This is a genomic window from Pseudomonas sp. MNR3A (assembly GCF_009650575.1).
GTDB lineage: Bacteria > Pseudomonadota > Gammaproteobacteria > Pseudomonadales > Pseudomonadaceae > Aquipseudomonas > Aquipseudomonas machongensis.
Map to the genome: position 1 here is coordinate 1 of NZ_VZZS01000025.1, position 56855 is coordinate 56855.

Annotated in this window: 53 protein-coding genes, 2 tRNA genes and 2 pseudogenes (1 of these 57 running past the window's edge); 15 read left to right on the top strand and 42 right to left on the bottom strand. The window is 63.2% G+C overall.

Going from position 1 to position 56855, the window contains the following annotated elements; translation table 11 throughout:
- From F6X62_RS16765 to F6X62_RS16775, 3 genes and pseudogenes are all read left to right on the top strand, one after another.
- Window positions 1–144, top strand: a pseudogene (locus tag F6X62_RS16765) (phage infection protein); the annotation flags it as partial.
- Window positions 145–269: 125 nt separating this feature from the next.
- Window positions 270–902, top strand: a complete 633-nt coding sequence (locus F6X62_RS16770; RefSeq protein WP_054894553.1) for a TetR family transcriptional regulator — start codon at window positions 270–272, stop codon at window positions 900–902.
- A gap of 82 nt (window positions 903–984) precedes the next feature.
- A complete protein-coding gene (locus F6X62_RS16775; protein ID WP_153774196.1) occupies window positions 985–2094 on the top strand; it encodes an AGE family epimerase/isomerase in 1110 nt (369 codons plus the stop codon).
- A gap of 53 nt (window positions 2095–2147) precedes the next feature.
- Here F6X62_RS16775 and F6X62_RS16780 read toward each other — a convergent pair whose 3' ends face one another.
- From F6X62_RS16780 to F6X62_RS16805, 6 genes are all read right to left on the bottom strand, one after another.
- On the bottom strand, window positions 2148–2915 hold the full coding sequence (locus F6X62_RS16780; protein ID WP_153774197.1) for an SDR family oxidoreductase: 768 nt from the start codon (window positions 2913–2915) through the stop codon (window positions 2148–2150).
- Window positions 2916–3509: 594 nt separating this feature from the next.
- Window positions 3510–4226, bottom strand: a complete 717-nt coding sequence (locus F6X62_RS16785; RefSeq protein WP_054894550.1) for an ABC transporter ATP-binding protein — start codon at window positions 4224–4226, stop codon at window positions 3510–3512.
- Window positions 4223–5098, bottom strand: coding sequence for an ABC transporter ATP-binding protein (locus F6X62_RS16790; RefSeq protein ID WP_153774198.1), 876 nt, complete (start codon window positions 5096–5098; stop codon window positions 4223–4225). Before F6X62_RS16790 ends, F6X62_RS16785 begins: the two co-directional genes overlap by 4 nt.
- Window positions 5095–6396, bottom strand: a complete 1302-nt coding sequence (livM, locus tag F6X62_RS16795; protein WP_065862458.1) for a high-affinity branched-chain amino acid ABC transporter permease LivM — start codon at window positions 6394–6396, stop codon at window positions 5095–5097. Before livM ends, F6X62_RS16790 begins: the two co-directional genes overlap by 4 nt.
- Before the next feature lie 2 nt (window positions 6397–6398).
- A complete protein-coding gene (locus F6X62_RS16800; protein ID WP_054894547.1) occupies window positions 6399–7313 on the bottom strand; it encodes a branched-chain amino acid ABC transporter permease in 915 nt (304 codons plus the stop codon).
- Between the two features lie 158 nt (window positions 7314–7471).
- Window positions 7472–8608, bottom strand: coding sequence for a branched-chain amino acid ABC transporter substrate-binding protein (locus F6X62_RS16805; protein WP_054894546.1), 1137 nt, complete (start codon window positions 8606–8608; stop codon window positions 7472–7474).
- A gap of 470 nt (window positions 8609–9078) precedes the next feature.
- Between F6X62_RS16805 and pncB the strand changes: the two genes are divergently transcribed.
- Together pncB and nadE are read left to right on the top strand one after the other, a co-directional pair.
- Window positions 9079–10284 (top strand): nicotinate phosphoribosyltransferase, encoded by a 1206-nt coding sequence (pncB, locus tag F6X62_RS16810; protein WP_054894545.1) that lies wholly within the window; start codon window positions 9079–9081, stop codon window positions 10282–10284.
- Window positions 10285–10287: 3 nt separating this feature from the next.
- Complete coding sequence (gene nadE / locus F6X62_RS16815; RefSeq protein WP_153774199.1) at window positions 10288–11115, top strand: ammonia-dependent NAD(+) synthetase; 828 nt, start codon at window positions 10288–10290, stop codon at window positions 11113–11115.
- Window positions 11116–11226: 111 nt separating this feature from the next.
- Here the strand turns inward: nadE and azu are convergent, their stop codons facing one another.
- Window positions 11227–11673: an azurin gene (azu, locus tag F6X62_RS16820; protein ID WP_054894543.1), complete on the bottom strand. Its 447-nt coding sequence runs from the start codon at window positions 11671–11673 to the stop codon at window positions 11227–11229.
- Window positions 11674–12045: 372 nt separating this feature from the next.
- Here azu and F6X62_RS16825 point away from each other — a divergent pair, with 372 nt between their 5' ends.
- Window positions 12046–12633 carry a TIGR00730 family Rossman fold protein gene (locus F6X62_RS16825; RefSeq protein WP_054894542.1) on the top strand — a complete coding sequence of 196 codons (588 nt, stop codon included), beginning with the start codon at window positions 12046–12048 and terminating at the stop codon, window positions 12631–12633.
- 63 nt (window positions 12634–12696) lie between these two features.
- Here the strand turns inward: F6X62_RS16825 and F6X62_RS16830 are convergent, their stop codons facing one another.
- The 8 genes from F6X62_RS16830 to rnr all read right to left on the bottom strand — a co-directional run bounded on the left by F6X62_RS16830 (window position 12697) and on the right by rnr (window position 22442).
- Window positions 12697–14997, bottom strand: coding sequence for a YgiQ family radical SAM protein (locus tag F6X62_RS16830; RefSeq protein ID WP_063546380.1), 2301 nt, complete (start codon window positions 14995–14997; stop codon window positions 12697–12699).
- A gap of 214 nt (window positions 14998–15211) precedes the next feature.
- A complete protein-coding gene (gene dnaB / locus F6X62_RS16835) occupies window positions 15212–16609 on the bottom strand; it encodes a replicative DNA helicase (RefSeq protein WP_054894540.1) in 1398 nt (465 codons plus the stop codon).
- A 112-nt stretch (window positions 16610–16721) separates the two neighbouring features.
- Window positions 16722–17168: a 50S ribosomal protein L9 gene (gene rplI / locus F6X62_RS16840; protein WP_003249568.1), complete on the bottom strand. Its 447-nt coding sequence runs from the start codon at window positions 17166–17168 to the stop codon at window positions 16722–16724.
- A gap of 20 nt (window positions 17169–17188) precedes the next feature.
- Window positions 17189–18079, bottom strand: coding sequence for a hypothetical protein (locus tag F6X62_RS16845; protein WP_054894539.1), 891 nt, complete (start codon window positions 18077–18079; stop codon window positions 17189–17191).
- A 33-nt stretch (window positions 18080–18112) separates the two neighbouring features.
- Window positions 18113–18343, bottom strand: a complete 231-nt coding sequence (gene rpsR / locus F6X62_RS16850; RefSeq protein ID WP_003249563.1) for a 30S ribosomal protein S18 — start codon at window positions 18341–18343, stop codon at window positions 18113–18115.
- Between the two features lie 28 nt (window positions 18344–18371).
- The gene (gene rpsF / locus F6X62_RS16855) at window positions 18372–18797 is read right to left on the bottom strand and encodes a 30S ribosomal protein S6 (protein WP_029612766.1); all 426 of its coding nucleotides are present in this window, start codon (window positions 18795–18797) and stop codon (window positions 18372–18374) included.
- 301 nt (window positions 18798–19098) lie between these two features.
- Window positions 19099–19845 carry a 23S rRNA (guanosine(2251)-2'-O)-methyltransferase RlmB gene (gene rlmB, locus F6X62_RS16860; protein WP_063546384.1) on the bottom strand — a complete coding sequence of 249 codons (747 nt, stop codon included), beginning with the start codon at window positions 19843–19845 and terminating at the stop codon, window positions 19099–19101.
- Window positions 19842–22442 (bottom strand): ribonuclease R, encoded by a 2601-nt coding sequence (gene rnr / locus F6X62_RS16865; RefSeq protein ID WP_054893198.1) that lies wholly within the window; start codon window positions 22440–22442, stop codon window positions 19842–19844. The genes rlmB and rnr overlap by 4 nt, the downstream gene beginning before the upstream one ends.
- A 273-nt stretch (window positions 22443–22715) precedes the next feature.
- Between rnr and F6X62_RS16870 the strand changes: the two genes are divergently transcribed.
- From F6X62_RS16870 to F6X62_RS16885, 4 genes are all read left to right on the top strand, one after another.
- Window positions 22716–22802: transfer RNA gene (locus F6X62_RS16870), tRNA-Leu, on the top strand.
- A gap of 81 nt (window positions 22803–22883) precedes the next feature.
- A tRNA-Leu gene (locus tag F6X62_RS16875) sits at window positions 22884–22970 on the top strand.
- A gap of 168 nt (window positions 22971–23138) precedes the next feature.
- Window positions 23139–24152 carry an extracellular solute-binding protein gene (locus F6X62_RS16880; RefSeq protein ID WP_153774200.1) on the top strand — a complete coding sequence of 338 codons (1014 nt, stop codon included), beginning with the start codon at window positions 23139–23141 and terminating at the stop codon, window positions 24150–24152.
- Window positions 24152–25717: an iron ABC transporter permease gene (locus F6X62_RS16885; protein WP_153774201.1), complete on the top strand. Its 1566-nt coding sequence runs from the start codon at window positions 24152–24154 to the stop codon at window positions 25715–25717. The genes F6X62_RS16880 and F6X62_RS16885 overlap by 1 nt, the downstream gene beginning before the upstream one ends.
- Window positions 25718–25755: 38 nt before the next feature.
- Here the strand turns inward: F6X62_RS16885 and F6X62_RS16890 are convergent, their stop codons facing one another.
- The 22 genes and pseudogenes from F6X62_RS16890 to F6X62_RS16990 all read right to left on the bottom strand — a co-directional run bounded on the left by F6X62_RS16890 (window position 25756) and on the right by F6X62_RS16990 (window position 47392).
- Complete coding sequence (locus tag F6X62_RS16890) at window positions 25756–26187, bottom strand: hypothetical protein (protein ID WP_153774202.1); 432 nt, start codon at window positions 26185–26187, stop codon at window positions 25756–25758.
- Entirely contained in the window at window positions 26184–26927 is a 744-nt protein-coding gene (locus F6X62_RS16895; protein WP_178117561.1) for an SDR family oxidoreductase, read from the bottom strand. Before F6X62_RS16895 ends, F6X62_RS16890 begins: the two co-directional genes overlap by 4 nt.
- 7 nt (window positions 26928–26934) lie before the next feature.
- Window positions 26935–27708: an SDR family NAD(P)-dependent oxidoreductase gene (locus F6X62_RS16900; RefSeq protein WP_153774204.1), complete on the bottom strand. Its 774-nt coding sequence runs from the start codon at window positions 27706–27708 to the stop codon at window positions 26935–26937.
- Between the two features lie 11 nt (window positions 27709–27719).
- Window positions 27720–28859 carry an NADH:flavin oxidoreductase gene (locus F6X62_RS16905; protein ID WP_153774205.1) on the bottom strand — a complete coding sequence of 380 codons (1140 nt, stop codon included), beginning with the start codon at window positions 28857–28859 and terminating at the stop codon, window positions 27720–27722.
- 5 nt (window positions 28860–28864) lie between these two features.
- Window positions 28865–30079: an AfsA-related hotdog domain-containing protein gene (locus tag F6X62_RS16910; RefSeq protein WP_153774206.1), complete on the bottom strand. Its 1215-nt coding sequence runs from the start codon at window positions 30077–30079 to the stop codon at window positions 28865–28867.
- A gap of 9 nt (window positions 30080–30088) precedes the next feature.
- Complete coding sequence (locus tag F6X62_RS16915) at window positions 30089–30610, bottom strand: DUF2867 domain-containing protein (protein WP_065864015.1); 522 nt, start codon at window positions 30608–30610, stop codon at window positions 30089–30091.
- Between the two features lie 16 nt (window positions 30611–30626).
- Window positions 30627–31223, bottom strand: a complete 597-nt coding sequence (locus F6X62_RS16920) for an NAD(P)H-dependent oxidoreductase (protein ID WP_054893190.1) — start codon at window positions 31221–31223, stop codon at window positions 30627–30629.
- 47 nt (window positions 31224–31270) lie between these two features.
- Window positions 31271–31891, bottom strand: a complete 621-nt coding sequence (locus tag F6X62_RS16925) for an acyl-homoserine-lactone synthase (protein ID WP_153774207.1) — start codon at window positions 31889–31891, stop codon at window positions 31271–31273.
- A 112-nt stretch (window positions 31892–32003) separates the two neighbouring features.
- Window positions 32004–32714 (bottom strand): autoinducer binding domain-containing protein, encoded by a 711-nt coding sequence (locus tag F6X62_RS16930; RefSeq protein WP_063546400.1) that lies wholly within the window; start codon window positions 32712–32714, stop codon window positions 32004–32006.
- Window positions 32715–32971: 257 nt separating this feature from the next.
- A complete protein-coding gene (locus tag F6X62_RS25685) occupies window positions 32972–33856 on the bottom strand; it encodes a methyl-accepting chemotaxis protein (protein ID WP_371926319.1) in 885 nt (294 codons plus the stop codon).
- Between the two features lie 21 nt (window positions 33857–33877).
- Window positions 33878–34570 (bottom strand): annotated as a pseudogene (locus F6X62_RS25690) (methyl-accepting chemotaxis protein); the annotation flags it as partial.
- 552 nt (window positions 34571–35122) lie between these two features.
- A complete protein-coding gene (locus F6X62_RS16940) occupies window positions 35123–36415 on the bottom strand; it encodes an adenylosuccinate synthase (protein ID WP_054893188.1) in 1293 nt (430 codons plus the stop codon).
- 55 nt (window positions 36416–36470) lie between these two features.
- Window positions 36471–37658 (bottom strand): ATP phosphoribosyltransferase regulatory subunit, encoded by a 1188-nt coding sequence (locus F6X62_RS16945; protein WP_063546403.1) that lies wholly within the window; start codon window positions 37656–37658, stop codon window positions 36471–36473.
- 280 nt (window positions 37659–37938) lie between these two features.
- Complete coding sequence (gene hflC / locus F6X62_RS16950; RefSeq protein ID WP_054893186.1) at window positions 37939–38808, bottom strand: protease modulator HflC; 870 nt, start codon at window positions 38806–38808, stop codon at window positions 37939–37941.
- A complete protein-coding gene (hflK, locus tag F6X62_RS16955; protein ID WP_063546405.1) occupies window positions 38808–39989 on the bottom strand; it encodes an FtsH protease activity modulator HflK in 1182 nt (393 codons plus the stop codon). Before hflK ends, hflC begins: the two co-directional genes overlap by 1 nt.
- A 96-nt stretch (window positions 39990–40085) precedes the next feature.
- Window positions 40086–41387, bottom strand: coding sequence for a ribosome rescue GTPase HflX (gene hflX / locus F6X62_RS16960; protein ID WP_054893184.1), 1302 nt, complete (start codon window positions 41385–41387; stop codon window positions 40086–40088).
- A gap of 12 nt (window positions 41388–41399) precedes the next feature.
- Complete coding sequence (gene hfq, locus F6X62_RS16965; RefSeq protein ID WP_029612777.1) at window positions 41400–41660, bottom strand: RNA chaperone Hfq; 261 nt, start codon at window positions 41658–41660, stop codon at window positions 41400–41402.
- Window positions 41661–41753: 93 nt separating this feature from the next.
- A complete protein-coding gene (miaA, locus tag F6X62_RS16970) occupies window positions 41754–42725 on the bottom strand; it encodes a tRNA (adenosine(37)-N6)-dimethylallyltransferase MiaA (RefSeq protein WP_153774208.1) in 972 nt (323 codons plus the stop codon).
- A gap of 1 nt (window position 42726) precedes the next feature.
- The gene (mutL, locus tag F6X62_RS16975; protein ID WP_063546407.1) at window positions 42727–44628 is read right to left on the bottom strand and encodes a DNA mismatch repair endonuclease MutL; all 1902 of its coding nucleotides are present in this window, start codon (window positions 44626–44628) and stop codon (window positions 42727–42729) included.
- A complete protein-coding gene (locus F6X62_RS16980; protein ID WP_196759876.1) occupies window positions 44625–46070 on the bottom strand; it encodes an N-acetylmuramoyl-L-alanine amidase in 1446 nt (481 codons plus the stop codon). The genes mutL and F6X62_RS16980 overlap by 4 nt, the downstream gene beginning before the upstream one ends.
- Window positions 46071–46535, bottom strand: a complete 465-nt coding sequence (gene tsaE / locus F6X62_RS16985; RefSeq protein WP_371926320.1) for a tRNA (adenosine(37)-N6)-threonylcarbamoyltransferase complex ATPase subunit type 1 TsaE — start codon at window positions 46533–46535, stop codon at window positions 46071–46073.
- Window positions 46532–47392, bottom strand: a complete 861-nt coding sequence (locus tag F6X62_RS16990; protein WP_153774210.1) for an NAD(P)H-hydrate dehydratase — start codon at window positions 47390–47392, stop codon at window positions 46532–46534. The genes tsaE and F6X62_RS16990 overlap by 4 nt, the downstream gene beginning before the upstream one ends.
- A 65-nt stretch (window positions 47393–47457) precedes the next feature.
- On the opposite strand from F6X62_RS16990, the gene queG reads away from it, so the two are divergent.
- Window positions 47458–48525 carry a tRNA epoxyqueuosine(34) reductase QueG gene (queG, locus tag F6X62_RS16995; protein WP_153774211.1) on the top strand — a complete coding sequence of 356 codons (1068 nt, stop codon included), beginning with the start codon at window positions 47458–47460 and terminating at the stop codon, window positions 48523–48525.
- A gap of 62 nt (window positions 48526–48587) precedes the next feature.
- Here the strand turns inward: queG and F6X62_RS17000 are convergent, their stop codons facing one another.
- Entirely contained in the window at window positions 48588–49199 is a 612-nt protein-coding gene (locus F6X62_RS17000; protein ID WP_054893179.1) for a trimeric intracellular cation channel family protein, read from the bottom strand.
- An 86-nt stretch (window positions 49200–49285) separates the two neighbouring features.
- Window positions 49286–49828 (bottom strand): oligoribonuclease, encoded by a 543-nt coding sequence (gene orn / locus F6X62_RS17005; protein ID WP_153774212.1) that lies wholly within the window; start codon window positions 49826–49828, stop codon window positions 49286–49288.
- A 92-nt stretch (window positions 49829–49920) separates the two neighbouring features.
- On the opposite strand from orn, the gene rsgA reads away from it, so the two are divergent.
- Window positions 49921–50952 (top strand): small ribosomal subunit biogenesis GTPase RsgA, encoded by a 1032-nt coding sequence (rsgA, locus tag F6X62_RS17010; RefSeq protein ID WP_153774213.1) that lies wholly within the window; start codon window positions 49921–49923, stop codon window positions 50950–50952.
- Window positions 50953–50994: 42 nt separating this feature from the next.
- Here rsgA and motB read toward each other — a convergent pair whose 3' ends face one another.
- Together motB and motA are read right to left on the bottom strand one after the other, a co-directional pair.
- Complete coding sequence (motB, locus tag F6X62_RS17015) at window positions 50995–52020, bottom strand: flagellar motor protein MotB (protein ID WP_153774214.1); 1026 nt, start codon at window positions 52018–52020, stop codon at window positions 50995–50997.
- A gap of 3 nt (window positions 52021–52023) precedes the next feature.
- On the bottom strand, window positions 52024–52875 hold the full coding sequence (motA, locus tag F6X62_RS17020) for a flagellar motor stator protein MotA (RefSeq protein WP_054893175.1): 852 nt from the start codon (window positions 52873–52875) through the stop codon (window positions 52024–52026).
- 130 nt (window positions 52876–53005) lie between these two features.
- Between motA and F6X62_RS17025 the strand changes: the two genes are divergently transcribed.
- From F6X62_RS17025 to asd, 3 genes are read left to right on the top strand one after another with little or no spacing between them, the layout of a single operon-like run.
- The gene (locus tag F6X62_RS17025) at window positions 53006–54541 is read left to right on the top strand and encodes an HDOD domain-containing protein (RefSeq protein ID WP_054893174.1); all 1536 of its coding nucleotides are present in this window, start codon (window positions 53006–53008) and stop codon (window positions 54539–54541) included.
- A gap of 45 nt (window positions 54542–54586) precedes the next feature.
- Complete coding sequence (locus F6X62_RS17030) at window positions 54587–55396, top strand: rhodanese-like domain-containing protein (protein ID WP_153774215.1); 810 nt, start codon at window positions 54587–54589, stop codon at window positions 55394–55396.
- A gap of 9 nt (window positions 55397–55405) precedes the next feature.
- Window positions 55406–56269, top strand: a complete 864-nt coding sequence (gene asd / locus F6X62_RS17035; protein WP_054893172.1) for an archaetidylserine decarboxylase — start codon at window positions 55406–55408, stop codon at window positions 56267–56269.
- A gap of 45 nt (window positions 56270–56314) precedes the next feature.
- Here the strand turns inward: asd and serB are convergent, their stop codons facing one another.
- On the bottom strand, window positions 56315–56855 hold the final stretch of the coding sequence (gene serB, locus F6X62_RS17040) for a phosphoserine phosphatase SerB (protein WP_054893171.1). It continues 674 nt past the right edge of the window; only the last 541 of its 1215 coding nucleotides appear in the window; its start codon lies beyond the right edge, outside the window; it ends in the stop codon at window positions 56315–56317.

Genomic DNA, 56855 nt, shown 5'->3' on the forward strand with positions numbered 1-56855 from the left:
CGCGTTGCCGAAGGTGGCTCGGACCGTCTGATCGAACGCAACAACCGCGTTGCCGAAGGTGGCTCGGACCGCCTGATCGAACGCAACAACCGCGTAGCCGAAGGCGGCTCGGATCGTCTGGTCGAAATCCGCCGCGTGAGCTGATGCCCATGGCTGATAACGACAACTCGACATACAGCGCTTGCTCCCCTCCAAAGCCCGGTCCATTGACCGGGCTTCGTTTTTTTATCTAGAGTGCCAAGCCGTACAGTCACAGAATCCAGAGCCCCATGCTGCCGCGTGCCGAACAGAAGCAACAGACCCGCCAGGCCTTGCTCGACGCCGCCTGCCAGCTCATGGAGAGTGGCCGGGGCTTCGGCAGCATCAGTCTGCGCGAAGTGGCCAAGGCGGCCGGTATCGTCCCCACCGGTTTCTACCGGCATTTCCCCGATATGGATGCCTTGGGCCTGGCGCTAGTCGCCGAGGTCGATGCCACCTTCCGCCAGACCATTCGCCTGGTGCGCCACAACGAATTCGAACTCGGTGGCATCACCGACGCCTCGGTACGTATCTTCCTCGATGTGGTAGCGGCTCACCGCGCCCAGTTCCTGTTCCTCGCCCGTGAACAGTACGGCGGCTCGCAGCCCGTGCGCCAGGCCATCGCCCGACTGCGCCGGGATATCAGCTCTGACCTGGCCACCGACCTTGCACGCATGACCCGCTGGCAGCATCTGGACAGCGCCGCCCTCGGGGTGATGGCCGACCTGGTGGTCAAGACCGTGTTCGCCACCCTGCCAGAGCTGATCGACAGCCCTGATCCGGCTTGCCCACAGGCGCTGACCGCGCAGGACAAGATCACCCAGCAACTGCGCTTCATCTTCGTCGGGGCGCGGCATTGGCAGGGGTTGGGGAATCCGGGCTGAAGCCCGCGAAGCGGCCGGCACAATCAACCCCTTCACCAGTTCTGCTACCATGGCGCCCTGCCCGATTGCGACGAGCGCCTTCATGTCCAACCCCCGCCCTACCCCGTCCGAGCTGAGTACCTGCCTGGCTTCTGTGCGCGAACATTTCGCCGAGCGCATCGTGCCCTTGTGGCAAGGTCCCGGTTGGAACGCCGACATGGCCCTGCCCTTCGAAGCCCTCGACGCCAAACACCAGCCGCTGCCGGTGCAGCGTTACCGCGCCATGGCCTGCGCACGCCAGTTGTACCTGTTCAGCAACCGCATCGAGCAACCCGGTGCCGCCGAGCGTGCTGCAGCGCTGTTCCGCTCACTGCAGCGGCATTTTCACGACGCCGAGCACGGCGGCTGGTTCTACAGCATCGATGCCGACGGCAAGCCACTGGACCGACGCAAGGACCTCTACACCCACGCCTTCATCGTCTTCGCCTGCGCCCACTACTGGGGCAAGGTCCGCGAAGGACTGGTCGAGTCGGCACTGAACGCGGCCCTGGAAATCATCGAGGAGCAGTTCGCCCGGGATGATGGCCTGTACGAAGCCGTGCTGGGCGAAGACTGGTCCGACCTTGGCAGCGGCCCGCTGCAGAACCCGCAGATGCACCTGGCCGAAGCCTTCCTGCAGACCCTGGCCGTGCGCCAGGACGATGCCGCGCAAGCGGCTCTGCTGCAGTTATGCACAGCCCTGCAGGCGCAGTTCATCGATCCGGCCCACGGCGTGATGCTGGAGAAACCCCGCGGTGCTGTGGATAACTGGTTCGAGCCTGGGCATCAGTTCGAATGGTTCTACCTGCTCGACACCTCGCCACTGCTGCGCGGTACACCCTTGCATGCATCGATCAGTCGGGCATTCGAGTACGCCGAGCGCTGCGGCGTGAAGGACGCGGCGGTGCTCGCTTCGCTGGATGTGGACGGCAAGGTGATCGATGCGACCCAGCGGATCTGGGCCCAGGCTGAATATCTGCGGGCGCTGGCATTGAAGCCAGGCAACGAGGCGAAGCTGATGACCCAGCTCAAAGCCCTCGAAGACAACTTCCTGCATGCCGGCGGCTGGCACGAATGCCGCGACGGCCAGGGCGCGGTCAGCCGACACGACATGCCATCCACCACGCCCTACCACCTGGCCACCTGCCTCGAAGGCCTGCAACGCCTGCTCTGATTGATGTAGGGGCGCCGAACCGCCGCTCCTGCAAGGGCTGGCGTGGACCGTTTTCAGCCCTTGGCCGAACGGTCGATCGAGAACCCAGCCCAGTCCTGACTTACCGGCATCAGCTCAAGGTTGTTGATGTTGATGTGCGCCGGCTGGTTGAGTACCCAGAAGATGGTATCGGCGATGTCCTGCGGCTGGATCGGCTCGGCGCCCGCGTAGGTAGCGTCGTAGCGCGACTGGTCGCCACCGAAGCGCACCAGCGAGAACTCGCTTTCGCACAGCCCCGGCTCGATGTTGGTCACCCGAACTCCGGTGCCGCGCAGGTCGCAGCGCAGGCTCAGCGAGAACTGCCCGACAAAGGCCTTGGTGCCGCCATACACATGGCTGCCCGGATAGGGATAGTTGCCCGCCACCGAACCCACATTGAGGATGCTTGCGCCACGGCCATGGGCGATCAGGCGCGGCAACAGCAGGCGGGTGGTGTACATCAGGCCCTTGATGTTGGTATCGACCATGGTTTCCCAGTCGTCCAGGTCGCACTGCGGTGCAGGGTCGGCGCCCAGGGCCAGCCCTGCGTTGTTGACCAGGCCCTGCAACTTCTCGAAGGCCGGCGGCAGGCTGGCAATGGCCGCCTCCATCGCCTTGCGGTCGCGCACATCGACCACCAGGCCAAGCACCTCGGTCTTGGCAGACAGCTCGGCGCACAGGGCATCCAGGCGCTCCTTGCGGCGACCGGTGAGCACCAGCTTCCAGCCTGCGTCGGCGAAACGACGGGCAGTGGCTTCACCGAAACCGGAAGTGGCACCTGTGATGAATACGGTGGACGTCATGCTGTTCTCCTTCGCTGTAGGGGTCGTCGCAGGCCTTGCAGCATGCCCGCGGCGCACGCTGGCAGCAAGCCGTTGTCGGTACTGGTCAAAAAACAGGCAACGCCTCAAAAGCCTTGCAGCACAAGGGCTGGTGCAGGCTATACGCATCTTATCCACAAGGCTTTCCCCATGGATTGGGGGCAACTCGTCGGGCAAAGGGAACCCTTTGACCTGGATAAACTCTTTCAGACCGCTCAGGTGATGGCGCAACGCTTTCAACCATGCCGTGTCCAGCGGTCTGTCCAAGGGTTGCGCACAGACTTATCCACAGAGAGGCAACAGCGATTCCGAGCCGCGATTCATGGGCAAAAGCGCGACGTAATTGTGCACAACGCTTGACTGATCAAACATTGACCAACGCCATGCAGGCCTTTGGATACGTGGGGTCCAGCGACATGCCACCATGTTTTCCACAGGCGGTTCCACATTAATCGTGGAAAACATCGTGCCTGTGGAAACAAGGGGTTATGCAGGGAATCTACGGTGGTTCAGGCGGGATGTGCGACAAGTTGTCCACATTGGCGACCGGGGCCGCAAAGCAGCCCCTGCCACACCTCAATGCCCGCCCAGATAGGCGCTACGCACCTCTTCGTTGACCAGCAACTCCTGCCCGGTCCCGGTCATGCGGATCTGCCCGTTGACCATCACATAGGCCCGGTCCGACAGTTTCAGCGCATGGTTGGCGTTCTGCTCGACCAGGAAAATGGTCATGCCGGTCTTGGCCAGCTCGCGCAGGGTCGAGAAGATCTGCTTGACCACGATCGGCGCCAACCCCAGCGACGGCTCGTCCAGCAACAGCAGCTTGGGCCGGCTCATCAAGGCGCGGGCGATGGCCAGCATCTGCTGCTCGCCGCCGGACATGGTCATGGCCCGCTGGTTGCGTCGCTCCTTGAGACGCGGGAACAGCTCGTACATGCGCTGCATGTCTTCGTCGGCATGCTTGTCGCCGATGGGGATGGTGCCCATCATCAGGTTCTCCTCGACGGTCATGTCGGGGAACACCCGCCGCCCTTCCGGTGACTGGGCGATGCCGTTGGAGGCGATGTAGTGCGACGACTTGCGGGTAATGTCAGTGCCACGGTAGAGGATCTGCCCGGAAGCTGCCCGCGGTTGGCCGAAGATCGACATCAGCAGCGTGGACTTGCCCGCGCCGTTGGCACCGATCAGGCTGACCGTCTCGCCCTCCTCGATGTGCATCGAGACCTTCTTCAGCGCCTGGATCGGCCCGTAGAACACATCCAGGTCCTTGAGCTCGAGAATGGGTGCACTCATATCAGTTCCTCTTCGTCGGCACCCAGGTAGGCGGCGATCACCGTCGGGTTGTTGCGGATGTCCTGCGGGGCGCCTTCGGCGATCACATTGCCGTGGTCGAGCACGACGATGTGATCGGAAATGCTCATGACCATGCCCATGTCGTGCTCGATCAGCACCACGGTGATGTCGTGTTCGTCGCGCAGCACACGGATCATGCGGCTCAGGGCCTCGGTCTCCTGCGGGTTGAGACCGGCGGCCGGCTCGTCCAGGCAGATGATCTTCGGCCGCGTGCACATCGCCCGGGCGATCTCCAGCCGACGCTGCTGACCGTACGACAACTCGCCAGCCAGGCGGTTGGCGCAATCGACCAGATCGACCACCTCCAACCAGTAGAACGCGTGGTCCAGCGCGTCGCTTTCGGCCTGGCGATACCCCTTGGTGTTGAGCACCCCGGCCAGCAGGCTGCGGTTGACCCACATGTGCTGGGCCACCAGCAGGTTTTCCACCACCGACATTTCCTTGAACAGGCGAATGTTCTGGAAGGTGCGCGCAAGGCCCGCGCGGTTCACCAGATGGGTACCACCGAACATCTTGTAGTACAGACGATTGGCGAAGCGTGTCGGCGAAACGAAATCCGTCGCCTCGAAGCGTTCGCCCAGCAGTTGGATGACGTTGGTCTGGCTGCCACGCACGTTCAGCTCGATACGCCCACCGCTGGCCTTGTAGAAGCCGGTCAGGCAGTTGAACACCGTGGTCTTGCCGGCGCCGTTGGGGCCGATCAGGGCGAAGATCTGGTTGCGCTTGACCTTCAGGCTGACGTCGCTGAGCGCCTTGATGCCGCCGAACTGCATCATCAGGTTGTCGACCGAGAGAATGATTTCGTCGCTCATGGCGCCACTCCTTTACGTGGGACTACGCCAGTGCGGCTGATGCGGATCAGCCCTCGCGGTCGCCAGATCATCATCAGCACCATCAGCACACCGAACAGCAGCACGCGGTACTCGGAGAAGCTGCGCAGCAGCTCCGGCGCCACGGTCAGCACGAAGGCGGCGATCACCACGCCCACGGTCGAGCCCATCCCGCCCAGCACGACGATGGCCAGGATCAACGCCGATTCGAAGAAGGTGAACGAGGACGGGTTGACGAAGCCCTGGTAAGTGGCGAAGAACACCCCGGCAAGACCGGCAGTAGACGCGCCAAGGGTGAAGGCCGAAAGCTTGACCAGCACGTGGTTCAGGCCCATCGAACGGCAGGCGATCTCGTCTTCGCGCAGCGCCTCCCAGGCGCGGCCGACCGGCATGCGCGTGAGCCGGTGCTTGATGTAGAGCACCGCCAATACCACCAGGAACAGCACGATGTAGATGAACAGGAACTTGTAGTTGGCGTTGTATTCGATACCGAAGAACTCGTGGAACGGCACCCCGCCATCCTTCGCCCGACGGCCGAACTCCAGCCCGAAGAAGGTCGGCGACGGCGCCGGCATGCCGTTCGGGCCACCGGTGAACGACAGCCAGTTGTTCAGCACCAGGCGGATGATCTCACCGAAGCCCAGGGTCACGATCGCCAGGTAGTCGCCATGCATGCGCAACACCGGGAAGCCCAGTATGCATCCGGCCAGTGCCGCAGCGATGGCCGCCAGCGGTAGCACGCTCCAGAAGCCCAGCCCCAGGTACTGGTAGCCCAGCGCCAGGCCATAGGCGCCAATGGCGTAGAACGCCACGTAACCCAGGTCGAGCAACCCGGCCAGGCCGACCACGATGTTCAGGCCCAGGCCCAGCAGCACATAGATCAGCCCGAGGATGACTACGGTCAGCAAGTACTTGTTGGCAAAGATCGGGAAGACGATGGCGATGACGATCAGCGCCGGGATGATGTAGCGCAGGCGCGACTTGTAGTCGGGTGCCAGCACGTGCACGCCTGAGCCGCCGCTGTCGAAACCTTGCAGCAGGCGTTGGCCGGTGGTTGTCTGCAGGAACAGGCTGAGCACGAAGCGACCGATCATCACCCCGCCGACCAGCCAGGCCACGCGCCGGGGTTCTGCATTGAAGCTGTAGCCGTCGAGCACCACGCCGACGACAGGTCCGAAAACGATGAGCGCCAGCAGGCCGGCGACGAGGGTCTCGATCAGGCTGCGCTTGATGTCGAAACCCTTGCTTGAGGAAGTGGAGGCAGTATTGGCAACGGACATGATCACACCTTAGCCACGAGCGGGCGACCGAGCAGGCCTTGTGGACGGAAGATGAGGATTATCACCAACAGCGAGAAGCTGAAGACGTCCTTGTAGTCGGAGTTGACCAGCCCAGAGAACAGCGACTCGGAAATGCCCAGGATGATCCCGCCGAGCATGGCGCCCGGTAGCGAGCCGATGCCCCCGAGTACCGCGGCAGTGAACGCCTTGATGCCGATGATGAAGCCCGCATAGAAGTCGAAGGTGCCGTAGTTCATGGTGATCAGCACACCCGCCAGCGCTGCCATCACCGCACCGATGACGAACACATAGGAGATCACCCGGTCGGTGTTGATCCCGAGGATCGACGCCATCTTGCGGTCCTGCTGGGTGGCGCGGCACATGCGCCCGAGCTTGGTGTACTTGATGACATAGGTGAGCAGGCCCATGCCGACGAAGGCGGCAACCAGGATGAAGATCTTGGTGTAGGTGAGCTGGACGAAGCCGGTGCCGATATCGACGCGCCAGGCGCCTTCGAGCAGGGTCGGTACGCCTTGCTGGCGCGCCCCCTGGCTGAGCTGCGCGTAGTTCTGCAGGATCAGCGAGATACCGATGGCGCTGATCAGCGGAGCCAGGCGGGTGGAGTTGCGCAGTGGCTTGTAGGCGATGCGCTCGATGGTGAAGCCATAGACACCGGTGACGACAATGGTGAACAACAGCGTGCCAAGCATCAGCAGCGGGAAGGATTCGATACCGAAGTAGGCCAGCAATGCCAGGCTGATCGCCGCGAGATACGCGGAGATCATATACACCTCGCCGTGCGCGAAGTTGATCATGCCGATGATGCCATAGACCATTGTGTAGCCGATGGCGATCAGACCATAGACAGACCCGAGGGTCAGCCCATTGATCAGTTGCTGCAGGAAAATACCATCCATAACGCAATCTCACCTATTGAGATTGCACGAGCGCCGACCACGGCGAGGGCAAGGGCAGAGCGTCCCTCGCCGCGCAGGACTGTGCAGATCTACGGATAAAGTACAAATACCGCGGGGCTGGGCCCGGTGCGCCAACGCGCCCGGGCCGCGAGCCGTTGTTATTTTTGTTTTTCCAGCTGGTGGTACTTGCCGTTGGCATCCCACTGGTAGACCACGTAGTCGGAGACGGTCAGGTCGCCCTTGCTGTCCCACTTCTTCTCGCCCATGACGGTCTTGACCGGATTGGCCTTGAGCCACTTGGCGGCGTCTTCGCCCTTGTTCGACTTGGCGCCGTTGAACGCGGCGGCCAGCGCCTGGATCGAGGCGTAGGCGTACAGGGTGTAGCCTTCAGGCTCGGTGCCGGCCTTGCGGAACTCCTCGACCACCGCCTTGCTGTCCGGCAGCAGGCGCGGGTCGGCACCAAAGGTCATGTACACGCCGTCGGTGTATTGCGCACCGCCTGCGGTGGCCACCAGTTCGTCGGTGACGATACCGTCGTCGGACATGAACTTGACGTCCTTCAGGCCCTGCTCGCGCAGTTGGCGCACCAGCGGACCGGCTTCCGGGTGCAGGCCGCCGAAGTAGACGACGTCGGCACCGGTGGAGCGGATCTTGGTGACCACGGCGCTGAAGTCCTTCTCGCCACGGGTCAGGCCTTCGTACAGCACAGGCTTGACGCCGCGCTTCTCGAGCTGCGCCTTGGTCGCATCGGCCAGGCCCTGGCCATAGGTGTCCTTGTCGTGCAGGACCGCGACCTTCTTGCCCTTGAGCACATCGACGATGTAGTCGCCGGCAACGATGCCCTGCTGGTCGTCACGCCCACACATGCGGAACATGGCCGACAGGCCACGCTCGGTGACCTGCGGGTTGGTCGACCCGGGGGTGATCGCGATGACGCCCGCTTCGTCGTACACCTCGGAGGCGGGAATGGTGTTGGAGGAGCAGAAGTGTCCGACCACGCCGATCACCTTGTCCTGATCGACCAGGCGGTTGGCAACGGCCACGGCCTGCTTCGGCTCGCAGGCGTCATCGCCCTTGACCAGGACGATCTTCTCGCCGTTGATGCCGCCGGCCTTGTTGACCACATCGGCTGCCGCCTGGGCGCCCTTCATGTATTGCTCGCCAAACGCTGCGTTGGCGCCGGTCATCGGGCCCGCTACGCCGATCTTTACGTCGGCCTGTACATACGAAGAAACACCCAGTGCCGTAGCCACGGCCAGTGCCAGGAAACCTTTCTTGTAAAACGTCTGCGACATGAGGTGGTGCTCCTAGAGTTTTTTTAGTTGGCACTACAACTTCATCAACCCTGTGCTCTGAGCAAGGGCCGTGCCATCGGTTTTGTCTTCCGGGAAAACACACTCCGCTGGGCCACTGCAGACCCCCGGCGGTCGTTTCTTTATTGAGCGTGCAACCGTCTGCCACAGGGCAGGCGCCACTGAACGCAAAACAAAGGAGCAACCGCAGGGTGCCATCATTGCAACCCTCGCAAGTGTTTACGTGCAACCATCCTGTAACAGCATGACGTCACCGAAGTGCACACCGCTGGTGCGCGACTGCTACAGGCAGGCACTGTTTCAAGGCTAGACGCTGTGACGGGGAATGGTGGTTTATCGATGATGGCCTTTCGCAGTCAGGCGGCGTTTCCCCGCAAAGGGGCCACCACAAATCCCTGGCCCCCTCTCGAAGCTGGCACAATAGGCACCAATCGCCGCCCTGGAGCCATTAAATGAGCGAGAGCGCATTCGCCGAGCGCATCGTGCATAACCTGCTCGACACCGACTTCTACAAGCTCACCATGATGCAGGGCGTCCTGCACAACTACCCGGACGCCGACGTGGAATGGGAATTCCGCTGCCGCAATGGCGAAGACCTGCGCCCCTATCTGGGCGAAATCCGCCGGCAGATCGAACGGCTGGCCGACCTCACCCTCGACGACGGCCAACTGACCTTCCTCGAGCGCATCAGCTTCCTCAAGCCCGACTTCCTGCGCTTTCTCGGCCTGTTCCGCTTCAACCTGCGCTACCTGCGCATCGGCATCGAGCACGACCAGCTGTTCCTGCGCCTGCGCGGCCCGTGGCTGCACGTGATCCTGTTCGAGGTGCCGCTGCTGGCGATCATCAGTGAAGTGCGCAATCGCCACCTGCATCCGCAGATGCGCCTGAACGCTGCGCGCGACCAGCTCCATCGCAAGTTCGACTGGTTGCGCGCCAATGCCAGCGAAGAGGAGCTGGGCGCCCTGCAGGTCGCCGACTTCGGCACCCGCAGACGCTTCTCGAGCCGCGTGCAGGAAGAAGTGGTGCGGGTGATGCGCGATGACTTCCCGGCACGCTTCGTCGGCACCAGTAACGTCGACCTGGCATGGAAACTGGATATCAAGCCACTTGGCACCATGGCCCACGAATGGATCATGGCCCACCAGCAACTCGGCCCACGGTTGATCGACAGCCAGATCGCCGCACTGGACTGCTGGGTGCGCGAGTACCGCGGGCTGCTCGGTATCGCCTTGACCGACTGCATCACCATGGATGCATTCCTCGGCGACTTCGACCTGTACTTCGCCAAGCTCTTCGACGGCCTGCGCCACGATTCCGGCGAGCCGGTGGCCTGGGCGGAAAAGGCCATCGCCCACTACCGCAAGCTGGGGATCGATCCGATGACCAAGACCCTGGTGTTCTCCGATGGCCTGGACCTGCCGCGCACCCTGCAGATCTTCCGCGCACTGCGCGGTCGCATCAATGTCAGCTTCGGCATCGGCACCAACCTGACTTGTGACATTCCGGGTGTGGCGCCGATGAGCATCGTGCTTAAAATGACCGACTGCAACGGATCGCCAGTGGCGAAGATTTCCGACGAAGCCGCCAAGACCCAATGCCGCGACGAGAACTTCGTCGCCTACCTGCGTCACGTATTCAAAGTCCCTAGCAAGGAGTAACCCATGCAAGCCGTTCAGCAAGAGATTGCCCAGGCGCTCAAGGTACAGCCGCCCTTCGCCGATGCCGCCGCGCTCGAGAAGGAAGTGGCCCGGCGCGTGGCCTTCATCAAGGACTGCCTGGCCAACGCCCGGCTCAAGACCCTGGTGCTCGGCATCAGCGGCGGCGTCGATTCGCTGACCGCTGCCCTGCTCGCCCAACGCGCTGTCAATGAACTGCGCGCCGAGACCGGCGACCAGGCCTACACCTTCATCGCCGTGCGCCTGCCCTACCAGGTGCAGCACGACGAGCACGACGCCCAGGCCTGCCTGGAGGTGATCAAGGCAGACGAAGTGCACACCGTCGATATCGCCCCGGCTGTCAGGGCCCTGGCCGCCGAAGTGGCGGAACTGAAGAACGGCTCGCCGACCCTGGTCGACTTCGTCGTCGGCAACGTCAAGGCGCGCACCCGCATGGTCGCTCAGTACACCATCGCTGGCGCGCGCGCAGGCCTGGTGATCGGCACCGACCACGCCGCCGAGGCGGTGATGGGCTTCTTTACCAAGTTCGGTGATGGTGCCTGTGACCTGGCGCCGCTGAGCGGGCTGGTGAAGAACCAGGTGCGGGCGATCGCGCGCAGCTTCGGTGCGCCGGAATCGCTGGTGGAGAAGGTGCCAACTGCAGATCTGGAAGACCTGGAACCAGGCAAGCCGGACGAGGCGTCGCATGGCGTGACCTATCAGCAGATCGATGACTTCCTGCATGGGCAGCCGGTTGACCAGGCAGCGTTCGACATCATCGTCGCCACCTACCGCAAGACCCAGCACAAGCGCGAACTGCCGTTCGCCCCTTGATCAGGCTGCAGAAAGACCTGTGGGAGCGGGTTCACCCGCGAATGCGTCGGTAGATTCGACATCGCATTCGCGGGTAAACCCGCTCCCACAGGGTTCAGCGTCAGCCTTTGATTACTTGACGACAACCTTGCCCTTCATCATCGAGATGTGGCCCGGGAAGGTGCAGAAGAAGCTGTAGTCGCCACCGGCTTCAAGCTTGGAGGTGTCCAGCTTGATGGTGTCTTTCTCACCAGCGCCAATCATCTTGGTGTGGGCGATGATCGCAGCGTTGTCAGCCTTGATGTAGTCCTTGTCCAGACCCTGGGTCATGCCCTCGGTGGCAATGGCCTGCATGTCGGCCGTCTTGCTGATCACCAGGTTATGGCCCATGACGTTCTTCGGCAGGCTGCCACCATGAGTCAGTTCGATCTCGACGGTCTTGCAGCTCTTGTCGACGGTGAACTCCTTGGTGTTGAACGACATCTGGTCGGTAGAGTCGACAGTCACCTTGCAGTCGGCGGCAAAAACAGAAGCGCTGGCGAGGGTCAGCAGGGATACCGCTACAGCTTTCGCAAACATCGTGAATCTCCTTGGCAGGGTTTTATCAATTGCGAGACTGCCTGAAACCGGCCAGGCCCTTGCTGATTTGAATCAAGGGCCATCAATGAGCCAGCCAGTAGTATTGTTCAATGGATTGTATACAAACAATCTAAGAGCACATCATGCCTGCTTGATAGACGATGGGACAACCTCTCATTTAGGAGCAAGTGCCATGAATCTCGGAAATTTCATGCGCGGCCTGTTGGCTGCCTATGCGTGCGGCGCAACCGGTGCTGCGGTCTGCGAGTTCGCCCGACCGGAGTGAATTCGACGCTTGGAGCACGCGCCATTGCGCCTTACCCTGTGTGCCCCGCTGCCTGCGCAGCGGGTGAACTGCACTGGAGATAAGCAATGCCCGTACGTTCCGTCTGTGTCTTCTGCGGCGCCAGCATCGGCGCCAACCCGGCCTATCGTGAGGCCGCCATCGCCCTCGGCCAGGCCATCGCCCACCGCGGCCTGACCCTGGTCTACGGCGGTGGCGCCGTCGGCCTCATGGGCATCGTCGCCGATGCTGCCATGGCCGCAGGCGGCGAAGTCATCGGCATCATCCCGCAGAGCCTGATGGACGCCGAGGTTGGCCACAAGGGGCTGACGCGCCTGGAGGTGGTCGACGGCATGCATGCCCGCAAGGCACGCATGGCCGAGCTCAGCGATGCCTTCATCGCCCTGCCCGGTGGGCTGGGTACGCTGGAAGAGTTGTTCGAGGTCTGGACCTGGGGCCAACTGGGCTATCACGCCAAGCCGCTGGGGCTGCTGGATGTGAATGGCTTCTATGAAAAGCTCGGAGGCTTCCTCGACCATATCGTCGAGGAAGGTTTCGTGCGGCCGCAGCACCGGGCGATGCTATTGCTCGGTCAGCAGGCGGATGAGCTGCTCGATGGCATGGACAGCTTCATCGCCCCGGTGGCGCCGAAGTGGGTCGATCACAAGCCTGATTGATCGTTTTACAGAACCCGTGGGGGCGGCGCTTCGCCCCCACCATGTTCCTTGCGGGCTTGGAGGTCAGCGCGGAATCACTGGCTGGCGCGGCTTCTTGTTGCCCTTGCCGCCTTTGGCCGCTTCCTTGCGCTCCTTGGCTGCCTGCTGGTTGCGGGCGAATGCCTCGGCCTTGGCCTTCTCGCGCTTGTCCCACGGCTTGCTGCCATCGCTGGCACGCGGCGGCAGGCCGTTGTGCTGGGTGAGGATCTTCTGCTCCTTGGCCACCTTGTGGCTGCCAGCCGGCGTCGAGTTCTTGCGACGCGCGCTCTGGTAGCTGTCGGTCTGCGGCTGGTGCAGCGGGATCAACTGGTGCTTGCCCGGGCCGATCAGGTCGGCGCGCCCCATGCGGGTCAGCGCTTCACGCAGCATCGGCCAGCCCTTCGGGTCGTGGTAGCGCAGGAACGCCTTGTGCAAGCGGCGCTGCTCGTCGCTCTTGACGATCTCCACACCCTCACTCTTGTAGGTGACCTTGCGCAGCGGGTTCTTGCCCGAGTGGTACATGGCCGTGGCCGACGCCATGGGCGAAGGGTAAAACGCCTGCACCTGGTCGGCGCGGAAACCGTTGCCCTTGAGCCAGAGGGCCAGGTTCATCATGTCTTCGTCGGTGGTACCAGGATGCGCAGCGATGAAGTACGGGATCAGGTACTGCTCCTTGCCCGCTTCCTTCGAGTACTTCTCGAACATGCGCTTGAAGCGGTCGTAGCTGCCGATACCCGGCTTCATCATCTTGTCCAGCGGACCACGCTCGGTGTGCTCCGGGGCGATCTTGAGGTAGCCACCGACGTGGTGGGTGACCAGCTCCTTCACGTACTCCGGCGACTCGACCGCCAGGTCGTAACGCAGGCCCGAGGCGATGAGGATCTTCTTTACCCCCGGCAGCGCACGCGCCTTGCGATACAGCGAGATCAGCGAGCTGTGGTCGGTATTGAGGTTCTCGCAGATGCCCGGGAACACACATGACGGCTTGCGGCAGTGCTTCTCGATCTCGTGGCTCTTGCAGGCGATGCGATACATGTTGGCGGTCGGGCCGCCCAGGTCAGAGACCACGCCGGTGAAGCCCGGTACCTTGTCGCGCATTTCCTCGATCTCGTGCAGGATCGATTCGTGGGAGCGGTTCTGGATGATCCGGCCTTCGTGCTCGGTGATCGAGCAGAAGGTACAGCCGCCGAAGCAGCCGCGCATGATGTTCACCGAGAAGCGGATCATCTCGTAGGCCGGGATGCGCTCCTTGCCATAGGCCGGGTGCGGGACGCGCGCGTAGGGCATGCCGAACACGTAGTCCATTTCCTCGGTGCTCATCGGAATGGGTGGTGGGTTGAACCACACGTCCACTTCACCGTGCTTCTGCACCAGGGCGCGGGCGTTGCCTGGGTTGGTTTCCAGGTGCAGCACGCGGTTGGCGTGGGCATAGAGCACCGGGTCGTTGCGTACCTTCTCGAACGATGGCAAACGGATCACCGACTTCTCGCGGGTCATGCGCGGACTGTCGAGAATCTGTACGACCTTGGCTTCGTTCGGGTCTTCCACCTCGCCCTTGGCCTGCTCGATGGCGCAGGCCTGGGTGTCCTGGGTGTTGACGTAGGGGTTGATGATCTTGTCGACACGGCCTGGACGGTCGATGCGGGTGGAGTCGATCTCGTACCAGCCCTCGGGGGTGTCCCGGCGGATGAACGCGGTGCCGCGCACGTCGGTGATCGACTCGATCTTCTCGCCGTTGGACAAGCGCTGGGCAACCTCGACCACCGCCCGCTCGGCGTTGCCGAACAGCAGGATATCGGCGCTGGCATCGACCAGGATCGAGTGGCGGACCTTGTCCTGCCAGTAGTCGTAGTGGGCGATGCGGCGCAGCGAGGCCTCGATGCCACCGAGCACGATCGGCACGTGCTTGTAGGCTTCCTTGCAGCGCTGGCTGTACACCAGGCTGGCGCGGTCCGGACGGCTGCCGGCCAGGCCACCAGGCGTGTAGGCGTCGTCGGAACGCACCTTCTTGTCGGCGGTGTAACGGTTGATCATCGAATCCATGTTGCCGGCCGCGACACCGAAGAACAGGTTCGGCTCGCCGAGCTTCATGAAGTCATCTTTGGACTGCCAGTTCGGCTGGGCAATGATACCGACGCGAAAGCCCTGGGCTTCCAGCAGGCGGCCGATGATGGCCATGCCGAACGATGGGTGGTCGACGTAGGCGTCACCGGTCACGATGATGATGTCGCAGGAATCCCAGCCGAGCTGATCCATCTCCTCCCTGCTCATCGGCAGGAAAGGCGCTGGCCCGAAGCATTCGGCCCAGTACTTGGGATAGTCGTAGAGTGGTTTGGCTGCTTGCATGTCAGTGACCGGTTCTGGTGTGCAGGGAAATCGCGGGCGCGGAATATAGCACAAATTTTGACCAAATCCGACGGTGGTGGTCGGAATCATAGTGATCGCCCAGAAAAACATCGCCCCCTGTGGGAGCGGGTTTACCCGCGAATGCGATGGCGGGTTCAACATCGCATTCGCGGGTAAACCCGCTCCCACAGGGGGCCGATTCAGCTCCGGGTGGTTATTCGTCGTCGTCGAAGTTGTACATGCCCGGCGCCAGGTTCTCGAAGCGGGTGTATTTGCCAATGAACGCCAGGCGGACAAAACCGATCGGACCGTTACGCTGCTTGCCAATGATGATTTCCGCCACGCCCTTGTGCTCGGTCTCGGGGTGATACACCTCGTCACGGTAGACGAACATGATCACGTCGGCGTCCTGCTCGATCGCTCCGGATTCACGAAGGTCGGAGTTGACCGGGCGCTTGTTCGGGCGCTGCTCCAGGGAGCGGTTGAGCTGCGACAGCGCGATGACCGGGCAGTTGAACTCCTTGGCCAGGGCCTTGAGCGAGCGCGAGATCTCGGAAATCTCGTTGGTCCGGTTGTCGCCGGCCGAGCCCGGAATCTGCATCAGCTGCAGGTAGTCGACCATGATCAGCGCGATCTCGCCATGCTCACGCGCCAGGCGGCGGGTACGCGCACGCATCTCCGAAGGGCTGATACCGGCGGTGTCGTCGATGAACAGCTTGCGGTCATTGAGCAGATTGACCGCCGAGGTCAGGCGCGGCCAGTCATCGTCGTCGAGCTGGCCGGAGCGGACCTTGGTCTGGTCGATGCGACCCAGCGACGAGAGCATACGCATGATCAGCGATTCGCCAGGCATCTCGAGAGAGAACACCAGCACAGCCTTGTCGCTGCGCAGCACTGCGTTCTCGACCAGGTTCATGGCGAAGGTGGTCTTGCCCATCGACGGACGGCCGGCGACGATGACCAGGTCGGCGGGCTGCAGGCCGCTGGTCTTCTCGTCCAGGTCGGTAAAGCCGGTGGAAACACCGGTGATGTCGCTGTCGGAGTTGAACAAGGTGTCGATACGGTCGATCGCCATGGTCAACAGCTCGTTGACCCCCACCGGGCCACCGGTCTTGGGCCGCGCCTCGGCGATCTGGAAGATCTGCCGCTCGGCGTCGTCGAGAATCTCTTCGGCGTTGCGCCCTTGAGGGTTGAAGGCGTTGTCGGCGATGTCGGTACTGATGCTGATCAATTGGCGCAGCGTCGCCCGCTCGCGGATGATCGCGGCGTAGGCCTTGATGTTGGCCACCGACGGAGTGTTCTTGGCCAGCTCGGCGAGGTACGCCAGGCCACCGACCTGGGTCGATAGGCCTTCCTTGTCCAACTGCTCGTGCAGGGTGACCACGTCGAACGGCTGGTTGGCATCGGCCAGCTTGTGCACGGCACGGAAAATCAGACGGTGGTCATGCCGGTAGAAATCACCATCGGACACCTGGTCCAGCACTCGCTCCCAGGCGTTGTTATCCAGCATCAAGCCACCGAGCACAGCCTGTTCGGCCTCGATGGAATGCGGCGGCACCTTCAGGGCAGCGGTTTGCAGGTCGAGCTGTTCGGGATTGGTAATCTCGTTCATGGCCACGCAAGAATTCTGGGGGGTTCAAAAAGACAAAGGGCACGGCCTGAAAAACAGGACCGTGCCCGATGTTAACCGGCTGGCCCGCAAGGGGCCAGTCAGTCAGCGCAGCTTAGGCAGCTACGACGACCACGCGTACGGTGGCTTCAACGTCGCTGTGCAGGTGCACAGCTACGTCGTATTCGCCAACCTGACGGATGGTGCCGTTCGGCAGACGAACTTCAGCCTTGGCCACTTCAACGCCGGAGGCGGTCAGGGCATCAGCGATGTCGTGGGTGCCGATCGAACCGAACAGCTTGCCTTCGTCGCCAGCGGTGGCAGTGATGGTCACTTCCAGCTCGGCCAGTTGGGCAGCGCGGCTTTCAGCCGAAGCTTTCTTGTCGGCAGCGGCTTTTTCCAGCTCTGCACGACGCTCTTCGAATGCAGCCAGGTTAGCGGCGTTGGCAACGGTGGCCTTGCCGAATGGCAGCAGGAAGTTACGGCCGTAACCAGCCTTAACTTTTACTTTGTCGCCCAGGTTGCCCAGGTTGGCGACTTTTTCCAGCAGGATCAGTTCCATTTGGTAAAACCTCTTAACTTTTAACCTTCACCGTTCGCGGAATCATTCCCCTTGGGGGAGTGGCGACCGCGAAAATCAATCAGGCTGTCGACAATGGCCAAGACCACGAGCAACGGATAGGTCAGCTGCATGAACAGCACCAGCGTCACGTACAACCCCACCAGCCAGAACCTGGCCAGGCGTTTCTGGGCCACCAGCCCATGCAGCAGGGCAATGCCCGCGAACATGAGCGGCACACTGCACAGCGGCGTAAGCAAGGCGACGGCGGAACCGAAGTTCGGCCCGAACACCATGCACGCCAGCAGCACCAGTGCCGGCACCAGGGGAATCCGCACCGCTTGAAACTCGCGGCCGAAACCTCCCGGGTTGTACAACGCGGCCTGCCAGTACCGGCCCAACATCAGGGCCAGAACGCTGACGACCTGCAGCAAAGCTGCAATCAGGCCGTTGAGCACCGGTACGATGAGTGCCCCCAGGTGTGCCTGCTCCTCTACCGACAACTGCTGGTAGAGACCGTCGAGCATCTGCGGCAGGGCTTTTTCAAGCGCTCGCGCCAGAGCTTCGATCGGTTCGCGGAACACTGAACCGAGGATGACACCGTACAACAGGCCCAAGGCGATGCTGGACAACAGCACCCGGTTCCAGGAGTGCCCGGCGCGCAACAGCGCAGCCAGCCCCAGCGTCCCCAGCAGCACCATCAAGGTGCGCGGCTCACCGAAGATCCACCAGGCCAGCGCGGGCAAGATGCCCCACACGATGACCGAGGATGCGTCCTTGAAACCACGCCGCAGGAACACCAGGCTCCCGGCGGCGGCACTCAACCAGAACAACAGCGGCAATGCCGCACAACCAGCCACCACGACAGTGGCCTGCACACGACCGCGCATGATGAAATCAGCCAACGCTCGCATGCCTATCCCTTACTACTTGTCGACGACCCGGTCTCAGCGGCCGTGGCTGTCGGTGTAGGGCAGCAGGGCCAGGAAGCGGGCGCGCTTGATAGCGGTAGCCAGCTGACGCTGATAACGAGCTTTGGTACCAGTGATACGGCTTGGAACGATCTTGCCGGTTTCGGATACGTAAGCTTTCAGGGTGTTGAGATCTTTGAAGTCGATCTCTTTCACGTCTTCAGCAGTGAAGCGGCAGAATTTACGACGACGGAAGAAACGTGCCATTTAATAGGCTCCTCTAAAGGTCCGTGGATTACTCGTCAGCGTTATCGCTGGAGTCGCTGTCATTGCTGTCGTCGCCATCGGCGGAGTCAGCATGCTCAGGACGCTCGCGACGCTCACGGCGCTCGCTGCGGTTCTCTTCAGCCTTCAGCATCTCGGACTGACCGGTAACGGCTTCGTCGCGACGGATGACCAGGTTACGGATAACGGCATCGTTGTAGCGGAAGTTGTCTTCCAGCTCGGCCAGGGCCTTGCCGGTGCACTCAACGTTCAGCATCACGTAGTGAGCCTTGTGAACATTGTTGATTGCGTAGGCCAGTTGACGACGGCCCCAGTCTTCCAGGCGGTGGATCTTGCCACCATCTTCTTCGATCAGCTTGGTGTAACGCTCGACCATGCCGCCGACTTGCTCGCTCTGGTCCGGGTGAACCAGGAAGATGATTTCGTAATGACGCATGAATGCTCCTTACGGGTTAGTAGTCTGCCAGCGAATCTGGTCAGACAAGGAGTGAATGACACTGTATGTCTTGCTTGAGTGAAGGCACATGCGCACCCGCCAGCTCGGCAAGGGGCGCAATTGTAGAGAAGGCGGGTTGGACAAGCAAGGTGATTGGCGATTATTTGAACAGTCGGAAACATATTGATGGGGTATGTGAGAGCGGCGGTGACTCTTTCGCGGGCAAGCCCGCTCCTACAGACCTGCACAGGCCCCGTGGGAGCGGGCTTGCCCGCGAAAGGAACGCCGCCGCTTCAGGCCCTCAACGCTTGGCCTGACGCTGCCTCACCGCCTCGAACAGACACACCCCGGTCGCCACCGAGACGTTCAGACTGCTGACACTACCAGCCATCGGCAGCTTCACCAGGAAGTCGCAATGCTCACGGGTCAGGCGGCGCATGCCCTTGCCTTCTGCGCCCATGATCATCACCAGCGGACCGGTGAGGTCCTGCTGGTAGATCTCCTGCTCCGCTTCGCCAGCAGTGCCGACCACCCACAGGCCGCGCTGCTGGAGTTTCTCCAGGGTGCGCGCCAGGTTGGTCACGGCCACCAGCGGGATCACCTCGGCAGCGCCACAGGCGACCTTGCGCACCACGCCTGTGAGCGTGGCCGACTTGTCCTTGGGAATCACCACGGCAGTTGCGCCCGCAGCATCGGCGGTACGCAGGCAGGCGCCGAGGTTGTGCGGGTCGGTGACACCGTCGAGCACCAGGATCAGCGGCGGCGTCTCGGTGCGCTCGAGCAACTCCTCGAGCATCGCCTCGCCCCACACCTGGCTTGGGCTCACCTCGGCGACCACACCCTGGTGCACGCCCTCGACCCAGGCGTCCAGCTCACGGCGCTCGGCCTGGCCGACCGCAACGCGGTTTTCTGCAGCCAGCGCCAGCAGCGCCTGAAGACGCGGCTCGCTCCGCCCTTCCGACAACCAGATCTGCTTGACCCGCTTGGGATGGTGCTGCAGCAACGCCTGCACGGCATGTACGCCGTAGATTTTTTCCAGCTGACTCATGACTTGCCGCTCTTGCCCTTACGTGGCGCGCCGGACTTCGACGGGCCTTTGCGATGCTTGGTCTTGCCCGCAGCCTTGCTGCCCTTCTCGGCCTTGCTGCTGGTGTGCTGCCGCGCATCCCCCATCAGCGCCTTCTTCATCTCGCGGCTCTTGCGCACTTCGGCGTTACGCTGCACGGCGTCTTTCGGGAAGTAGGCTTCAGAAGCTTCGCTCTTGCGGCTGCGCGGCTTGGGCGAGATCCTCGCCTCGGTGGCCGCTGCCGGCTCGGACTTGGCCGCACCCTTGGTGGTCGCAGGCTTGCCGGCGTCAGCCGATTCGCTACGCGGCTTGCGGCCGCCCGGTGCCTTGATCGCGGCCTCGGAAAGTTCGAAGTCGATCTTGCGCTGCTCGAGGTCGACGCGCATCACCTTCACTTCGATGGTGTCGCCCAGGCGGAAGCTGCGACCGGTACGCTCACCGGCCAGGCGGTGGTGCACAGGATCGAAGTGGTAGTAATCGCCCGGGAGCGCACTGACGTGCACCAGGCCTTCGACATAGATGTCGGTCAACTCGATGAACAGGCCGAAGCCGGTCACTGCGGTGATCACGCCTGGGAAAGTCTCACCCACGCGGTCGCGCATGTATTCGCACTTGAGCCAGTTGACCACGTCGCGGGTGGCTTCATCGGCGCGGCGCTCGGTCATCGAGCACTGCTCGCCCATCTGCTCGAGGCTGTTCTCGTCGTACGGGTAGATCCGCGCCTTGGGAATGCTCATCGCACCGGCGCGCTTGACGTGCGGGGTGTCGATCTTCGAGCGGATCACGCTGCGGATGGCGCGGTGCACCAACAGGTCCGGGTAACGACGGATCGGCGAGGTGAAGTGGGTGTACGCCTCGTAGTTCAGGCCGAAGTGGCCATTGTTCTCGGTGCTGTACACCGCCTGACTCAGCGAGCGCAGCATGACGGTCTGGATCAGGTGGAAGTCCGGGCGCCCGGCGATGCTCGCCAGCAGGGCCTGGTAGTCCTTCGGCGAGGGGTCCTTGCCCTTGTGCAGCGACAGACCCAGTTCACCGAGGAAGGCGCGCAGTTTTTCCAGGCGCTCCGGTGGCGGCCCATCGTGCACGCGGTACAGAGACGGCACGTTGTGCTTCTGCAGGAACTCGGCAGTGGCGACGTTGGCCGCCAGCATGCATTCCTCGATCAGCTTGTGGGCGTCGTTGCGCACGGTCGGACGAATTTCGTCGATCTTGCGGTCTTCGCCGAAGATGATCCGGGTTTCCTGGGTTTCGAAGTCGATCGCACCACGGGTATGACGGGCATCGACCAGCACCTTGTACAGCGCGTAGAGGTGCTTGAGGTCCGGCAGTACCGCGCTGTACTCCTCGCGCAGGGCCTTGCCCTCGCGGGTGCGGGAGTGCTCGAGCATGCTGCTGACCTTGTTGTAGGTCAGACGCGCATGAGAGTGGATCACGCCTTCGTAGAACTGGTAGTCGACCATCTGGCCGGCCTTGTTGATGGTCATCTCGCAGACCATGGCCAGGCGATCGACATGCGGATTCAGCGAGCACAGACCGTTGGAGAGTTCCTCGGGCAGCATCGGAATCACACGCTCGGGGAAGTACACCGAGTTGCCACGCTGCTGGGCCTCGACGTCCAGGGCCGAGCCCAGGCGCACGTAACTGGAAACGTCGGCGATCGCCACGTACAGGCGCCAGCCGCCGGAGAACAGGCGCAGCTTGCCCAGCGGCTCGCAATAGACGGCGTCGTCGAAGTCGCGGGCGTCCTCGCCGTCGATGGTGACGAACGGCAGATGGCGCAGGTCGATGCGCTTTTCCTTGTCCTTCTCTTCGACTTCGGAGCGGAACTTGCGCGCTTCCTTGATCACGTCCTTGGGCCAGACGTGGGGGATGTCGTAGCTGCGCAGGGCGACGTCGATCTCCATGCCCGGCGCCATGTAGTTACCGATCACCTCGACCACATCACCTTGCGGCTGGAACCGCGGGGTCGGCCAGTGGGTGATCTTGATCTCGACGAACTGGCCGATCTTGGCGCCGCCGTTGCGCCCCGCCGTCACCAGCACTTCCTGCTGGATCTTCGGGTTGTCGGGGGTCACATAGCCGATGCCGCCTTCTTCGAAGTAGCGGCCAACCACGCTTTCATGGGCGCGGGAGATGATCTCGACCAGCACGCCTTCGCGGCGGCCACGGCGATCGACACCGGACACGCGGGCAAGGCCACGGTCGCCGTCGAACACCAGGCGCATCTGCGCAGGGCTGAGGAACAGGTCTTCGCTGCCGTCGTCGGGGATCAGGAAGCCGAAGCCATCGCGGTGGCCGGAGACGCGGCCGCAGATCAGGTCGAGCTTGTCTACCGGGGCATAGGTGCCGCGCCGGGTATAGATAAGCTGACCATCACGCTCCATCGCGCGCAGACGGCGGCGCAGGGCTTCGATCTGGTCTTCTTCGTACAGACCGAACTCTGCCGCCAGCTCCTCGCGCGCGGCGGGTTCGCCACGGTCGGCAAGGCGCTGCAGGATCAGCTCACGGCTGGGGATGGGATTCTCGTATTTTTCCGCTTCGCGAGCGGCCTCGGGATCGAGGGATTGCCAATCGGCCATCAGAAGGGGTTCACCTTGGGGTATATAGATAGGAATTCTGGCATAGGCGTATTGAAACCGGAAATCTTTGCCTTGGACAGCCCCTGCGGGGCACCCCGGCAGCGGCATTAGGTCACTGGAATCAACAACTTGAATTTTTTGAAATTTTTTTCGATCCGGGGCTTTACAGCCCTCAGGGGCATCCGTATAGTGCGCACCACAACGACGGACAGCCGACGTTGTAGTTGAGATGAAACCTGATGTAAAGCATCATGTGACCTCGACAAAATGTGTGCCCAGGTGGCGGAATTGGTAGACGCGCTGGTTTCAGGTATCAGTGACTTAACGGTCGTGGAAGTTCGAGTCTTCTCCTGGGCACCAAATATTTCGAGTGATAGATAGCAGGTTTTTCTGTCATTCAGCAACACGATTCAAGTTTCATGCAGTAGATGTAAAAGCTTTGCCCAGGTGGCGGAATTGGTAGACGCGCTGGTTTCAGGTATCAGTGACTTAACGGTCGTGGAAGTTCGAGTCTTCTCCTGGGCACCATATAAAAACCCACTAGCTTGCTAGTGGGTTTTTTCTTGCCTGCGTTTTTTGCCCCCCGCTGCCCCGCATCCGCCTCCCCTCGACTATTTGCCTTCATACGGCCACATGAGAAACGATTTCGTTTACCATTGTTTCGAAATATGTAGCCGTAAGCGAGGAAGTACCCGCATGACGATCCGCCCGAAACTGCTGATGCGCACCCTGGCCGCCGCTGTCCTGGGCCTGGTGATTGGCGCGCCGGCCGCCCTGGCAGACGAACCGGTCACGCTGACCATGTACAACGGCCAGCACAAGGAAATCGGCGAAGCCATCGCCAAGGCCTACGAGGCCAAGACCGGTATCCACATCAATATCCGCAAGGGCAGCAGCAATCAGCTGGCCAGCCAGATCATCGAGGAAGGCGCGCGCTCGCCTGCCGACATCATCTACACCGAAGAATCCCCGCCACTGAACAACCTGGGCGAACTGGGCCTGCTGGCGAAGATCGACGACGCCACGCTGGACATGCTGCCCAAGGAATACGTGGGCGCCAACGGCACCTGGATGGGCGTGACCGCGCGCACCCGCGTGGTGGTCTACAACCCGAAGAAGATCGACGAGAAAGACCTCCCCACCACCGTGATGGACTTTGCCGATCCCGACTGGGATGGCCGCGTCGGTTACGTGCCGACCAGTGGCGCCTTCCAGGAGCAGGCCGTCGCCATCCTCAAGATGCACGGCCGCGAAGCCACTGAAGAATGGCTGACCGGCCTGAAAGCGTTCGGCAAGACCTACACCAACAACATGGTTGCACTCAAAGCGGTGGAAAAAGGCGAAGTCGCTGCCGTGCTGGTGAACAACTATTACTGGTACGCCCTGGAGCGCGAGCGCGGCAAGCTCGACTCCAAGCTCTACTACCTGGCCGACGGTGACGCCGGCAACCTGGTGACGATCTCCGGCGCTGCGGCCGTCAAGGCCAGCAAGCATCCCAAGGAAGCCCAGGCACTGCTCAACTGGATGGCCAGCGAAGAAGGCCAGCGCGTGATCACCCAGACCACCGCCGAATATCCCCTGCACAAAGGTATGGTCTCCGACCGCGGCCTGAAGCCGTTCGAAGAGCTGCGTCCACCGAAGATCAGCCCGGCCGACCTTGGCAATGCCGAAGAAGCCATCGAGCTCGAACGTGAGGTCGGTCTGCTCTGATGACTGCCGCCGCGCCCGATCCGGCCCTGGTACGCTTCGTGCCACGCCGCAAGCGCCCCTCCGTGTGGGTGGTGCTGCCTGTGCTGTTCCTGGTGGCGATGAGCCTGCTGCCACTGCTGTATGTCGCCATCAAGGCCTGGGAAGCCGGCTTGCATGAAGCCCTGCGCCTGCTCTGGCGCCCGTTCGTGTGGGGGTTGCTGCGCAACACCTTGCTGCTGATGGTGGGGGTCACCCTGGTGTGCATGGTGGTCGGCCTGGCGCTGGCCTGGCTGCTCGAACGCAGCGACCTGCCCGGGCGCCGCCTGTGGGGCGTGGTGCTGTGCCTGCCGTTTGCCGTACCTTCGTTCGTCAGCAGCTTTACCTGGGTGTCGCTGAGCTCGGACTTCGAAGGGCTCGGCGGGGCGATCCTGGTCATGGCGCTGTCGAAGTATCCGCTGGTGTTCCTGCCGGTGGCGGCAACCTTGCGCAACCTCGACACCTCGCTGGAGGAGTCGGCGCGCACCCTCGGTTGCAGCCGCTGGGGCGTGTTCCTCAAGGTCACCCTGCCACTGCTGTGGCCCGCCATGCTCGGCGGCGCGCTGCTGATCGCCCTGCACATGCTGGTGGAGTTCGGCGCACTGTCGATCCTCGGCCTGCAGACCTTCACCACCGCGATCTACCAGCAGTTCGAACTGGAGTTCAGCAACGCCAACGCCGCAATGCTCTCGGCTGTGCTGCTCGCACTGTGCCTGGTGATGCTCTGGCTGGAACTGCGCGTGCGCGGCAAGGCCCGCCACGTGCGCATCGGCCAGGGCGTGGCGCGTCGGGCACAGCCCTTGCGGCTCAAAGGCTGGAGCCTGCCAGCACAGCTGTTCTGTCTCGGGCTGGCGGTGCTGGGCAGCGGCATTCCGCTGGCCATGCTTGGCTATTGGCTGAGTGTCGGCTCGTCGGCAGCCTTCCCGGCGGCGGCGATCGGCAAGGCCTTGCTGACCTCCCTGTCGGTATCGCTGGGCGGTGCTGGCTTCTGCGTAGTGCTGGCATTGCCGATCAGCTTCCTGGTGGTGCGCTATAAGGGCCGCCTGGCGATCTGGGCCGAACGCCTGCCCTACCTGCTGCATGCGCTTCCCGGCCTGGTGATCGCTCTGACCCTGGTGTTCTTCGCCCTGCACTACGTGCCAGCGCTCTACCAGACCACTGCGCTGCTGATCCTGGCCTACGCCCTGCTCTTCCTGCCGCTGGCCCAGGCGCCAGTGCGCACAGCGCTGAACAAGGCCTCGCCAACGCTCGAGGAAGCCGCCCGCACCCTGGGCGCCAGCAGCTTCGCGGCATTCTGCCGGGTCACGCTACCGATCATCTTCCCGGCCCTGGCTGCGGCCTTCGCCCTGGTGTTCCTGGATGCCATGAAGGAGCTGACCGCGACCTTGCTGCTCAGCCCGACCGGCATGACTACCCTGGCCACGGAAGTCTGGGCGCACACTGCCAATGTCGAGTTCGCCGCCGCCGCGCCCTACGCGGCGCTGCTGATCCTGGTATCGGGATTGCCGGTATACCTGCTGACGACACGGATGTACCTGAACAAGGCGTAGCATCGAGGCCCGGGCGCAGGCAGCCCGGGCCCAGCCATTCAATAGCCCAGCGCGCGTTTTTCCGGTCCGGCACTGACGGCATGGTTCGGTCTGCGCAACTGCAATACCGCGAAAACCGAAAGAACCACCGCCAGCCCCCAAAGGATCGGCGTCGCTCCCTGGCTCAGAGCCACCACCTGCAGACCGACGACCAACAGACGCAACAGCGCATCGAGCCGACCATTGGCCACCGAAGGTTCGCGCAGGCGCGCCACACCCCAGATGACATAAGCCAGGGCGCCTAGATTGATGAAGAACATCGAGGTTGGGTCGAGCACACTGAAGGACGTACCCAGGCCAAGCCAGGCATCGAGCCCGGCAAAAAGCTGGAATGCCCAGGCACTCAGCAGTGGAACGGCAAATGGCAGGGTGGCGACGATGTCATAGATCGCGCCGATGCGGACGATGTTGGCGTAACGGGATTGATTCATTGGCAAACCTCCATGTGCATGCGTTCGAGAAGCTCTCTGACTTCGTAGAATTGTCCTGATTGCAGCGCGATCGCGTGACGTCGACCAAGCAGTTCGACGATTTGCGCGGCGCGTTGTTGCGCACTGACGATGTACCCCGGTTGCGTCGAGCGCTCTCGCAAGGCCACCAGTTCGGGAAAGCGCTCGTCGGCCTGCAGGATGGTTTGCGCCACGGTGGTGGCGACATTGCATAACCCCAGGACCGCAAAGAACACCTGCGGATTCTCCAGCTGGTAGACCTTGGCCAGGGCGTTGAGGGCGGCCTTGGAGACACTGTAGGAAAGCATGCCTGCGCGCTGACGAATGCCTGAAACCGAGGCCGAAAACACCACCTGGCTAACCTTGGCCTGTCGGCACAGCAGCAGGTCAAGCACCCATTTCACCGCCACCAGGTTGAGCTCCAGCACCGAGCGGAAGGATTCCACTGGCGTATTGCTCGCAAGCTCCGGCGCGCTGCCGAATGTTCCGGCATTAAGGTAGGCCGTTTCGAATGTCGTCTCACCGATGAAGGCCTGCAGAACAGGCTGGACAGCCTCGCCCGCACAAAGATCCAGCGCCCGGAAGTGCATGCGTGGATGCTCCAGCAGCGCCGTTGGTACCCGTCGCGAAATACCCCAGACCTCATCGCCCCGCTCCAGGTGTAACCTGGCCAGTGCCAGCCCGATGCCCGAACTGACGCCCGTAATGAATATGTGAGCCATCAGTGCCTCACTCGAATTTGCCGATGTGATAGCCGCCATCGACGCTCAACACGCTGCCAGTCATGTAGCTGGCGCCGTCGCCAAGCAGGAACAACACTGCAGCAGCCACCTCGCCTGCCTCGCCAAAGCGCTTCATGACCGTAGCGTTGATCTTGCGCTCGGTGCCCGCAGGATTGGCCGCCAGCCGCTCCGGAGAGTTCATCCCGCCAAGAATCGGCCCTGGCGCTACCGCATTGACACGCACTGCATGGCGCCCATCGCGGTCGCAGGCATTCTCCATCGCCACCACTTGGGTCAGGGCGTTGAGCCCTGCCTTGCTCGCCACATAAGCAGCCTGGTTGGGCATGGCCATCACCCCCGCGCAGGAGGACAGATTGACGATCGAGCCGCCTGCCTTCCTGGCGATCAACCGCAACTCATGTTGCAGGCAATACAACGGGCCGTTCAGATTGATACGCACGACCCGCTCCCAGTCGTGTACCTGAAGGTCGGCGACCTGCGCATACGGTGCAGTGATACCCGCGGCATTGACGGCATGGTCGAGTCCGCCGAAACGCGCCTCGATCTCGGCGAAGGCATCGCGCACCGCGCCAGGCTCAGCTACATCGCACGGGATGAAACTGGCCTGCGCGCCCAGTTGCTCAAGCGCCGAACGCCCCTTCTCCAGGCTGCGCCCAAGCACAACGACGCGCGCCCCCTCCTCGCTCAGCCGCCGGGCAATGCTCAGGCCGATACCACTGCTGCCACCGGTGACAACGATGGTCTTTCCCTGAAACTGCATCTGGACTCTCCTTAGTCATATCGAATAGAGGCTGGCCGCTTGTACCGGTCATTGACGCAGCAGTACACGCGATCCAGCTGGGGATTGCTCTTGTCACGGAAACAGTTGCCCTCGAATCGACAGGCATGAACACTTCCCGGCTTGCCCTGCAACGACTTGTTCACCAGGTCGTTGTCAGCGAACAGGGCACGACTCATGCCCACCAGGTCAGTGACGCCCAGCTCGAGCAAGGCTTCGGCCTGGGCCAGCGAGCCAGTGAAGCCGGCAAAGCCGACCGGGAGCGACGTCAGTTCGCGGATGTGCTTCACGCCATGCACCAGCATGGCGTGCACGCGCGGATCGGCGCGCAGCATGTAATGGAACGTTTCCTTGATTGCCGCCGAACACATCAAGGCCGCCACGCCTGCACGCTCCAGCGCAGGCACCACCTGCTCGAGCAGGGCCGGTTGCTGCCCCTTGTCACCCAGGCAATCATCGATCCCCAGACGCACGGAAATGTCGATGCCGCCCTGGGTTGCCTCCACGATCGCGTCCATGACCTCCAGCAGCAGGCGGGCCCGGCGCAATGGCGAGCCGCCGTAGCGATCCGTTCGCCGGTTGCTGTAGGGCGAGAGAAAGCTGCTCAACAGGTAGCCATTGGAGGCCTGCAATTGCACCATGCGGGCGCCGGCTTGCTGCGCCAGACGTGCTGCATGGGCGAACTGGGCACAGACGCTGCGGGCATCCTCGTGAGTCATGACCCTCGTGCCGCGACGACTTCGACTACCCACTGCCCGGCTGGGCGCCAGTAGAACTCCGCCACTGCGAACCAGATCGCCCTGGCTGCCGTAGTGCTGCAATTGCACGACCACAGGGCAGGCATTTTCCCGCCCGTAGTCGATCAGCGGCGCCAAGTGGTGGACGTGACGCTGCTCGTACAGGCACAACCCTCCCTCGTGCAGCCGTGTGGATGCATCGACTGCGGAGTTGGCCAATACCACCATGGCGCAACCTCCATCGATGATGCCCTTGTAGAAGGTCAGCATCTGCGGCGTCAGGCAACCTTCACGACCCAGATCGATACCCATGGGTGCGAAGTACACACGGTTCTTCAGGTTCAGGTGTCGTCCGAGGGTGATGGACTGGCGCGTCAGCGGGTATCCCGAGGCCACGCCGGTTACCCGCTCTGCCGATCATTGCAAGGCGCGCCCTGGGCATCATTGCTTGCCAGGGCAGCCACCGACAGCTCCTGCAAGGGCTCGTGGAAGCAGTGGCACTTGATGACTTCCTTGAGCGTCGACAGCGTGGCGCGATCAAGCTTGGCGAATACGGCCAGTTGCACCGCGGCCTGTTGTGAAGGTCGGCACTCGACGATCGGAAAGCTCAGAAAACCCATGTCCCGCACATAGATGGACAGTTGCACCACCTCATGGGCCTGCGCATTTTCCTCCATGCGAAACCTCACCGCCCGCAGTGAAACATGCTCGAGCAACCCCTCGACTGCCGTGCCGCGCGCCGTGTGCAACAAAACCTGCGGCAACACGCGGTTGGAGGGGGCGAACCAGTGGCTCTCCGGAAAGTTGACCGTGCGCATGCGCTTGAACAGCGGCATCTTGATCGCACTGCCACGCAGGCGCAGCGTGGTGACCAGATTACCGTTCTGGAAGAACATCGCGGTCTTGTCCACCGTCCGGGGCAGGGCGCGCTTCTCGCCAGCGCTGTGCTGGACCACAACCTCCACCGCATAGGTGGACTCGGTGTAGTTATTGAAGGAGACGGACAAGTCTTCGATCGAGATCGAGATTTCACCGCGCCGGTAACCCGAATGGCTATAGAAATAGTGGTACATCGCCTGACGAGCCACTTCGATCAGCATCAGGCCAGGCACGTGCTCATGGGGCTTGTTGTAGAAAAAGTAGTTGTTGGTGTCGTTCATCAGGCCGTACGACGACAGGTTGGCACGTGTCCAACCCGGCAGCGCGTGCAGCGTGTCGGCCAATTGAGTGACCAACGCCGGATCTGCTGCCGGCAACCCGAAACGCCTCTGCAGGTAGCACTCGACCTGACGCGGTAGCCACGCAGCGGACAGTCGGTAGCCCCCCTCGTGCAAGGCATAGTAGGCCTGGGCATTCATTTCGAAACTGTCGAGGGAGTCGAAGTCTTCCTGCCCGAGTGTGGTGGGAATGCTGGCAAGCACCCGGCCACCTTGAGCGTCGTCGCGATACAGGACGCCCAACGCAGCACACCCGCGCTCATCGAGATGTTCGAGCAGGAAGTTGGTCTCTTCGACGGTCAGACGAGCCGGCAGAAGATCCTGAAATCCGCAGAGCAGTACGTCGTCCACAGTCCCTTTGTGCAAGACCTGTGGAGTCAGGGGTAACTGACGTTCCATGTTGATTACCTAATAGGGTTCGACGGGGAAGGCGAGCACAGCGTTCTTCAGCATGCGCTTGACGATGGGGCCGTGAGCAGGGCCGACCGGGATCATGTAAAGCCTTCCGAAGGCGTTGTACCGCTGGACGGAGGTCGTCACGCTCAAGCGCTGCACGCCCTCGCCTGCGGGCGTGAGATCGAGGCAGACCATGACCGCCAAGTGCGTATCGCGCGAAGTGAGCACCAGCCGATGCGCATCGATCGCCTCCACCGTGAAGAAGTCGAGGCGCTCGCCCACCGCAGGTTCCCGCTCGGCCGTTCGGGGTGTGAAACCATGGATGTCGGCCACACGGAACCGGCGGGAAACGAAGTCACGAAGGCGAAAAGCCGTAGAGAGCCACGCCGGGATATGCGCAGTCATCGCGCAGTAAGCCTGCAGGGCCGTGACGCGCCCGCCGATGCGCACCGCAGCGCAGTGCAGGAAATCCAGCTGCGCAAGCTCGGCGACCAGGCGAACATCCTTGGGGGCGCAAATCAGGGCCGCGGGCATCATCTGCACGCCCCTGTCATTGCTGGAGCAGGGCGATGGCAGCCAATTCGGCCTTGAGCAGCAGCTTCTCGTAGGCCTCGTCGGGTGACTCCTGGCGGCTGGTGATCAAGCCCGCGATTTCACGCGCAGACTCGTCCAGCGGCTCATCGGCGATGAACACCGACTCGAACAACGGAATCGGCGGCAGGTAATGACCTTTCACGTAGGCGACGGTCTGCTGCAGCGGTCGCAGAAGCTCGTCCAGCGTGAAACGGTTGAACCCGCCCGCACGGTAGCCGGACGCTGGCGCCCCGACGGTGGTGACGATCAGAAACTCCTTGTCCTGCAGCTTGTCACCACCGCGCGCATAGGCAAAACCGGGCGTGAAGACATCGTCGATCCAGCGCTTCATCAACGCCGGGCACGAGTACCAGTACAGCGGGAACAGCAGCACGATGCGTTCGTGGGCACACAGCAGCTTCTGCTCGGCGGCAATGTCGAAGCCATTGCTGCCCAGTGCGGCCGACAGAGGGTGCAGCGTGACATTGCTACCTTGCAGGGCTTCGACGATGGCGGCATTGGCCCGCGAGCTGCTCAAGTCAGGATGACCGATTACGACCAGAATGTTATCCATGGAGAAGTCCTTTCAAGTGATGGTGTCCAGGCCGCAGCCAGGGGGGGTCATGCGGCGCGGTGGATTGAACGATAGTCCGCGGCATCTGTAACCTCCCCAATTGTGCAGGCCTGGGTCGGGACGTCGATCCAGCAAGCGAATAGCCAATGGTCGCCCACGCGCACCGGCGCCGCGGCTCGACGGGCGCGATAGCCTGCACGGCGCAGCAATCGCTCGATGCCTAGTGGCGACACGGTGATCAACTGCCGCACGCCCCGAGCGGCCGCACAGCGCAACACGGCATCCAGCAACTGCGTGGCGACGACGGAAGAAAATTGGCCGCCAGAGGTCCGCCCGGCCAGACCAAAATCCATGGCGGAGAAACGCGACAGCTCCCAGATCCGCGAATCACATGGCAGTGTCTGATCGCCCATCAACTGCGGGAATACCTCTGCAAGCAGGTAGCGTTGGTTGGTTGGCAGCACGCGCGCCGTGCCTATGACCTGCTCCTGATCATTGAAGGCAAGCACATAGAGCGTCTCGTCATGGTCGAACTGATCACGCTCGCGACCTGGATCACACGCTAGCTCCCACCCCAGGGTGTCGACGAATACCCGATAACGATAACGGTCCATCCGCAGCAAGCGCGCCTGCCCCAGCTCCTGCTGTGTTCCAACGACGATTTCCATCTCGCGTCCTCCGGCCAATGTGGAAAGGACGCGTATTCGACTCGAAGTAGGGTGATAGCAAAACTGCACTATTTGGCAGGGTACTTCTGCACATAAGCGCAGGCCGTTCGCGCTAGGCCAGCAACCCCAGAAGCGCCGCCCGCGCTACCGCTGCCGTACGATTCGCAGCGCCCAGTTTGGCGCCGGCATTGCGGGTGTGGAATTTCACCGTTTCAATCGACAAGGTGAGGATGTCGGCAACCTCGTTGAGCGTCTTGCCATCGGCAGCCCAACGCAGCACTTCGCGCTCACGTTCGGAAAGCGGGGACTGCGGCTGCGGTTGCCAGGAGTCCGAGAGCAGCCGCGAGAAGCCTTGGTGGGCGACATTCGCCAGCCAGCGCATCCGCGTCTCATGGGCACGCAACTCACATGCGCCGATCCCTTCGCCGGAGCGCGCCAGGGTCAGCATACCCCCGCCCTTGCTCCCCTCCAGACACGATTGCGCCCAACCGTGGCGAAGACCGGCCTGCCGTGCCTCATCCCACAACTGCGGAGCGTCGGCGAATATTTCGTCGCCCCAGACCACTGGCTGCATCGAGCGCTGACAGTGGCGGACCGTCGGGTCAAGGAGCAGGTACCCATTGGCATGGTAATGATCACACCATGACCGGCTGTAGTTGCTGAGCATGACGATCCGCGGCTTGGTGACAGGCAGCGGCGTGCGCAGGCCATAAGCACAGTAATCGAAGCCCAGACGGCGCGCCGCTGCCTTGACCTCTTCCAACAACGTTTGCGTATCGCGCGCGTCATAAACCGCCGCCAGCATGTCGCCCATCCATTGCATTTATTATTCTCTCCATGAATGTGAAGCTGCTGCAGCCGCCCCCCTGAAGGTGCGAGCCTAGCGGAGCTGCAACAGCCGGACATTGAGCGATATCAATTCGCCACAACGTTAACGAATACTACCGCGCGGTATTTATCCCGTGGCCAGCCTGGTCGGTTCGGCACCTTGGCGCTGATGATACAAGCACAGCGTTACAAAAATGCTGGCGCCCCCGGGCGATTCACCGATATCTCCTGCCTATCTGGATTGACGCCTGCTCAAGCCCTGAACTGCCCCAGACTCGCCCTCAACTGGGCCGCCAGATCATCCAGCACCTTGCTGCTGGCCGTGGTCTGCATCACCACTTCGGCCGAGCGCTCTGCCTGCGCGTGGATATTCTCGACCCGCCCCCGCACCGCCTGGGCGCCGTTGGCCTGCTGCTCGGCGGCGCGAGTCGCCAGGCCGATGGCGGCATGCACCTGCTCCACCGCCGCCTGCACCGACTGCTGGCGGCGTTCGTTATCACGCAACACCAGCAGCCCTTCGCTGGCCTGGCGCCCCGCCTGGCCGATGGTGGCCACAGCCTCTTTCGCCCCCTGTTGCAAGGCAACGATATGCGCCTGGATATCGCCGGTGGAGCTCTGCGTCTTGCTTGCCAGAGCCCGCACTTCATCGGCTACCACTGCAAAACCGCGCCCTGTCTCACCGGCACGCGCCGCCTCGATCGCCGCGTTGAGCGCAAGCAGGTTGGTCTGCTCGGCAATGCCGTGGATCACGGTCAGCACCACTTCGATCTGCTCGCTCTGCTTGGCGAGGCGCTCGATGACCTGCGAGCCGCTTTCCACTTCCCCCGCCAGCTTCTCGATCAGCTTGGCCAGCTGGGTCGAGGCGCGACTGTTCTCGTCGGTAGCCTGGCGGATATCCACGACCTGCTGCAACGCCGCCTGCATGGCGTGGCTCTCGGCCTGAGCCTCGTCGGCCATGCTCGACAGGTCGCGCAGACTCGCCGCCACCTCGTCGCGCTGCAACGCTGCCGCTGCATCGGCCCCCGCATTGCGCTGGGCCATGGTGCCGATTTCCACCCCGGTACGCTGGGCCACTTCACCGGCTTCGCGAACGATCGGCTGAAGCTTGTCGACGAAGCGGTTGACCGCCGACGCCATGTCGCCGATCTCGTCACGGCTGTCGAGCGCCACACGCTTGGTCAGGTCGCCCTCCCCGGCGGCCAGGTCGTCGAGGGCAGCGATGAGCAGGCGCAGCTTGCTGACCACTCGTCGCCCCAGCACCACGGCAACCACCAACAGCACGCCAAGCCCGACCAGCACCAGGCCGACGCCGATGCGCCAACGCAGCTCGCCGGCCGCGTCGCGAACCGTCTGCGCGGTATTGGCCTGCATGGCAGTGGCGCTGTTCTGCGCCGTCTCAAGACGAGCCTGCAGGGTCTTGCCGCTATCGGCCGCGGCAGCGCCAAGGCTCTCGCCGACCAGTTGCTCGCCACTTGCGATCAGGGCGGCAAAGCGCTGGTCGAGCGCCTTGAGCTCTTGATCGACGGCGGCGGTCGAGACCCCCATGAGTACCTTGCCGATCTGGGCGCCATTGGGGCTGATCGAAGCCTCGACGAAGTACACCGATGGATCCCGGCGCGCAGCGTCGAGCACCTTGTCCAGCGCCCGCTCGCCCTGACCCTTTTCCATCAGCGCCTGATTGATCGGGTTCTGGCGGTTGAGGTAACGGGTGAGGTGCTCGCCCTCGGCGTTGTCGTAGATCACGAACAACACGTTGGGATTGCGCTGCGCGCGACGAGCGAAGTCAGATAGCGTGGGGACGTCATTGTCCCAGATCGCCCTCGGTGCCACCGAGGCCAGCAACTCGGCCATATCGTTGGCCGACTCCTTGAGGCTTTGCTCCAGCGTGGTGCGTAGCTGTTGCTGTTCGCTCTGTAATCGCGTGGAAAGCCCCGCGCTCAGGCGTTGCCGGGTACTGGCCGAGAGGCTGTCGAGACCGGAGCGCACATCTTGCCCGGCCTGCTCCAGCTCACCTGCCAGCTTGCGACTGTCAGCGCCCAGGCGTTCGCCCAGGTCGGCCTCCAGCGCAGTGACAGTGCTGCGGGTCAGCACGACGGCGACCACGACTTGCACCAGAAGAGCGATACCAAGTGCAACAAAAACAGGCCGCAGGAGGCGGCTTCGTAACAGAGAGAGGATGGCAGACACGTTTGAACCCCCGTGTTTCTGGCGCCATTACTTTGATGGCATCTACAGAATCTTCTTACAGCAAGGGTCATGCCTGAAGCAGGAGGGAAATACGCCAAGGTCTAGCAGCCCGATGAACCGTGGTAGCGGGCTTACCCGCGAAAGACCACTGCAGCCAGGAACAAAAACGCCGCAACCCCTTGCAGGGCTGCGGCGCTGGATCAGCCAGAAGGCAGATCAGGCGAACGGATGACGCAGCACGATGGTCTCGTTGCGGTCCGGGCCGGTGGAGATGATGTCGATCGGGGCACCGACCAGCTCCTCGATGCGCTTGATGTAGTTGCGCGCGGCCTGCGGCAGCTCTTCCAGGGCTTTCACGCCCAGGGTCGACTCGCTCCAGCCTGGCATCTCTTCGTACACCGGCTCCAGGCCGATGTAGCTGTCGGCATCGGAAGGCGCGTCGATCACCGCACCGTTCTCGTTCTTGTAGCCGACGCAGATGTTGATGGTTTCCAGACCGTCCAGCACGTCCAGCTTGGTCAGGCAGATACCCGAGATGCTGTTGACGTCGATGGCACGACGCAGGATCACGGCATCGAACCAGCCGCAGCGACGGGCACGACCGGTGGTGGAGCCGAACTCATGGCCACGCTTGGCCAGGGTAGCACCGGTTTCGTCGAACAGTTCGGTCGGGAACGGACCGGAACCCACGCGGGTGGTGTAGGCCTTGGTGATACCGAGGATGTAGTCCAGGTACATCGGGCCAACGCCCGAACCGGTGGAGATGCCGCCAGCAGTGGTGTTCGAGCTGGTGACGTACGGGTACGTGCCGTGGTCGATGTCCAGCAGGGAGCCCTGGGCGCCTTCGAACATGATGTCCTTGCCGGCACGGCGCAGGTTGTGCAGTTCGGCGGTGACGTCGAGCATCATCGGCTTGAGCTGCTCGGCATAGGCCATGCACTCGTCGAGGGTCTGCTGGAAGTCGATGGCCGGCTCTTTGTAGTAATTGACCAGCTGGAAGTTGTGGTAGTCCAGCAGCTCACCGAGCTTGGCGGCGAAACGCTCGCGGTGGAACAGGTCACCCACGCGCAGGCCGCGACGGGCGACCTTGTCTTCGTAGGCTGGGCCGATACCACGGCCGGTGGTGCCGATCTTGGCTTCGCCACGGGCCTTTTCACGGGCCTGGTCCAGCGCCACGTGGTACGACAGGATCAGCGGAGCAGCCGGGCTGATGCGCAGGCGCTCGCGAACCGGTACGCCCTTCTCTTCCAGCTTGGTGATTTCGCGCATCAGGGCGTCCGGTGCGACGACGACGCCGTTGCCGATCAGGCACTGTACGCCTTCACGCAGGATACCCGACGGGATCAGGTGCAGAACGGTCTTCTCACCGTTGATCACCAGGGTGTGGCCCGCGTTGTGGCCGCCCTGGTAACGCACGACGGCGGCAGCATGTTCGGTCAGCAGATCGACGATCTTGCCTTTGCCCTCATCACCCCACTGGGTGCCCAGGACGACGACATTCTTACCCATAACACTTGTCCTCATTCACGCAACTTGGTTGCCGGCCCATTGCCGGCGAAGAATCTCAATGGGTCAGCGGCAGAACCTGCCAGCGCCCGTCTTGCTGAATCAATTGCCGATCACAATCCGCCTCGAGAGCAGCACTCAGCGGCTGGCCAGGCAGTGCCTGGACCACACGCTGGCCCTCGTTGCGCAACTGGCAGACCTGCTGCCAGAGGGCCGCGTCGCCACTGTCCGGCATCCAGATGCCGCCAGAAGGCAATACGACCTCCGCTCGCCCCAGTGTGACCAGGGTCTTCAAATCCGTGGAGAAACCGGTGGCCGGACGTGCCCGGCCGAAGTCGGCGCCGATGTCATCGTAGCGTCCACCCTGTGCGATCGACTGGCCGACACCGGGTACGAACACCGCGAACACCACGCCGGTGTGATAGTTGTAGCCGCGCAGCTCGCCCAGGTCGAAGTACAGCGGCAAGTCCGGGTAACGCGCCGCCAGGCGATCGGCGATCGCCAGCAGGTCGTCCAGGGCCGCCAGCACGCTGGCCGGAGCTCGGCCCAGACGCACGCGGGCGTCGGCCAGCACTTCACGACCACCGCACAGTTCAACCAGGGCACGCAGCATGTTGCCCAGGTCTTTCGGCAGGTCGGCGGTCAGCTCGTGAACTTCATCGACAGCCTTGCGCTGGAGCGCATCGAACAACTGCTGCTCGACCGCGCCCGACAGGCCGGCGGCACGCGCCAGGCCACGGTAGATACCGACGTGCCCCAGATCCATGTGCACATCGGCAACGTCAGTCAGTTGCAAGGTGGTCAGCATCAGGCTGATCACTTCGACGTCGCTGGTCGGACTGGCGTCGCCATACAACTCGGCACCCAACTGGATCGGGCTGCGCGAGGTCGACAGCGCACGCGGCTCGGCGTGCAGCACACTGCCGGCGTAGCACAGGCGGCTCGGGCCTTCGCGGCGCAGGGTGTGGGCATCGATGCGCGCCACCTGCGGCGTGAAGTCGGCACGGAAACCCATCAGGCGACCGGACTGCGGGTCGACCACCTTGAAGGTACGCTGATCCAGGTCCTGGCCAGCGCCGGTAAGCAGCGACTCCAGGTACTCGATATGTGGGGTGACGACCAGTTCATAACCCCAACTCTGGAACAGGTCCAACACCTGGCGACGCGCAATCTCGATGCGCGCCGCTTCAGGTGGCAGTACTTCCTCGATGCCATCTGGCAGAAGCCAGCGGTCTACCGTTGCCATTACGCCATTTCCCCTCTGGTCCGGGCGGCCGCCCAACAGGTTAGCCGTCTGTGAAGCAGGCATTGGCGCACAACAGCAGGCAGCACCGATCCCAGCGCCGCCGCCGTGCCAACACCCTCGAAAAACTGCGCGTCCTGTCCAAGTCGTCAAAAAGCCGGGGGCCAATCAACCTTGCAGACGCAAAAAAGCCGGGAATTTCCCGGCTGACTCATCATACACCCCTTTTGATTCGGGATGCACCCCACCGGGCGTTTTAGCTGCCCGGCGGGGGTCTTTCCTGTTACGGCTTGCTCTTGTCCAGGAAGCGGAAGAACTCGTTCTTCGGATCCAGGACCAGCACGTCGCTCTTGCTGGCAAAGCTCTCGCGATAAGCCTGCAGGCTGCGGTAGAACACATAGAAATCAGCGTCCTGGCCGTAGGCCTTGGCATAGATGGCAGCCGATTGGGCATCGCCATCACCACGGGTTTCTTCAGCTTCACGGTAGGCTTCAGCCAGCAGCACACGGCGCTGACGGTCGGCATCTGCACGAATACCTTCAGCCAGCTCATTACCCTTGGCACGGTGCTCGCGCGCTTCACGCTCACGCTCGGTGCTCATACGGTCGAACACGCTGCGGTTGACTTCCTTCGGCAGGTCGATGGCCTTGACGCGGACGTCGATGACCTCGATCCCCAGCTCCTTGTTGGCCATGCGGTTCAGCGAAGCGGTGATGTCGGCCATCAGCGCGTCACGTTCACCGGATACCACCTCATGCAGGGTGCGCTTACCGAACTGGTCACGCAGGCCGCTTTCCAGACGACGCGACAGGCGCTCGTCGGCGATCTGCTTCATGCCCGAGGTCGCGGTGTAGAAACGCTCGGCGTCCTTCACCCGCCACTTGGCGTAGGCATCGACCATCACGGCTTTCTTCTCCAGCGTCAGGAAACGCTGGGTCGGGGCGTCGAGGGTCATCAGACGGGCGTCGAACTTGCGCACCTGGTTGACGTACGGAACCTTCACATGCAGGCCCGGCTGGACATCCGCCTGGACCACACGGCCGAACTGCAGCAATACCGCCCGCTCGGTCTGCGACACGATGTAGAAGCAGTTCCAGGCGACGATCGCCAGCACCACGGCGGCAATCAGGGCGAACAGCGATTTATTGCTCATCAGCGGCTCTCCCTAGTGCGCAGCGGCTGTTGTTGCTGTTGCAGGTCCTGTACAGCGCGAGTGGCGGCGTCGTTGACCGACGGCGACACACTGCTGGACGGCGCTGCAGTGTTGCGGCTGCCTTCGACCATCTTGTCCAGTGGCAGGTAGAGCAGGTTGTTCTGCCCGTCCTTGGTGGCCACCATGACCTTGCTGGTGTTGCTGTACACCTCCTGCATGGTCTCCAGGTACAGACGCTGACGGGTGACGTCCGGCGCCTTGCGGTACTCGGCGACCAGCTTGGTGAAGCGATCGGCCTCACCCTTGGCACGGGCGATCACTTCATCGCGGTAGCCGTTGGCATCCTCGATGATGCGCTGCGCCTGACCACGGGCCTCAGGCACCACGCCATTGGCGTAGGACTCGGCCTGGTTGCGCGCACGCTGCTCGTCCTCACGGGCGCGGATCACGTCGTCGAAGGCTTCCTGCACTTCACGCGGGGCTGCCGCGCTCTGTACGTTGACCTGGGTGACGGTGATACCCGTGCGGTAGGTGTCGAGGAAGCGCTGCAGGCGTTCGCGGATATCCACGGCCATCTGCTCACGACCTTCGGTCAGCACCTGGTCCATCGAGGTGGAGCCCACGACATGGCGCAGGGCACTGTCGGTGGCGTGCTGCAAGCTTACTTCCGGCTGGTCGACGTTGAGAACGAAGTCCTGCAGGTTGCTGATCTTGTACTGCACGGTCAGCGGCACCTCGACGATGTTCTCGTCCTCGGTGAGCATCTGGCCCTGCTTGGTGTACGCACGCTCACGCGTGACGTTTTCCATGTACTTGCGGTCGATCGGCGGGAAGTAGATGTTCAGGCCCGGCCCCACGGTCTCGTAGTACTTGCCGAAGCGCAGCACCACGGCCTGCTCCTGCTCGTCGACCACGTAGACGGCGCTGTACAGCCAGATTGCCGCCAGAACTGCCAGGCCAATGCCCAGCAAGCCGTAGCCGCCACCCTTGCCGATGTTGCGGTCACCACCGCCACCGCGTTTCTTGCTGCCGCCGAACATGCCGTTCAGGCTGTCCTGCAGCTTGCGGAAGGCCTCGTCGAGATCCGGTGGTCCCTTCTTGTCGCCACCACCACCGCCACCACGGCGGCCGCCCCAGGGATCCTGATTGTTCGAGTTGCCACCCGGCTCGTTCCAAGCCATAGCGCTCTCCATCTGATAAAGCAAAGACGCGCCCACGGCGCGCCGTCCAATGCTACAGAATGCCTGTCACGGCTGCCCGGCGACCTCGACGGGCATTTATTGCAAAGTGTGTTGCTCGATGAACACTTCAGGCTCAAGGCCTGCGCGGCTGATCAGGCGATTGAGCTCGACCCGGGGCAGACGCACGCTCAGCAAGCTGCTGCCCTGTTCATCGTGTTCTTCGCCTTGCACTGCCCCCAGTTCGAAGAATTGCGCGCGCAAGCGTGCAAGTCGCTGTTCCAGGCGCAGGGTTCCGACAAACAGATCATCCCCCAGCAATTCGGCTATCGCCTGCCCCACAAGCTCAAGACCGCGCCCGTCGCGGGCCGAAACCCAGACCCGCTCCGGCTTGCCGTCGGCATCGCGCTGGATCTGCGGCTCGACATCTTCGAGCAGGTCGAGTTTGTTATAGACCTCGAGGATCGGCAAGCCTTCGGCACCGATCTCGCCCAGCACCGCGAGCACCTGTTCGATCTGCTCCATGCGCTCGGGCTCGTGCGCATCGATCACATGCAGCAGCAGATCGGAGTTGCTCGACTCTTCGAGCGTAGCCCGAAAAGCCTCGACCAGCTTGTGCGGCAGGTGGCGAATGAAGCCCACGGTGTCGGCCAGCACGATCGGCCCCAGGTCGTCCAGCTCGAGCCTGCGCAATGTCGGGTCGAGTGTGGCGAACAACTGGTCGGCCGCGTACACCTCCGATTGCGTCAGGGCGTTGAACAGCGTGGACTTGCCGGCGTTGGTATAGCCCACCAGCGACACCGAGGGGATGTCCGCGCGCTTGCGTCCGCGCCGGGCCTGCTCGCGTTGGCTGCGCACCTTCTCCAGACGCGCCTTGATCTGACGCAGGCGCACCCGCAGCAGGCGGCGGTCGGTTTCAAGCTGGGTTTCACCCGGGCCGCGCAGACCGATACCACCTTTCTGTCGCTCAAGGTGGGTCCAGCCGCGCACCAGCCGCGTGCTCATGTGCTCGAGCTGGGCCAGTTCGACCTGCAGCTTGCCTTCGTGAGTCCGCGCCCGTTGGGCGAAGATATCGAGAATCAGACCGGTACGGTCAAGCACGCGGCACTCGAAGACGCGCTCGAGGTTGCGCTCCTGACTGGGGGTGAGGGTGTGATTGAAAATCACCAGGTCGGCTTCTTCGGCCTTGACCAGGTCGCGCAGTTCCTCGACCTTGCCACTGCCGATCAGAAACTTGGCTGTGGGCTGGTGCCGGGCAACCGTGGCCAGGTGGACGATGTCCGCTCCGGCCGACAGTGCCAGCTCCTGAAACTCCTGCGGGTCTTCGCGCGCCTCAGGGTTCTGACCTTCCAAGTGAACGAGCAACGCCCGCTCACCACCACCGTGGCGCTCAAAGAACAATGCAGGCTCCTATCAGGCGTTGCCTGGCTCGCTGTCGCCGTGCTCGGAATCGGACGGGCTTGGCAGACGAACCGGACGGGCAGGTACGACAGTGGAAATCGCGTGCTTGTAGACCATCTGGCTGACGGTGTTCTTCAGCAGCACGACGAACTGGTCGAAAGATTCGATCTGGCCTTGCAGCTTGATGCCGTTGACCAGGTAGATCGAGACCGGGACCTTTTCTTTTCTCAAGGTGTTCAAGTAAGGGTCTTGTAGCGAATGCCCTTTTGACATATGCCGCACTCCTGTAAGGATCAATAGTAAAAAACTGAAAAAATTCGTTCATTAAGGCCGTCAGTCGCAAGAATAGACGGCAATCGCAGGGACTCAGCTCAATATGGAGACCGATTCCAGGTATTTCAAGGTGCGGGACAGATTGTCGCAGGCCAGGCTGTCCAGCCAGTGTACGTCGGACCAGCTACGCAACCAGGTGAACTGCCGCTTGGCCAGCTGGCGGGTGGCGATGATACCGCGTTCGCGCATCTGCTCGGCTGTCAGTTTGCTGTCCAGATAGTCCCATACCTGCCTGTACCCCACTGCCCGTATAGACGGCAGCCCGACATGCAAGTCACTTCTGGCCCGCAGCTCTCGGACCTCGTCGACGAAGCCCTGTTCCAGCATCTGCGAAAATCGTAGCGCAATTCGCTCATGCAAAATGTGACGATCTGTAGGCGCAATCGCCAGACTGGCGACAGTATAGGGCAAATGCCCGCCCGCGCCTGCGTCTGAACCGCGGGTTTCGGCTGATTGACGCTCGCGGTGGGCGGTCATGCTCTGGCCGCTCACCCGGTATACCTCCAGCGCACGGATCAACCGCTGCGGATCGTTCGGATGAATGCGCGCCGCCGATACCGGGTCGATATCGGCCAACTGCCGGTGCAGTTCCCCCAGGCCCAGCTCGCGGGCCTGGGCCTCGAGTTCGGCGCGAACCTCGGCATCAGCGGGCGGCATATCGGCCAGGCCGTCCACCAGCGCCTTGTAGTACAGCATGGTGCCGCCGACCAGCAGCGGGATCTTGCCACGCGCAGTGATCTCGGCCATGGCCTGCAGCGCATCGCCACAGAATTGCGCCGCCGAATAGCTCTCGGCCGGGTCGCGGATGTCTACCAGCCGGTGCGGATGGGCAGCCAGCACCTCGGGCGAAGGCTTGGCGGTGCCGATGTCCATGCCGCGGTAGACCATGGCCGAGTCGACGCTGATCAGCTCGCAAGGCAGGGACTGTGTAAGGGCAATGGCCAGGTCGGTCTTGCCGGCAGCCGTCGGGCCCATGAGAAAAATCGCTGGGGGCTTGCCACTCATGTCATCGACCGCGCAGGAAAAGTTTGTCCAGATCATCCAGGCCCATCTGGGTCCAGGTCGGTCGGCCGTGGTTGCACTGGCCGCTGCGCTCGGTGTTCTCCATGTCACGCAGCAAGGCGTTCATCTCGGGGATCGCCAGGCGTCGGTTGGCACGCACCGCACCGTGGCAGGCCATGGTGCCGAGCAGCTCGTTGATGTGCGCCTGAATGCGGTCGCTGGTGCCGTACTCCATGAGATCGGCGAGTACATCCTGCACCAGGCGGTTGGCCTCGGCCTGCTTGAGCAACGCGGGGATCTGGCGGATCGCCAGGGTTTCCGGGCCCAGGCGCTGCAGCTCGAAGCCCAGGCGCTGGAAGGTCTGGGCATGTTCCTCGGCGCAGTCGGCCTCACGCTGGCTCACCGCCAGTGACTCGGGCACCAGCAGCGGCTGGCCACTGAGCCCTTCGCTGGCCATCGCCAGCTTCAGGCGCTCGTACATGATCCGCTCGTGGGCGGCGTGCATGTCTACCAGCACCAGGCCCACGGCGTTCTCGGCCAGGATGTAGATGCCCTTGAGCTGAGCCAGGGCATAGCCCAGCGGTGGAATGTCACCCTGGCTTTCCGGCAGCGCCACGGGAGGCTGGGCGCTGGTCTCCAGCGGGGCGAAGTACTCGCGGTAGACTGCTTGCGCCTCTGCTGCCGGCACCGGCTGCGACGGGCGCGGCGTGTACTGGTACTGGTAGCCTGCGCCCGCGCCACCATTGGAGAACGACGGCTGCTGCTGCGCCTGGGGCTGTTCGAGCACCGAGGCGGCCAGGCGCATCTCGCCCTGGGGGCCGAACTCACCGGCCTGCAGGCCGCTGGGACGCACGATCTCAGTCGTTGCCGCCGGCGCCGCGAGCTGATCCTCGGGGCGCACATCGGCCAGCGCACGGTGCAAGGTGCCGTACAGGAAGTCGTGGACCATCCGCCCTTCACGAAAGCGCACTTCGTGCTTGGTCGGGTGCACGTTGACATCGACACCGGTGGGATCGAGCTCCAGGAAAAGCACGAATGTCGGGTGCCGGCCGTTGAACAGCACGTCGCGGTAGGCCTGGCGCACCGCGTGGGCGACCAGTTTGTCGCGCACCGCGCGGCCATTGACGAAGAAGTACTGCAGGTCTGCCTGGCTGCGCGAGAAGGTCGGCAAGCCGACCCAGCCCCACAGGCGCAGGCCATTGCGCTCGACCTCGATCGGCAGCGCCTGCTCGAGGAAGCCAGGCCCGCAGATCGCCCCGACCCGCCGCGCGCGCGACAGCTCGTCGGGCGCCTCATGCAGGCTGAGGATGCTCTTGCCGTTGTGGCGCAGGTGAAAGCCCACATCAAAGCGCGCCAGCGCCAGGCGCCGGATCACTTCCTGCAGATGATCGAATTCGGTTTTCTCGGCCTTGAGGAACTTGCGCCGGGCCGGGGTGTTGAAAAACAGGTCGCGTACTTCGACCGAAGTACCGATGGGGTGCGCCGCCGGCTGAACCCGCGGGAGCATGTCTCGGCCCTCGGTCTCGACCTGCCAGGCTTCGCTGGCATTGGCGGTACGCGAGGTCAGGGTCAGGCGCGCTACCGAACTGATCGACGCAAGTGCCTCGCCACGAAAGCCCAGGCTGAGCACGCCCTCAAGGTCTTCCAGCTCGCGGATCTTGCTGGTCGCGTGGCGCGCCAGCGCCAGAGGCAGGTCGTCCGGGGCGATGCCACTGCCATCGTCACGCACGCGCAGCAGCTTCACGCCGCCCTGTTCGACATCCACGTCGATGCGCCGGGCACCGGAATCCAGGCTGTTCTCCAGCAGCTCCTTGGCCACCGACGCAGGGCGTTCGACCACCTCGCCGGCGGCGATCTGGTTGGCCAGCCGCGGGCTGAGCAGCTGGATTCGCGAACCACCACTCATTGCTGGGACGCCAGGGTAGTGGCCGGGATATCGAGGTGCTGACCGACCTTGAGCTCATCGCTCTTGAGGTTGTTGGTGCTGCGCAGGCTGGCAACGCTGACCTGATAACGCACGGCGATCATCGCCAGCGTCTCGCCCGGGCGCACGCTGTGTTCACGGGGACCCTGGGCGATCTTGCCGGAATCGCGCAACCAGGCGATGTAGGTGCCTGGCGGCGGGTTCTGCTGGAAGAACTGGCGCACACCGCTATGAATCGAGCGGGCCAGCGCCTGCTGGTGACTCTTGGTTGCCAGCTTGTTGGCTTCGTTGGCGTTGGAGATGAAACCGGTCTCGACCAGGATCGACGGAATGTCCGGCGACTTCAGCACCATGAATCCCGCCTGTTCCACGCGCTGCTTGTGCAGCGGCGTGATGCGGCCCATGTTGCCCAGCACTTTCTGGCCCACGTTGAGGCTGGAACTGAGCGTGGCCGTCATCGAGAGGTCGAGCAGCACACCGGCAAGCATGCGGTCCTTGTCATCGAGGCTGACGTTACCGGCACCGCCGATAAGGTCGGAGCGGTTCTCGCTGTCGGCCAGCCAGCGCGCGGTCTCGGAGGTAGCGCCACGGTCGGACAGGGCAAATACCGAGGCGCCGAAGGCCGCTTTCGACGGCGCGGCGTCGGCGTGGATGGAGATAAACAGGTCAGCGCCCTTCTTGCGGGCAATCTCGGTGCGCTTGCGCAACGGAATGAAGTAATCGCCGGTACGGGTCAGTTCGGCGCGATAACCTTTTTCGGTGTTGATCTGGCGCTGAAGCTCGCGCGCGATATCGAGCACGATGTCTTTCTCGTGCTGGCCACGCGAGCCGGAGGCGCCTGGGTCTTCCCCGCCATGGCCGGCGTCGATGGCGACCACGATGTCACGCTTGCCGTTGGGCACCGGCGGCAGCTTGATCGCCGGTTGCGCCGGTGTCACCGGTACTGCGGGCGTGGTGGCTGGCGCCTGGGTGACCGGCGGCGGCGTGGGGTTGCTGGCGGCAACCGCATCGGCTTCCTGGTCGTACAGGTCGACCACCAGGCGATTGCCGTACTGGGCGTTGGGTGCAAGGGTGAAGCTTTTGGGCGTGACAGCCTTTTTCAGGTCGACCACCACGCGCAAGTCGGTGGCGGTACGCTGGGCCGAGCGCACGCTGGTGATAGGCGTGTTCGAGGTGGAGACGTTCAATGGCGAGGCGAGCGTCGCACCATTGATATCGATGACCAGGCGATCAGGCGCGCTGAGCGTGAAGACGCTGTGCTGCACCGGGCCCGACAGATCGAAGACCAGGCGCGTGTTGTCCGGCGCGCGCCACAGGCGCATGCTCTTGACTTGTGTGACGGCCAGAGCGTCAACGGTCACCGCTGTCAGCAGCAGTCCAACGACGGCGACCAGTGCGCGAATGCGCAGCATACCTTTCCCCACTTACGATTTGTTTTCGGCAGCCAGAGCGGCACACCAGGCTTCGCCGCGAGCCCCCTGCGGCGACAGGTTCAGCGAGCGGCCGCCCGCCTGGGGGCTTATGGTAATGGTCAGGTCGGGCTTTGGCAAAACGCCCGCGCCCTTCTGCGGCCATTCGAAAAGACACAGCGGATCGCCTTCGAAATAGTCGCGAATCCCCATGAACTCTAGCTCTTCTGGGTCGACCAGGCGGTAAAGATCGAAATGGAAGGCGCGGATATCGCCTATTTCATAAGGTTCGACCACAGTGAAGGTCGGGCTTTTTACTGCGCCAGTGTGACCCAATCCACGGATCAGGCCTCGCGACAAGGTGGTCTTGCCGGCGCCCAGGTCGCCTTCCAGAAAGATCACGCCATGGCCGCCGGTGATCTTGGCGAGCGCTGCGCCGAACGCAACGGTAGCCGGCTCGTCGGCCAGAAACAGGGTTATGCCTGACACGCTGAATGCTCCTCCAACAATTCTCGAATGACCGGAGCCAGATCGCTGGCCGCCAGACCTCTGCCCTGCGCGCCCAGGCGTTCGCCAGCGCAGGCGTGTAACCAGACGCCCAGGCCCGCCGCCTGCCAGGCGTCCAGCCCCTGGGCGAGCAACGCGGCCAGCACACCGGTCAGCACATCGCCCAGGCCGGCACCGGCCATGGCCGGGTGGCCTCGCTCGCACAGCCGCAACTGGCCGCTCGGGTCGGCGACCAGGGTTCCGGCGCCCTTGAGCACGCAGACACTGTCGTAGCGACGCGCCAGTTTACGCGCAGCCCCGGGCCGGTCGGCCTGCACGGCCTCGGTGGAAATGCCCAGCAAGCGCGCGGCCTCCCCAGGATGCGGGGTCAGGATGCTGCCGCCCGGCAAGGCCAGGGGCGTGCGCGCCAGCAGGTTGAGCGCATCGGCGTCCCAGACCTGCGGCAGGTGCGCATTGGCGACTACCGAAAGCAGGCTGCGGCCCCAGGCCGCCTGGCCAAGACCAGGCCCGACCACCAGCACCGAAGCGCGCTCCAGCACCGTCATCAACTGGTTGGCCGAACTGACGCCCAGGCACATGGTTTCCGGCAGACGGCTGAGGCTCGCGGCCACATGCTCGGGGCGTGTCGCCACGCTGACCAGCCCGGCACCACAGCGCAGCGCCGCCTCGGCACTGAGCAGCACGGCGCCGCCGGTACCCAAGTCGCCGCCAACCACCAGCACATGGCCAAAATCGCCCTTGTGGGCAGTTGCCGGCCGCGCAGGCAGGTGCGCGACGGTCACGCTGCTGAGCGTTTGCGGGGTATTGGCGTGGTGTTTGGTCTGAGGCATGGGGTCAAAGGCTCCGATGTCTGGCAGAATTATACGCACCTGAGCCTGCAATGCCTTGTCCATCAATGTCCGCCTCCTCTCTAGACCTCCCAGTACTGGCCCAATCGATCAAGGATTGGGGCCGCGAACTCGGTTTTGCCCACGTGGGCATCGCCGATGTCGAGCTTGGCGAGCATGAACAGCACTTGCACCGCTGGCTTGAGGCTGGCCATCACGGCGAGATGGACTATATGGCAGCGCACGGCACGAAACGTTCGCGCCCTGCCGAACTGATCCCCGGCACCTTGCGGGTGGTTTCGCTGCGCATGGACTATCTGCCCGGCGATACGCAGATGGCCCAGCGCCTGGCTCAACCGGAAAAAGCCTATATCTCTCGCTACGCACTGGGCCGCGACTACCACAAGCTGGTGCGCAAGCGCGTGCAGCACCTGGCCGACCGCATCCAGGAAACCATCGGCCCCTTCGGCTACCGCGCTTTCGTCGACAGCGCTCCGGTACTGGAAAAGGCCATCGCCCAACAGGCCGGGCTCGGCTGGATCGGCAAGAACACCCTGCTGCTCAACCGTAAGGCGGGCAGCTACTTCTTCCTCGCCGAGCTGTTTGTCGATCTGCCACTGCCCGCCGACGAAGCCCAGACCAGCGAGCATTGCGGGCGCTGCCAGGCGTGCCTGGACATCTGCCCCACCGCGGCCTTCGTCGGGCCCTACCAGCTCGATGCGCGGCGCTGCATCTCGTACCTGACCATCGAGCTCAAGGACGCGATCCCGCTGGAGCTGCGCCCCTTGATCGGTAACCGGGTGTTCGGTTGCGACGACTGCCAGATCGTCTGCCCCTGGAACCGCTTCGCCAAATCGACCGGCGAGGACGACTTCAAGCCGCGCCATGGGCTGGACAACGCCGAGCTGGCGGCACTGTTCCTGTGGGACGAAAAGACCTTTCTCAGCCGCACCGAAGGCTCGCCGCTACGTCGCGCCGGTTACGAGCGCTGGCTGCGCAACCTGGCGGTCGGGCTGGGCAATGCACCTTCGACGATCGCCGTGCTCGAGGCCCTGAAAGCGCGGCGCGAGCATCCTTCGGCATTGGTCAGGGAGCACGTGGAGTGGGCGTTGGCGCGGCACGAGGCGGGGGGCTGACAGGCAAAGTACAACTTTTTCGCGGGCAAGCCCGCGAAAAGACCGCATTCGATCCCGAAGACTCAATGCTCGTCGTTGTAGTGGAACTTGGGCATTTCCCAGTGAAAGCGGATGGCCAGCAAACGCAAGAGGAAGCCGCCAAACAGCGTCAGCAGCATCGCCTGCTCGGCCGGCACCTTGAAGTACACGCAGCCCAGATAGAACCAGGCCGCAGCGAACGACACGCTGGCATACAGCTCCCGACGAAACACCAGCGGAATGTCGTTGCAGAAGATATCGCGCAAGATGCCGCCGAACACACCGGTGATCACCCCGCTGATCGACGCCACCAGCATCCCCTGGCCCATTTCCAGTGCAGTCATGCAGCCGATCAAGGTGAAGGCCACCAATCCGAGGGCGTCGAGGACCAGGAACAGCGAGCGCAGGTGACGCATCAGCGGCGCGATGAAGATCGTCAGCAATGCGGCGAAACTGGTCAGCACCAGGTATTCGGGGTGTTTCACCCAGGTCAGCGGGTAGTGCCCAAGCAGTACGTCGCGCACCGAGCCGCCACCCAGGGCGGTGATGCAGGCGATCAGTACCACGCCGAACCAGTCCATGCCGCGCCGGCCAGCGGACAAGGCGCCAGTCATGGCTTCGGCAGTGATGGCGATGAGGTAGAGCATCAACAGCATGGCGCAGATCCGTGCGAGAAAAGGCGCGCAGTCTACTCAGTCGCGCGTGGCACCAAAAGGGGGCGCATGCCCCCCCCCCTGATTCATCAGACCTTGATGAAATGCTCGCGGTAGTGACGCAGCTCGGCGATCGACTCGCGGATGTCATCCAGTGCCAGGTGGGTGCTGCCTTTCTTGAAGCTGTCGCGCACGTCCGGCGCCCAGCGCGCAGCGAGCTCCTTGAGCGTGGAGACATCGAGGTTGCGGTAGTGGAAGTAGCCTTCCAGCGCGCGCATATGACGATAGAGGAAGCGGCGGTCCTGACAGATACTGTTGCCGCAGATCGGCGACTTGCCCTTTGGCACCCACTGCTCGAGGAAGGCGATGGTCTGGGCTTCGGCTTCGGCCATGCCGACACGGCTTTCGCGCACGCGCTGGGTAAGGCCCGAGGCGCCGTGGGTGCGGGTGTTCCATTCGTCCATGCGCGCCAGCACTTCGTCGCTATGGTGAATGGCGATCACCGGGCCCTCGGCCAGGGTGTTCAGCTCGCTGTCGGTGACGATAGTGGCCATCTCGATGATGACGTCGTTGTCCGGATCCAGGCCGGTCATCTCCAGATCGATCCAGATCAGGTTCTGTGGGTTGTGCATGAATGAGCTCCTCGAATAGGCCAACATATTAGCCTAGTGGAGCGTGCTAAACTGCCTGCCGTTTTCTTTTGCCCCGCCAACACGGAACCTCCATGGCCAAACGCCAGCTCAACCGCCGCCAGAACTGGCGCATCGAAAAGATCCAGGGTGAACGCGCCGCCCGCGCCGCCAAACGCGAGCAGCACGCCCTGCAAGAGCTCGAAGGCGGCGACCTGGGGCCCGAGCAGCTGGGCCTGGTGATCGCCCACTTCGGCGTCACGGTCGAGGTCGAGGCCCAGGACGGCGACGTCGCAGGCCAGGTGTTCCGCTGCCACTTGCGCGCCAACCTGCCTGCCCTGGTCACAGGCGACAAGGTGGTCTGGCGGGCCGGCAACCAGGGCAACGGTGTGATCGTCGCGCAGATGCCGCGCAGCACCGAGCTGTGTCGGCCGAACAACCACGGCCAGCTCAAGCCGGTCGCGGCCAACGTCGACCTGATCGTGATCGTCTTCGCCCCGGCACCCGAGCCCCAGGCCAATCTCATCGACCGCTACCTGGTTGCTGCCGAGCACGCTGGCATCCGCCCGCTGCTGTTGCTGAACAAGGCCGACCTGATCAATGACGACAACGCAGCGACGCTCAATGCGTTGTTAGCGGTGTATCGAGATCTCGGTTACCCGCTGCTCGAAGTGTCCGCACACCACGGCGATGGCATGCAGCGCCTGCAGCAGACACTGGACGAGCACGTCAGCGTGTTCGTCGGGCAGTCGGGCGTGGGCAAGTCGTCGCTGGTCAACAGCCTGCTGCCGCAGGCGCAAACGCGGGTGGGCGATCTGTCGGAGTGGTCAGGCCAGGGTACCCACACCACCACCACCGCACGGCTCTACCACTTCCCCAACGGCGGCGACCTGATCGACTCCCCCGGTATCCGCGAGTTTGGCTTGGCGCATGTCAGCCGTGACGATGTGGAGGCGGGCTTCATCGAGTTCCGCGATCTGCTCGGCAACTGTCGCTTCCGCGACTGCAAGCATGACCGCGAGCCTGGCTGTGCGTTGCTCAAAGGGCTGGAGGAAGGGCGTATCTCGGCGCAGCGGATGCACAGCTACCGCTCGATCGTGGCAAGCCTGACGCAAGACACCTACTGAAGATGCAGGAGCGGCGTTGCGCCGCTCCTGCAGATGACGGGCTCAGTTTTCCTTGGGCTCGTCCATCTTCAGCACGCCATCCTCGAAGATGTTCAGCTTCTGGCGCAGCTCGCGCGGCTGCATCGGCGTCGAGCCATCGGCCGGCGCGGCGGAGGCTCCAGGGGCTCCTGGCGCCGCATCGGCAGGCGGGGTTGGGTTGGCCGGTGCCTCAGGTGCACCCTGCTCGCCCTCGATATCCCGCTGGGCTTTTTTGGTCAGCACGATGATGTCGATCCGGCGGTTGACCGGGTTGAACGGGTTTTCGCGGTCGAACAGCGACGACGAGGCGTAACCCACCACTCGCGCCACCTGGCCATCCGGATAACCACCCGCCACCAGCGCACGCCGCGCGGCGTTGGCACGGTTGGCCGACAGCTCCCAGTTGCCGAAATCACCGGTACCGGCATAAGGCTTGGCATCGGTGTGGCCGCTGACGCTGATCTTGTTCGGCACGGCCTTGATGGTGTCGGCCATGGCCAGCAGGATGTCTTCGAAGTAGGGCTTCAGGCGCGCACTGCCGAGGTCGAACATCGGCCGGTTCTCGGCATCCATGATCTGGATGCGCAGGCCGTCCTGGGTGATCTCGAACAGGATCTGGTCCTTGAACTTCTGCAGTTGCGGATTTTCCTCGACCTTGTTCTGCAGCTCCTGCAGCAGCAGTTGCAGCCGCTCCTGCTCGACCTGGTCTGCCATGGTCTCGATCCGGTCCTTGTCCATCTGCACGCTGGTGTCAGGCGTCGGCTCGGACTTCTCCTCCGGGTTGATGGTCTTTTCCGGGGCCAGCTGCGGCGAGCCGCCCAGGTCGATGACGTAGGGCGTACCGCTTTCGGAGAAGCCGATCGGATCCTTGAAGTAGCCGGCGATGGCGATCTTCTGCTCCGGGGTGGCCGTGGACAGCAACCACAGCACCAGGAAGAACGCCATCATCGCCGTGGCGAAGTCGGCGAAGGCGATCTTCCAGGAGCCGCCATGGTGGCCGTCGCCGTAGCGCTTGACGCGCTTGACGATGATGGGCTGATTGTTCTCCATGGCTTAGCGACCGCGAACCGCTTGTTCCAGTTCGGCAAAGCTCGGACGGTGCGCCGGGTACAGCACCTTGCGCCCGAACTCGACGGCCAGCGACGGCGGCATGCCGGACGCCGAGGCCACCAGCGAAGCCTTGATCGCCTCGTAGACGTTCAGTTCTTCCTTGGCGTCGTGGCGCAGGCAGTTGGCCAGCGGGCCGAAGAAACCATAGGCCGCGAGAATACCGAAGAAGGTCCCGACCAGCGCAGCACCGACGTGCAGGCCGATGGATTTCTGGTCGCCATCGCCCAGCGAGGCCATGGTCACCACGATGCCCAGTACCGCCGCCACGATACCGAAGCCGGGCATGGCGTCAGCAACGCTGGTCACCGCATGGGACGGGTGCTCGAGGTCTTCCTTCAGGCTCAGCAGTTCCATGTCGAACAGGCCTTCGAGCTCATGGGGTGCCATGTTGCCGGTCGACATGATGCGCAGGTAGTCGCAGACGAACGCGGTCATCCGCGCATCGCCCATGACCGCAGGGTACTTGGCGAAGATCGGGCTGGCCGCGGGATCCTCGATGTCACCCTCGATGGCCATCATGCCCTCGCGGCGACTCTTGTTGAGAATCTCGTAGATCAGGCCCAACACTTCCAGATAGAACGTATGGGTGAAGCGGCTGCCAAACATCTTCAGCGACTTCTTCATGACGTGCATGGTCATGTAGCCAGGGTTGGCCTGGAGAAACGCGCCAAAGGCCGCACCGCCGATGATCAGCACTTCGAACGGCTGGATCAGCGCCGCGATCTTGCCGTGGGAGAGGACGTATCCGCCGAGGACACTCGCGAATACGACGATGATGCCGATAATTTTAGCCATAGATTGGAAGCACTTGCTGTCGTGGTCAGGGTCAGGGGCGGAAGCTTGGAAACTCTTCTTCTCCTTATCGGCAGAACTGCGCCAGACTATAGCCACTCAATGCGAAAAGCCAGTTTGGACTGATGTCAAAATGCCAATCGAAACCAAGGTGCCAGCGCAGATCCCCTCCTCTCTAGACGCCTGGGTAAGGCTGCTCGACGGTATCCGCGTGCCGGTACCCAAAGAGAGTCATGACCGGGTTCTGGCGGCCATCAACGACAATCGCCGCTCGCTGCGCGACATCGCCGAACTGATGCAGGACAGCCCGTCGCTGGTGCTGTGCGTGATGCGCGAAGCCAATCACCCGAACCATGCCAGCCAGGCCGAGCCCGCCGAAAGCCTGGAGATCGCCCTGAACCGCCTGGGCCTGAGCCGCATCCTGCAATTGATGGGGCGCCTGCCATCGATACCGGGAGACGACATCCCGCCGGTGCTGCGCCAATTCCTGCTGATCAGCCAGCACGCCACCCAGCAAGCCAACGGCCTGTTCGCCAGCCGCCTGGCGCGCCTGTGGCAGGAGATCCACTGGGGCAGCCTGCTGTTCCTCTCGCCACTGTGGGCACTGGCCCTGGCTTACCCCAAGCTGCTCGACACCTGGGAACTGCGGGTCATTCACAAGGGTGAAGAGGCTTCAGAGGTGGAGCATGCGCTGTTCGGCGTGCGCATCATGGAGTTGTGCCGCGCCGTCGCCACGCACTGGCGCCTGCCGGAATGGGTCACCCAGGGTTATCGCCTGCTGCTCGAAGAACGCGAACAACTGGCCCAGGTACTGAACATCGCCCGCGAGCCTGACGAGTTGAGCAAGCAGCATCGACTGGACGAAGAGCCCGGGCTGCGCCGCTGGTTCAACCAGCCGGCGAATACCGTGCTGCTGGCCAACGGCCTGGCGCTGTCGGCGCAGGTCGGCTGGGACAACCCGCACTTGCTGCGCTGGCAACTGCTCACCGCCATGTACCTGCAAACCACGCTGGATGATGTGCAACAGCAAGTGCACCAGCAAGCAGCGGCCAGCGCGCGCCACCATGCCCGGCATGCACTGTTCCACCCGGCAGAGGCGCTGATCTGGCCCTGGCAGCAGCGGCGCCCGCACCCAGACATGCTCACCCCGCCACCGCCACCTGCCCAGGACCTGCAACGCTGGCGCACGCTGTGCGGCGACCTGCTGGCCCAGCCCAGCCCGTTCACCAACACCGTGCATCTGGCCACCCAGGCGCGCGAGGCACTGCTGGCTTGCGGCATGCAGCGGGTGCTGTTGCTGCTGCTCGACAAACCCAATGACTGCCTGCGCGTACAGCAGAGCGCCGGGTTGCCGCGCGAAGCCTCAGCGCTGACATTGGCACCAGGCCAGAGCAAGCTGCTGCAAAAACTGCTGAGCAAAGCCTCGCAACTGCGCCTGACGCCCGACAATCATGCCCAGTTTTCCGCCCTGCTGCCCGCACCGCTGCGAGCGTTGTTCCCCAGCGAGCACTTGCTGTTGCGCTCGCTGGCCGTGAACGACCAGGTATTGATGCTGGCGATCGCTGACCAGGGCGGCAGGCCGCTTGCGGACGTGAGCGTGCAGGCCTTCGGAAAAACCGCACAATGTATCGAGCGCGCGCTGGCCAGCTTCGCCAACCGCAATGCCTGAACCTTGCGCTACAATCGCACCTCCCTTGCTCCCCGGAGACCGTGGATGACTGATTTTTCCGGCTTGCCCCTGGTGATCGAAGCCGCCGACCTGCTGCCACGCCTGGATTCGCCCGAGCTGATCCTGGTCGACCTGAGCAGCGCCAACCGCTATGTCAGCGGCCACATCCCAGGCGCGCGGTTCGTCGAGGGCAAGCGCACCCAGCTGGGCCAGCCTCCGGCTCCCGGCCTGCTGCCGGCCCAGGCCGACCTGGAAAAGCTGTTCAGCGAGCTCGGCCACCGAGACGACGCGGTGTACGTGGTATACGACGACGAAGGGGGCGGCTGGGCCGGGCGCTTCATCTGGCTGCTCGACGTGATCGGCCACGCGCACTACCACTACCTCAACGGCGGAATCCAGGCCTGGCCTGCGGACAAGCTCGTCACTGAAGTGCCAGCAGCCGCCAGCACGCCTGTGCGCCTGCGCCTGCGCGCCGAACCCACCGCCACCCGCGAATACCTGCAAAGCCGCCTGGGCGCCGACGACCTGGTGGTCTGGGACGCCCGCGGCCCGCAGGAATTCAACGGCGAGAAGGTCCTGGCAGCCAAGGCCGGTCACATCCCCGGCGCGGTCAACTTCGAGTGGACTGCAGGCATGGACCTCAACGACCACCTGCGCATTCGCAAGGACATCGCCGAAGTACTGCAGCAATTGGGCATCACCCCTGACAAGGAAGTGATCACCCACTGCCAGACCCACCGTCGCTCCGGATTCACCTACCTGGTGGCCAAGTCACTCGGCTATCCACGGGTCAAGGCCTACGCCGGCTCGTGGAGCGAGTGGGGCAATCACCCGGACACGCCTGTAGAAGTTTAAGGAAACTGCATGAAATCCCGTCTGTTCATCATCAGCCAGCACCTGCTGCCGCACCACCTGCTGTCGCGCCTGGCCGGCTGCGTCGCCGAGTGCCGCGCTCGCTGGTTCAAAAATGCCTTCACCGCCTGGTTCGCCAAACGCTACCAGGTGAACATGTCCGAGGCGCTGGTCGAGGACCTCACCGCCTACGAGCACTTCAACGCCTTCTTCACCCGTGCCCTCAAGCCGGGGGCGCGCCCCCTGGATGAAACCCCGGGCGCGATCCTGTGTCCGGCCGACGGTGCGGTCAGCCAGCTCGGTCCGATCGAGCACGGCCGTATTTTCCAGGCCAAGGGCCACAGCTTCAGCGCCCTCGAGCTGCTCGGCGGCGACCCGGCGCTGGCCGCGCCGTTCATGGGCGGCGAGTTCGCCACCATCTACCTGTCGCCGAAGGACTACCATCGCGTGCACATGCCGCTGGCCGGCACCCTGCGTGAGATGGTCTACGTGCCGGGCCGCCTGTTCTCGGTCAACCAGACCACGGCTGAGAACGTCCCCGAGCTGTTCGCCCGCAACGAGCGTGTGGTTTGCCTGTTCGACACCGAGCGCGGGCCGATGGCGGTGGTGCTGGTGGGTGCGATGATCGTTGCCTCGATCGAGACGGTCTGGGCCGGGCTGGTCACACCGCCCAAGCGCGAGCTGAAGACCTTCCGCTACGACGAAGCCAGCCGCGCTCCGATCCATCTGGAAAAAGGCGCGGAACTGGGGCGCTTCAAGCTGGGTTCGACCGCGATCGTGCTGTTCGGGCCAGAGCAGGTGAAATGGGCCGAAGCCCTGGGCGCCGGGTCTGCCGTGCGCATGGGCGAGCAACTGGCGCTGCCAGTGCAGGGCTGACCCAGGATCGCTGGGGCTGCTTTGCAGCCCCGCTGTTTCAACGGTTCACACGCGCCCGTCGCGGTCACGCCAGCCCAGCAAATACAGCACGCCATCCAGCCCCAGCGTGGAAATCGCCTGTTTGGCAGACTGACGCACCAGCGGCTTGGCGCGGAAGGCCACGCCCAGGCCGGCCAGCGACAGCATCGGCAGGTCGTTGGCACCGTCGCCCACGGCGATGGTCTGCTCCAGTTGCAACCCTTCCTTGTGCGCCAGCTCCTGCAGCAGGTCAGCCTTGCGCTGGGCATCGACGATCGGCTCGATCGCCACGCCCGTCACCTTGCCATCCACCACTTCCAGCTCATTGGCGAACACGTAGTCGATGCCAAGGCGTGCCTGCACCTGCTTGGCGAAGTAGGAAAAACCGCCGGAGAGGATTGCAGTCTTGTAGCCCAGGCGCTTGAGTTCGGCGAACAGGTGTTCGGCACCCTCGGTCAGGCGCAGCGAAGCGCCGATTTCGTCCAGCACGCCGACGTCCAGGCCTTTGAGCAATGCCATGCGCTCCTTGAAGCTGGCACGGAAATCCAGCTCGCCACGCATGGCGCGC

Coding starts and splice junctions, on each gene's coding strand:
- F6X62_RS16770 (WP_054894553.1), top strand. CDS start 270: ATGCTGCCGCGTGCCGAACAGAAGCAACAGACCCGCCAGGCCTTGCTC.
- F6X62_RS16775 (WP_153774196.1), top strand. CDS start 985: ATGTCCAACCCCCGCCCTACCCCGTCCGAGCTGAGTACCTGCCTGGCT.
- F6X62_RS16780 (WP_153774197.1), bottom strand. CDS start 2,915: ATGACGTCCACCGTATTCATCACAGGTGCCACTTCCGGTTTCGGTGAA.
- F6X62_RS16785 (WP_054894550.1), bottom strand. CDS start 4,226: ATGAGTGCACCCATTCTCGAGCTCAAGGACCTGGATGTGTTCTACGGG.
- F6X62_RS16790 (WP_153774198.1), bottom strand. CDS start 5,098: ATGAGCGACGAAATCATTCTCTCGGTCGACAACCTGATGATGCAGTTC.
- livM (WP_065862458.1), bottom strand. CDS start 6,396: ATGTCCGTTGCCAATACTGCCTCCACTTCCTCAAGCAAGGGTTTCGAC.
- F6X62_RS16800 (WP_054894547.1), bottom strand. CDS start 7,313: ATGGATGGTATTTTCCTGCAGCAACTGATCAATGGGCTGACCCTCGGG.
- F6X62_RS16805 (WP_054894546.1), bottom strand. CDS start 8,608: ATGTCGCAGACGTTTTACAAGAAAGGTTTCCTGGCACTGGCCGTGGCT.
- pncB (WP_054894545.1), top strand. CDS start 9,079: ATGAGCGAGAGCGCATTCGCCGAGCGCATCGTGCATAACCTGCTCGAC.
- nadE (WP_153774199.1), top strand. CDS start 10,288: ATGCAAGCCGTTCAGCAAGAGATTGCCCAGGCGCTCAAGGTACAGCCG.
- azu (WP_054894543.1), bottom strand. CDS start 11,673: ATGTTTGCGAAAGCTGTAGCGGTATCCCTGCTGACCCTCGCCAGCGCT.
- F6X62_RS16825 (WP_054894542.1), top strand. CDS start 12,046: ATGCCCGTACGTTCCGTCTGTGTCTTCTGCGGCGCCAGCATCGGCGCC.
- F6X62_RS16830 (WP_063546380.1), bottom strand. CDS start 14,997: ATGCAAGCAGCCAAACCACTCTACGACTATCCCAAGTACTGGGCCGAA.
- dnaB (WP_054894540.1), bottom strand. CDS start 16,609: ATGAACGAGATTACCAATCCCGAACAGCTCGACCTGCAAACCGCTGCC.
- rplI (WP_003249568.1), bottom strand. CDS start 17,168: ATGGAACTGATCCTGCTGGAAAAAGTCGCCAACCTGGGCAACCTGGGC.
- F6X62_RS16845 (WP_054894539.1), bottom strand. CDS start 18,079: ATGCGAGCGTTGGCTGATTTCATCATGCGCGGTCGTGTGCAGGCCACT.
- rpsR (WP_003249563.1), bottom strand. CDS start 18,343: ATGGCACGTTTCTTCCGTCGTCGTAAATTCTGCCGCTTCACTGCTGAA.
- rpsF (WP_029612766.1), bottom strand. CDS start 18,797: ATGCGTCATTACGAAATCATCTTCCTGGTTCACCCGGACCAGAGCGAG.
- rlmB (WP_063546384.1), bottom strand. CDS start 19,845: ATGAGTCAGCTGGAAAAAATCTACGGCGTACATGCCGTGCAGGCGTTG.
- rnr (WP_054893198.1), bottom strand. CDS start 22,442: ATGGCCGATTGGCAATCCCTCGATCCCGAGGCCGCTCGCGAAGCGGAA.
- F6X62_RS16880 (WP_153774200.1), top strand. CDS start 23,139: ATGACGATCCGCCCGAAACTGCTGATGCGCACCCTGGCCGCCGCTGTC.
- F6X62_RS16885 (WP_153774201.1), top strand. CDS start 24,152: ATGACTGCCGCCGCGCCCGATCCGGCCCTGGTACGCTTCGTGCCACGC.
- F6X62_RS16890 (WP_153774202.1), bottom strand. CDS start 26,187: ATGAATCAATCCCGTTACGCCAACATCGTCCGCATCGGCGCGATCTAT.
- F6X62_RS16895 (WP_178117561.1), bottom strand. CDS start 26,927: ATGGCTCACATATTCATTACGGGCGTCAGTTCGGGCATCGGGCTGGCA.
- F6X62_RS16900 (WP_153774204.1), bottom strand. CDS start 27,708: ATGCAGTTTCAGGGAAAGACCATCGTTGTCACCGGTGGCAGCAGTGGT.
- F6X62_RS16910 (WP_153774206.1), bottom strand. CDS start 30,079: ATGGAACGTCAGTTACCCCTGACTCCACAGGTCTTGCACAAAGGGACT.
- F6X62_RS16915 (WP_065864015.1), bottom strand. CDS start 30,610: ATGCCCGCGGCCCTGATTTGCGCCCCCAAGGATGTTCGCCTGGTCGCC.
- F6X62_RS16920 (WP_054893190.1), bottom strand. CDS start 31,223: ATGGATAACATTCTGGTCGTAATCGGTCATCCTGACTTGAGCAGCTCG.
- F6X62_RS16925 (WP_153774207.1), bottom strand. CDS start 31,891: ATGGAAATCGTCGTTGGAACACAGCAGGAGCTGGGGCAGGCGCGCTTG.
- F6X62_RS16930 (WP_063546400.1), bottom strand. CDS start 32,714: ATGCAATGGATGGGCGACATGCTGGCGGCGGTTTATGACGCGCGCGAT.
- F6X62_RS25685 (WP_371926319.1), bottom strand. CDS start 33,856: ATGGCGTCGGCGGTCAACCGCTTCGTCGACAAGCTTCAGCCGATCGTT.
- F6X62_RS16940 (WP_054893188.1), bottom strand. CDS start 36,415: ATGGGTAAGAATGTCGTCGTCCTGGGCACCCAGTGGGGTGATGAGGGC.
- F6X62_RS16945 (WP_063546403.1), bottom strand. CDS start 37,658: ATGGCAACGGTAGACCGCTGGCTTCTGCCAGATGGCATCGAGGAAGTA.
- hflC (WP_054893186.1), bottom strand. CDS start 38,808: ATGAGCAATAAATCGCTGTTCGCCCTGATTGCCGCCGTGGTGCTGGCG.
- hflK (WP_063546405.1), bottom strand. CDS start 39,989: ATGGCTTGGAACGAGCCGGGTGGCAACTCGAACAATCAGGATCCCTGG.
- hfq (WP_029612777.1), bottom strand. CDS start 41,660: ATGTCAAAAGGGCATTCGCTACAAGACCCTTACTTGAACACCTTGAGA.
- miaA (WP_153774208.1), bottom strand. CDS start 42,725: ATGAGTGGCAAGCCCCCAGCGATTTTTCTCATGGGCCCGACGGCTGCC.
- mutL (WP_063546407.1), bottom strand. CDS start 44,628: ATGAGTGGTGGTTCGCGAATCCAGCTGCTCAGCCCGCGGCTGGCCAAC.
- F6X62_RS16990 (WP_153774210.1), bottom strand. CDS start 47,392: ATGCCTCAGACCAAACACCACGCCAATACCCCGCAAACGCTCAGCAGC.
- queG (WP_153774211.1), top strand. CDS start 47,458: ATGTCCGCCTCCTCTCTAGACCTCCCAGTACTGGCCCAATCGATCAAG.
- F6X62_RS17000 (WP_054893179.1), bottom strand. CDS start 49,199: ATGCTGTTGATGCTCTACCTCATCGCCATCACTGCCGAAGCCATGACT.
- orn (WP_153774212.1), bottom strand. CDS start 49,828: ATGCACAACCCACAGAACCTGATCTGGATCGATCTGGAGATGACCGGC.
- rsgA (WP_153774213.1), top strand. CDS start 49,921: ATGGCCAAACGCCAGCTCAACCGCCGCCAGAACTGGCGCATCGAAAAG.
- motB (WP_153774214.1), bottom strand. CDS start 52,020: ATGGAGAACAATCAGCCCATCATCGTCAAGCGCGTCAAGCGCTACGGC.
- motA (WP_054893175.1), bottom strand. CDS start 52,875: ATGGCTAAAATTATCGGCATCATCGTCGTATTCGCGAGTGTCCTCGGC.
- F6X62_RS17025 (WP_054893174.1), top strand. CDS start 53,006: ATGCCAATCGAAACCAAGGTGCCAGCGCAGATCCCCTCCTCTCTAGAC.
- F6X62_RS17030 (WP_153774215.1), top strand. CDS start 54,587: ATGACTGATTTTTCCGGCTTGCCCCTGGTGATCGAAGCCGCCGACCTG.
- asd (WP_054893172.1), top strand. CDS start 55,406: ATGAAATCCCGTCTGTTCATCATCAGCCAGCACCTGCTGCCGCACCAC.